We start from the raw sequence: 56,282 nt of genomic DNA on the forward strand, positions 1-56,282 counted from the left end.
GCAGCGCGCCCGGGAACGCAGCCGGGCCGACAGCGACCGGCAGCAGGCCCCCGCGAGCGGGAACGGGCCGGCGGCCGGGGCCGGCGGTGGGAACGGGCCGGCGGCCGGAGCCGGCGGCGGGAGCGCCCCCCAGGTCGCCGGGGACGGGGTGCAGGCGGCCCTGGCCCGGGGCTGGCAGGCGATCGGCGGCGACGAGTTCACCGGTTCGAGCCTGGGCAGCGGCTGGTCCGCCTACGACAGCGTCGGCCACGACGGCAACGGCCGCCGCACCCCGGACGCCGTGTCCGTCGAGAACGGCAACCTGGTCATCCGCGGCGACTCGCAGGGCAACACCGGCGGCATCGCCTGGGGCACCCCGCGCCAGTACGGAAAGTGGGAGGTGCGTGCCCAGTTCCCGGCGGGCGACCGCCAGTACCACCCGGTGATCCTGCTGTGGCCCAGCGAGATCGAGTGGCCGCGCGGTGGTGAGATCGACTTCGCCGAGACGACCAGCGCCAGCGACGACGTGTCGTTCTTCCTGCACTACGGGGCGGACAACTCGCAGGTCGACGCCCGGCGCACACTCGACATCACGCAGTGGAACAACTACGCCGTCGAGTGGACCCCGAACGCGGTGATCGGCTACATCAACGGCGAGGAGTGGTTCCGCTCCGAGGACCCGCAGACCTTGCCGCCGGGCCCGATGCACGCCGCGATCCAGCTGGACTACTTCCCCGGTGGGGGTGGCCCCCCCGCACCGAGCGAGATGCGGGTCGCCTGGATGCGCATGTACTCCTGACCTCCCGCCCGGACTCCCTCGCCACCCGGCGCTCCCCACCGGGTGGCGAGGGAGTCCGGCGTTCAGCCGGTGGCGAGGCCGAGCCGGTCGAGCAGCGGCTCGATCCGTGGGTCCCGGCCGCGGAACGCCCGGTACGCCGCCATCGCGTCCACCGAGCCACCGCGGGAGAGCACCTCGCGGCGGAACCGGTCGCCGTTCTCCCGGCGCAGCCCGCCGTGCTCGCCGAACCAGGCCACCGTGTCGGCGTCGAGCACCTCGGCCCAGATGTAGGAGTAGTAGGCCGCCGCGTAACCGCTGCCGCCGAAGACGTGGTTGAAGTACGTCGTGCGGTAGCGCGGCGGGATCAGCGGATGCGCGACCCCGGCCGCCTCCAGCGCCTGCTGCTCGAACGCACCGGGATCGACCACCGCGTCGGCCTCCTCGGGCGTGAGCCGGTGCCAGGCCTGGTCGAGCAGCGCCGCGGCCAGGTACTCGGTGGTCGCGAACCCCTCGCCGTAACCGCGCGCGGCGAGCGCCGCCGAGAGCAGCTCCGGCGGAAGGGGTTCACCGGTCGCGTGGTGCCGGGCGAACGACGCCAGGATCTGCCGGTCCGCCAGCCACATCTCGTTGACCTGGCTGGGGAACTCGACGAAGTCACGCGGCACCGACGTCCCGGAGAAGGTCGGGTACTCGACGTCGGAGAACAGCGCGTGCAGGGCGTGCCCGAACTCGTGGAACAGCGTCCGGACCTCGTCCAGTGACAGCAGCGCGGGCTCCCCGGCGGCCGGCTTGACCAGGTTCAGCGTGTTCAGCACGACCGGCCGCGTCCCGAGCAGCGCCGACTGGGCGACCAGCGAGTTCATCCAGGCACCGCCGCGTTTCGACGGCCGCGCCCACAGGTCCGCCCCGAACAGCCCGAGCACCCCGGAATCGTCGCTGACCTCCCACCAGCGGACGTCCGGATGGTAGGCGGGCAGGTCGGTGCGCTCGGCGAACCGGACGCCGTAGAGCTCCGCGGCGGCCCGGAACACGCCGTCGGTGATCACCCGGTCGACCTGCAGGTACGGCCGCAGTGCGGCGTCGTCCACGTCGAACCGCTCGCGGCGGTACCGCTCGGCGTAGCGGGCCCGGTCCCACGGCTCGATCGGCGCGGCATCCGGACCGGCCGACTCCGCGATCTCGGCCAGCTCCCGCTCGGCGTTCGCGACGGCGCCGCGGACCAGCGACTCCAGCATCTCCCGGACCGCCTGCGCGGTCCCGGCGGTCGCGTCGTCGATCACGTAGGACGCGTGGTCGGGGTAGCCCAGCAACCGCGCCCGCTCGGCACGCACCCGGACGATCCGCAGCACCGTCTCCCGGGTGTCGTGCTCGCCGTGCTGCCCGCGGGTGACCGACGCGCGGTGCAGCTCCTCGCGCAGCGTCCGGTCGGTCAGCGACGCCAGCGCGGGCTGCCCCGTCGGCAGCACCAGGGTGAGCAGCCAGCCGTCGTCGTACCCCCGGTCGGTGGCCGCGGCCGCGGCGGCGGCGACCGCGTCGTCGGAGAGCCCGTCGAGGCGGGAGCGGTCGGTGACGTGCACGGCGGCCGCGTTCGCCCCGGCCAGCAGCATCGCACCGAACGCCGTGGTCAGCCCGGACAGCTCCTCGTTCAGCTCGCGCAACCGGGCCTGCTCGGTCGCCCCGAGCTGCGCACCGGCGCGGACCATGTCCCGGTGGTGACGTTCCAGCAGCCGCCGCGACTCCGCGTCGAGCCCGAGGGTGTCCCGGCGGGCGTGCAGCGCGTCGATCCGGGCGAACAGCTCGGGATCGAGCCGGATCGCGTCGGCATGGGCGGCGAGCAACGGCGCGACCCGGGCCTCGATCTCGGCGATCGCGGGCGAGGTGTGCGCCGAGACCCGGGTGAAGAACAGCGCCGACACCCGGTCCAGCACCGCGCCGGAACGTTCCAGCGCGGCCACCGTGTTCTCGAACGTCGGCTCGTCATCGGCGACGATCGCGGCCACCTCGGCCCGCTGCTGCGCCATCCCGGCCTCGAACGCGGGCAGGTAGTGGTCGTCGCGGATCCGGGTGGTGTCGGGAAGTGCGAACGGCAGCGCGCTCGGGGTGAGGAACGGGTTCTCCGCGGTCGTCATGCCGGCGACACTACGAGTGGGAGATCCCGGCGCATCGCCGGCCGCGGCGGCGGTTCGTCGTCGGCGACGACGTCCAGCCCGAGCTCCCGGAACGGTTCCCCGGCCGCCCGCTCGATCTCCCGCAACGCCGGGGCGTCGGCCGGGGTGGCGCGGCGGATCACGACGCCGTCACCAGGTCGGCGGCCCGCTCGCCGATCATCACCGCGGTCGCGGCCGGGCCGCGCCGCGGGACCGACGGCAGGATCGAGGTGTCCGCGACCCGCACCCCGGACAGACCGTGCACCCGCAGGTCCGGGCCGACGACGGCGTCCGGTCCGGTACCCATCGCAGCGCTGCCGGACAGGTGCACCGAGGTCGTCAGCCGGCCCTGGATCCACTCGTCGAGCCGGGTGTCGTTGCCCAGCTCCCAACCGGCCGGGCCGCCGTCACCGGGGCCGGCCCGGTCCCAGCCCGCGACCCGCAGGATGTCCGCGCCGACCCGCACCGCGGCCCGCATCCGGTGCCGGTCCGAGGTGCTGCGCAGGTAGCGGAAGTCCAGCCGGGGCGGGTCCGCCGGGTCCGGTGAGGTGACGGCGAGCATCCCGCGGCTGTCCGGGCGCTGCACGGCGCACATCAGGTGCGCCGGCCCGCCCGGCGCGAACGGGTGCGCGAACAGCAGGATCTCCAGGTCACCGGCCGGGTCGGTGCCCGAGTCCAGGTTCAGCGCGGCCTGCCCGGCCACCGCGTCCGGATGCGGATCGGGCAATCCGCTGCGCATCGGCAGGAACACCGACGGATGGTCCGACCAGCCGCGCCCGACACCGGGCAGCTCGTGCCGCAGTGCGATCCCGGCCGAGCGCAGGGTGTCCTCCGGCCCGATCCCGGACCGTTGCAGCAGCGCCGGGGTCCCGACCGCGCCGGCCGCGACGACGACCTCGTCGGCGAGCAGCTCGTCGTCCCCGATCCGGACGCCGTGCACCCGGCCGCCGGCGTGCAGCAGGGCGTCGACGGCCCGGCCACCGAGAACGGTCAGCGCGTCGCACCACTCGGCGTCGCCCCACGGCGGAGGCAGATAGGCGGTCGCGGAGCTGACCCGCCGCCCGTCGACGGCGTTGGTCGGGACCGGGCCCGCACCGGGCGGGTCGCCGCCGTTCTTGTCCGGCTCCGCCGGATAGCCGAGAACCGCACAGGCCTGCAGGAACGGCTCGGTGACCGGCGCGAGGAGCGGCCCGGCCGGCCGGGAGATGCGCAGCGGACCGGAGTCGCCGTGCACCTCGGAGGTACAGAAGTCCAGGTCACGCTCCAGGCGCCGGAAGTAGGGCAGGACGTCCTCATAGGACCAGCCCGGGACGGCCCAGTCGGCGAAGTCGGCGGGCACCGCGCGCACGAAGTAGCCACCGTTGATCGCCCCGGAGCCGCCGAGCACCCGGCCGCGCGGCACCGTGGCTTCCCGGCCGTGGGCCAGCGTCGCGCGGTAGGCCCAGTTCAGCACGTGCCCGGGCGCGGTCGCGGCGAGCGAGGCGATCGGCGTCGACTCCGGCGGGACGACGACGGCACCGGCCTCCACCAGCGCCGTCCGCACACCGCGCGCGGCGATCCGCCCGGCCAGCGCGCAGCCCGCGGACCCGGCGCCGACCACCACCACGTCGAAGCTCTCCGTCGTCGTCCCCGCCATCGGTGACAGGATGCCCTACGTGACCGACGCTGCCCGTGACCTCGCCTCGTTCCTGACCGCGAGCCCGTCGCCGTACCACGCGGTGGCCGAGGCCGTCCGCAGGCTGACCGCCGCCGGATTCGTCGAGCAGCCCGAGGACGGCCCGTGGATCGACGGTGCCGGCGGCCGGTACCTGGTGCGTGACGGCACGATCCTGGCCTGGTGGCAGCCCGCCGGTGCGCCCCGGCCGCTGCGGGTGTTCGCCGCGCACACCGACTCGCCCGGGTTCAAGGTCAAGCCGAACCCGGACGTCGGGACCGCGGGCTGGCGGCAGGTCGGCGTCGAGGTCTACGGCGGTGCGCTGTGGAACTCGTGGCTGGACCGCGACCTCGGGCTCGCCGGACGGCTCGCGCTCTACGACGGCCGGGTCGTCCCGGTGCTGGTGGACCGGCCGCTGCTGCGCATCCCGCAGCTGGCGATCCATCTCGACCGGGGCGTGAACCAGGGCCTCACCCTCGACCCGCAGCGCCACCTGCTGCCGATCTGGGGGATCGGCGACCCGGCGGGCGGTGATCTCGTCGGGTTCCTGGCCGCGCACGCCGGCGTGGATCCCGCCGACGTCGCCGCGCACGACCTGTTCACCGTCGACCTCACCCCGCCGGCGACCCTCGGCCGCGACGAGGAGCTGCTGGCCGCGCCCCGGTTGGACAACCTGGCGTCGGTGCACGCCGGGATCTCGGCGCTGCTCACCGCCGCCCGGCGGGATCCGGCGACGGTGCCGGTGTTCGTCGGGTTCGACCACGAGGAGATCGGTTCGGACTCCGCGACCGGCGCCGCCGGCCCGCTGCTGGAGACGGTGCTGACCCGGCTGGCCGGCGGCTTCGACGACCGCCGCACCGTGTTCGCGCGCTCGCGCTGCCTGTCCGTGGACGTCACGCACGCGGCGCACCCGAACCACCTGGACAAGCACGACACCGATCACCTGTCGCTGCCCAACCACGGCCCGTCGCTGAAGGTCAACGCGGTGCAGCGCTACGCCACCGACGCGCCCGGCGCGGCCGCCTGGAAGCGGGCCTGCCGGGTCGCCGAGGTGCCCAACCAGGTGTTCGTCTCGAAGAACACCGTGCCCTGCGGCTCCACCGTCGGGCCGATCATGGCGACCCGGCTGGGGATCCGGACCGTCGACGTCGGGATCCCGGTGCTGTCCATGCACTCGGCCCGCGAGCTGTGCGGGGTGCACGATCCGGACCTCCTGCAGCGGGCCGGTGCGGAGTTCCTGACCGACCCGGACTGACCGCGCCCCCGCACCGCTGCGCGCCGGGCCCCGCGGCACCCCACACCGCGCCGCGCTCGCCCGCGCCGCGCCTTCCGTGTGGTGCCGCGCCCCCGCGCGCCGCACCTCCCCCGCCGCGCGCCCGCGCACCGCACCTTTCCGGGCCGCGCCGCACCCCCGCACCACCGAGATGCAGCTCAGCGGGCCGCAAAGATCAACAATTCCCCCTGAGCTGCATCTCGGCGGGCGGGCGCCGGGGATCAGGCCGCGATGCGCGAGCCGGGCACGTAGGCGTCGGCGTCGACGATCAGCGAGCCCAGCGGGAACAGCGACACCGGGATCAGCTTCAGGTTCGCCCAGGCCAGCGGCAGGCCGATGATCGTGACGGCGAGTGCGAGCGCGGTGGCGATGTGCCCCAGGATCAACCACCAGCCGAACAGCAGGATCCACAGCACGTTGCCGATGGTCGACGCGACCCCCGCCGACGGGCGGCGCACCACGTCCCGGCCGAACGGCCACAGCGCGTAGAAGCCGATCCGGAACGCCGCGATGCCGAACGGGATCGTCACGATCAGGACGCAGGCCACGATCCCGGCCGCCAGGTAGCCCAGGAACAGCCAGAAGCCCGAGAGCACCAGCCAGATGACGTTCAGGATCAGCCGCAGCATGTGTCCAGGATGCCCGGTCCGAGAGGTCCGAACTCAGGGTTCCCCCTGATGTTCACTCGGGTTCGGCCGGGCGGGCGCGCGGATTGGGCCGGTAGGACGCCGATGTGCACCCCGCAACGCTCCTCTTGACTATCGCGCGAAATCTATCGAAACTCGATATATGCAACCTCTGGTCGTGAGCGCCCTGCGCGCCGCGCTCGCCGTCATCGCGCTCGGCTCGTTGTTCGCGCAGACAGTGATCGTCGTCGTGTTCGGGGACGCGATGCTGCGCGGCACGACCGGCCCGCTGGATCTGCTGCACGCGGCAGCGGCGCTCGTCGTGCTCGGCTGCCTGCAGGTCGCGCTGGTCGCGATCTGGGCCCTGCTCTCGATGGTGCGCCGGGAGGCCATCTTCGACGAGCGCGCCTTCCGCTGGGTGCCGGTGATCGCCGGCGCCGGGCTGGTCGCCGCGCTCGTCGTCGGCGCGGTGTGCGCGCAGGTCGGCGAGCTCGACGACGCGCCGGGGCTCATCCTGCTCGGCGCCGGAATCTGGATCGCCGGGATCGCCTTCGCCCTGCTCATGACCGTGATGCTCGGCCTGCTGCGCAAGGCGACCGCGCTGCGGCGCGAGCTGGAGCAGGTCGTCTGATGGCGATCGTGGTCGATCTCGACGTGCTGCTCGCGCAACGGAAGATGCCGGTCGGCGAGTTCGCCGAGGCCGTCGGGTTGAGCCCGGCCAACGTCGCCGTCCTGAAGAACGGCCGCGCCAAGGCGGTCCGGTTCACCACGCTCGACGCGATCTGCCGGGTGCTCGACTGCCAGCCCGGCGACATCCTCCGGTGGGTCCCCGACGACGAGCCCGTAGCGGACCCGGTCAGCGCGCGGTCGACGCCGTGACCCGGCCCCGTGCGGCGCCCCGGCCTCAACCGGGCGGGAGCTCCTCCACCACGCTCGCCCCCGCGCCCGGCCGCGACTCCCAGCACCAGTCCTCGTGCGACCGCAACCGCCCGTCGGCCAGCACCTCCAGGCGCGCCTCGCAGCGCCCTGAGCTGGACTCACCGTCGACGCCGACGTGCACGTAGCGGAACCGCAGGACGTCGCCGTCGCGGGTACCGACCAGCCGCCCGAGCCGCACGGCGCCGCCCGCGTAGTCGGCCCAGACCAGGCCGTCGGTCTCGTGGTAGGTGAAGACGGTCCCCCGGCCGACCTCACCGTCGGCGGAATTGCTGACCCCCGCGAACCGGCGGCCGTCCACACTGGGTGCGCTGCTCACCACCGCAGCCTGGCACGGAAGGATGGCCGAGGTGGAGTTTCCCCCGACCCGCCGGTGCCCGCTGGTCCGGACCGCCACCGACAGCGGCGAGGGACCGTGGAACGAGCTGCTCGGGATCATCGCCACGGTGACGCTCGATGTCGTCGTCGAGGACCTGTTCGGCGACTGGCCGGTCGACCGGGTGGTGGCCTCCGCGCTGGACGACGGGATCGGCGAGATCCACCCCCTGTTGTTCGTGGTGGACGAGCGGACCCTGACCGACCACGAGTTCCCGCTGGTGGTGGCCGACCTGCGTGATGAGCCCGGGCGCACCGCCCGGATCGCTGCGGCGCACCTGCGGAGCGTCCGGGACTCCGCGTCGGACATCGGGTTCGCGGCCTACGCCGACCACGCACAGCTGCAGCCCGACCGCGTCTTCCGCGGGTTCGGCTGAACGGGGACGGTCACACACCGGTACGCCCGTCCAGCCGCTCCCGGATTAGATCGGCGTGCCCGCAGTGCCGCGCGTACTCCGCGATCATGTGGACGACGATCCAGCGCGCCGAGACCGGCCGACCGCCGAGCGATCCGGCTCCGTCGGGTCCGGCCGTCGCGCGGGCAGCGCGGGCGGACGCGACCTCGCGCTCCCAGACCGCCAGCGCTTCGCCGATCCCGCTGTCGTCGAGTTCGAACCCGCCGTCGTGACCCGTACCCGGTTCGGGATCGAACAGCGGTGGCACGCCCTCACCTGCGAGAACGACACGGAACCAGTGGCGTTCGACGGCAGCCAGGTGGCGGACCAGACCCAGCAGGGTCATGGACGACGGTGGCAGCGGCGCCACGCGGAGCCGGTCGTCGCCCAGCCCGCTGCATCTCGCGATCAGGGTCGCGCGATAGAAGTCGAGCCACCCGTCCAGCGTGGCGATCTCGGTGCCCTCCGTCGGGGGTACGGCGCGGTCGGTGGTCGTCATACCGGGATCGTGGCAGGAGGGTCCGACATGCCGGCCGTTGCACGACGTCGGACCCGTGGCTTCGATGTGAACTGCGTCACTTGATCCGCGCATCCGATCATGGAAACGTGCTCGAGTGGCACGGTGCATTCCGACGACGTCATCGCAGTTCTCGCGACCTTTCCGCACACCCGGTTGATCGAGGCGAACGGCGACACCTTCGCCGTTCACGATCCGGACCACGACCTCGAGCGACGCCCGCGCCAGGGCTGGGCCACCGTCGTCCGTTCCGACGTCAACGACACCGCCTCCGACCTGGGCCGACCCGGCGTGTACCGGTTGAACATCGGGCTCCCGACGCGGCGGTTCCGGGAACTGTTCCCGGAACCGGAGGACCACGATCCGACCGCACTCGACGTGCTGTTCCCGCACCCCGTGTACGCGTCGTACCACTGGGTGTCGGTGCTGAATCCGGAAGCCACCTGGCCGCTCGCGCTCGCGCTTCTCCTGGACGCCCACGCGTTCGCCGAGCGCAAGTACCGCAACGCGAGTTCCCGTTCGTCCACGGCGGCCCGACCGCAGCCTCCTACCGTCGGTCCGGACCCGACAGCGGACCGCGATGGGTGACGACGACCGGGCCGGGCGGGCTCCCGTGGTGCTCGGCCCACGCGGCGCTCAGCGGACCGTGACGTTCCCGAACCACGCCCCGCCGACGACGACCACGTGCGGCACCCCCTTCCCTGCCGACCCGCCCAGCCGGTCCCGAACCGTCCCGAACCGCGTCCGCGCGGCCGTGAGATCGACGGTCGCGCCCCGCGGGAGCCTGATGTCCAGGTTCCCGACGGTCAGGTCCGACTCGATCACCACGTCACCGGTGACGAACCGGGCCCGCCGCATGTCCAGCCGGGCGTTCCCGAAGCGGGACCGTACGACGACGCGGGGCGGCACCAACCATTCCCCCGACCGGCGCAGGTCGCCGGCGGTGTTCGTCAGGTCGAGCACCTCGCGGGTGGGGACGGCGTCGGCCGCCCCCGGAAGATCGGCGAGGACCCGGCTCAGGTCGGCGCGGGTCACCGAGGTGGTGACCGAGGTCAAGCGCTCGGCGAGCTCGGCTCCGTCGATCCTGCCCTCGGCATGGTGGCCGTCCAGCAGCGTGGCGACGTAGGCGCGTTCGGCGTGGGAGACACGCAGGTCCCGCGGTGCGTTCACGATTCCGACGGTAAGCCGCCCGGCCGCCCGGGACACCCGGGTTCCCCCGGACCCGACGTTCGGGGTCCAGCTCCACCCGCGACGTGGCGACCGTGGCCGCCGGTCTCGTCCTCCCGCGCCGTCTCCCCCGGCCGGCCCGGGCCCCTCGGCGAGGTGCCCGGCTCGACCCGGTCAGCCGGTCGCCGGGGCAGCGCCGCGGGCGGCCTGCTCGACGGAGGCGTTGACGACCTGGACCTTGTCGCCCTCGGCGAGATCGTTGAAGAACGCCTCCGCCTCGGGCAGGTCGAGCTTCACACAGCCCGCGGAGGCCCGTTCCCGGTCGCCACCGTGGAAGGCGACCCCGCCGTCGGCGAAGAAGACCGACCACGGCATCGGGGCCGGGTTGCCGTCGGGGCCGTTGAACTCTCCGCTGACGTGATCCTTGTTCTTGCGGTACACGCGGAACGAGTGCCCCACCGGTGTCTCCTGGCCGGCACCGCCCGATGCGATCGGCACCGGCCCGCGGGTCACCTCGCCGTCGCGGACCAGCCAGGCCTGCTGTGACTCGAGATCGACACATGCCCGGGTGGAGACCGAGCACGGGGTGCCGGGGGCCAGGGCCTCGGCGTGCGCCTGCTGGGCGACGTCACTCTGTTCGACCTCGGCCAGCGCGGTGCCGGCCAGGCCGACGCCCGCCGCCATCACCACGGCGGTGACGACGATCCGTCGGCGGCGGGTATGTCGGACTGTCCGGTTCCGCATCCGTACTCCTGTTCGCGAACTCACGTGGGTACCCCGCTACTGGGTGTAACGATGCGTGGGGCTCTCCGTAACGTGGGACGCGTGAATCCGGCGGAGGTTGTCACACTCCCGGGGGCGGGTGCGCCGACGTGTCACTCCGAGACCCGGATCGCGTGGTCCGCGGGCCGGCCGGTGGCCGAGGGACGCCTGCGTCGAGAGGACGGCTAGTCTCCGCCCTGTCGGAGGGAGTGCACGTGCGGCGAGTCGCCCGATGGTCGAGTGCGATCGCACTCGCCGTGCTCGCGGTCCTCGCGACAGGGCTGGTCACCGCCGGAGCGCCGACGGCCCCGGTCGCCTCACTCGCCGCCGGGGAGCAGCGCCACGAGTGCCACGGCGCTCCCCTGCTGGACACCGATCACGCCGCCGCGTCACCGGCGCGCGGCGCCACCGCAGATGCTTCGTTCGTCGTGCCGGGACCGACCGCGACCTGTGTCCGGCCCGTCCCGGTGAGCCCCCCGGGCCCGGGGGAAACCGATCCCGCGCCGCTGCGGGATTCCGGATCTACCCTCGCTGACCTGCAGGTCTTCCGGATCTAGAGGTTGCTGCGCGCCCCTATGCCCGCAGCCTCCACAGATCCGGGGACACCCGTATGTCGTCTTGTCCGTCCGTAGCTCTCGCACGGCCTGCTCCGCCGCCGGCGGTGGGTGGAGCGTTGTTCGCGCTCACCGCCGGTGCCCTGGTGGCCGGCGGCCAGACCGTCTACGACCAACTCGCGCTTCCCGATCTCGATGCCGGGGCCCGACCCGTAGCGGTGCTGGCGTTCCAGCCGATCACGAGCACGAGCGGGACGGTCGACGAGACCGTCCGGCCCCTGCCCGGTGCGGCCACGCCGGACGACGTGGCCGCACTGGCCAAGGGCGCCCGTGCCGCGCAGGAGGCACAGCGACGATCCACCCTGGTCTCGACCGCCCGCGCCGGAGGAGCCCCGGCGGCCGCGGTGCAGGGCGGTGAGGTGACGGTGCAGCCGGTCTCGGGCCGGATCACCTCCCTGGCCGGACCCCGGTGGGGCACCACGCACTACGGCCTCGACATCGCCAACCGGATCGGGACGCCGATCTTCGCGGTCGCCGACGGCGTCGTGGAGAGGTCCGGGCCGGCCGGTGGATTCGGGCTGTGGGTCGTGCTCCGGCACTCCGACGGATCCCGCTCGGTCTACGGGCACATCAACGAGGCGTTCGTAGCCGTGGGAGATCGGGTGTCGGCCGGGGACCGGATCGCCGAGGTCGGCAACCGTGGCCAGTCCACCGGCCCCCACCTGCACCTGGAGATCCGGCAGGGATCGGTCTCGGGGGACCGGGTCGACCCCGTCGGCTGGCTGCGCGGACGCGGGCTGGAACTGACCGGATGACAGGACGAGCAGCCCGTTCCCCGGCGGCCCCCGGGTCCCGATGTTCACGACGACCACAGCAACCGGCAGAGCCACTTGCCTGAAAGGCGTCACATGTCCCGTACAACACGCACGAGCCGCATGCCGGGTTCGCCCCGCGGAATGTCCAACCTGCGCTTCTCGCTCGTCATCGTCGCCGTCTTCGTCGCAGGCGTCGGTGTGCTGTTCGGCATCAACCGTTACGCCGCCGAGGACGTCTCCGACCCGGCCGCCGCGGCGTCGACGGCGGCCCGCGAGAACAGCCTGCGCCTGAACGACGCACCCGGCGCCACCGTCGACTTCGTCGAGTTCCTCGATTTCGAGTGCGAGGCCTGCGGTGCTGCCTACCCGGCTGTCGAACAGCTTCGCGCCGAGTACGGAGACCGGGTCGACTTCGTCATCCGCTACTTCCCGGTCCCGAGCCACGTCAACGCCGAACGCGCGGCCCGGGCGGTCGAGGCCGCCGCGCAGCAAGGTGCCCTGGAGCCGATGTACAAGCGGATGTTCGAGACCCAGAGCGAGTGGGGCGAGCAGCAGACCCCGATGGACGACCGGTTCCGCGGCTACGCCCGTGACCTCGGCCTGGACATGGCTCGTTTCGACGCCGTCTACAACGACCCGGCCACCATGGAACGGATCGACGCGGACCGCCGCGACGGCTACACCCTCGGGGTGCAGGGAACCCCGACGTTCTTCGTCGACGGCGAACGGCTCGATCCGCGCTCCGTCGACGATCTACGCCGCGCCCTCGACGACGCGCTCGCCGATGGCTGACCCGGCGGCCCGTGCGTCCCCTCAGGAGGGTGTGCGACCGAGCGGCTGGACCGTACGGAGCAGGTAACCGTCGGGATCCTGCACGAGGAACTCCAGCTGGCCTTCCCGGGCACCGTCCCCGACGTCGTACCACGACTCGTGCAGATCCCGGAACGGCCGGATACCGGCCTCTGCGCAGCGGGTGGCGATCGCGGCGACGTCGGCGACCTCGATCTGGAGGTTCACGCCGCGCCCCCGTGGCCGCACCGGGTCCGCGGTCACCCACGCGCCGTCGTGATCCTGCTCCAGCATGACCTGTGCCTCGCCCAGTCCGAGGTAGACGAACGGCGGGTCGGGCCGTTCGAACAGGACCTCGGCGCCCAGCACGTCCACCCAGAACGAGACGCTGGCCCGTAGATCCGTCACCACGAGCTCGGGGACCAGCGGGCTCCAGTGCACTGCGCCAGCGTAACGGTCCCGCACGCTCACGCTGGGTTCGTGGCTCGGCACCGACGCGGTCGGGGCCCGGGCGGTCGACGGCGCTCAGCCGGAGCGGTCGTGAGCACTGATCACGCCTCTGACCTGTGGCGGAAGCGGCGGGATTCGAACCCGCGGTCCTTTCGGACGCTCGCTTTCAAGGCCACTGGGACGCCAGGTCGCGGCCAGGATCTGCCTGCTCAGGCGCCCACCGGTGCCCGGTGGGGTGTCGTCGTTCTTCTGTGGGTTGCAGTCACGGTTGTAGTCAGTACGGTCGCTCGACGATCGACCAGTACGGGCTCGACTCCGGTCCGAGTACCGTGAGCTCATGATCTCGATCCCAAAGGCCGATGCCGCGTAGGCGGCCTAAACGTGTCCGGGGGCTGCTCACCCGGCCGCATCCCACGCCGATTCATGGTGTTCCGCTGTCGACGAGCCGTGCGCTCGACCGACTCGACCGGCGCTTGCTCACCTCCAGCCGTATGGCCACGTATCTGGCGACATGGCGCCGGGTTGCACATCTTCCGCACGCACAGCTTCAGGGCCACAACAACGACTGGGTCCAGTTCGTCGGCCCCATCGCTCGCAACACCCTAGAAGAGGGCATGCGCGCACTGTCAGCCCGTCAGGGCGCACCCCTGCGGAAGGCAGTTCGTCCCCTCGACGAGCTGTTCGCCCGGAAGACTCTGCCCAACCCGATGGCCGATCCATCGTTGCCCTGGTGGTGTCGTCGCTGTTGAGCCCCCGATCGTCATAGCGATGCGATGCGGTACCGCTGAAGATCCACGGAAGTCCGGCCGGTGGGTCGCGACCCAATCGACCATCGCGGTGTACTCGCCGCGCACGCTGGCCGCGCAGTGGCACGTGATCCGCACGGCGGCCGGCCTCGGGCGGATGCGGTTCCACGACCTGCGGCACACCGCGGTGTCGCTGCTGCTCGCGCTCGGCGTCCCGCCGCACGTGGTCCGGGAGATCGTCGGGCACAGCGACGTCAAGGTCACGATGACCGTCTACGCCCACGGCAATGTCGACGAGAAGGCCGCCGCTCTGTCCCAGCTCAGTACCGCTGTCACCGGCGGGTTGTTGTCGCCGGTTGTTGTCAACGAGGATCAGGCGGACCGGTCGTGATCGTCGATCATGCCTCTGACCTGTGGCGGAAGCGGCGGGATTCGAACCCGCGGTCCTTTCGGACGCTCGCTTTCAAGGACGGCACACCACAGTCCAGTCTCGGTTGCCCTCGATCGGCGCCCTGGTGGAACCGCGCCCATGCCGGCCCGGGCGCGACGATGAGCGCACTCAACTGCAACCAAGAACGCAACCAGTCGCCGCGGCCAGGGCAGTCGGACACGAGGCACGGTCCACTCGGGCTCCCGCGCGACGTCAGCCTGGTCGGGAACGCCCCCGGCAGGGGCATACCCCTTGCAGCGCAAGAGATATCACAGAGAGCAGTCCTCCGTCGGACCGCGTGTGACCTTTCAGGTGAACCTGCGGCGCCACCGTTACCTGAGTCGCAGTTTTCGGAATGTTCTCGATATGTCCAGAAGACGAACTATTACAGGTATCGTGACGGCCGCAGCAATCTTTGCCACCAGTTCAGCGACCGCGTTCGCAAGCGAGCAGCCAGACCAGGAGAGCGAGCAGGTATTCACCTTTATGTCGGCCGCCGAGTATTCAGAGATATTCGGCGCTGAACGCATGTCAGAGCCAGTTCAGCCCGTTCCAGAAGGGGCGCGCGTCGAGCCGGCATCCTTTGAATCCCGGCCCGCCCAGCCGGGTCCCGCATGGAACCAGACTATCCGCTGGACGTTCATTGACCGAGAGGGAACTGACGGCGTAACCCGGGAAGGGAACTCCGAGATTGGCTACGCGCACTATGCCGCAAGGCACAACTTGTTCTCAGATAGACCGATTGCTGCCGCAATTCAGGATACAGTTCCAGTGCAGCCCCCGGAGGGCTTCCGTAGAGAATATCAGTCCGTTCTCACCAACCAGGTCGGCACCCGGATAGCCGTCATCAGGGTAATCCACTGGGACAACTTCGTGTCCAACGACGGTCGTTACGTTGCCACTGACGGTCGACCTATTGGTACAATTTCGGCGTACTGCGAGAACGCCCCGCAGAACCGGTGCCCCAACGAAGTCAACCAGTGATCAAGGGAGTAGTCTGATGGATAGTCGAGATAGATCGACAACACCCCCTCCCGCCGTACTCGATCACGCCTATAACGCCGTCGCGCGAAGCTTGGTTCCACTCACAAGGGCGCTGGTCAATGCTACGGCGAGTATTTGCGGAGTTGCGCGCGACTCGCCTGAAAGCTTCATCGTTTGGGTATCGCGCCCGGAATCGCTGTCGGAGCGCTACGGAATACGCTTCCTTCTAACGCCGGAGGAAGGGCGGATTACCACAACTCAATATGTCGTGGCTACGATCAGAGCCGCCGAGCGAGTCGACTTGCATCATGCCGCGCAGCAGAGTGAGTCCTACCCCAGAGGACTGCTGGGCACACCGGTCTACGAGGCCGCCACCTTGCCTGGAGATTCTGCGGACAACTCAGCGGGGAGTCCGACTGACGGCCTCTTCTACTCAGCCTGGTCGACGTTTAAGCTCGGCGAGACTGAGGGAGACGGCGAACTCAGGGCAGTCGGATTTATTCAACTTGAGCCGGAATGGATCAGGTTCTATGTCGACCACAGAGAGCGCACTAAAGTCCTTGCAGTCGACGTGCCGACCTACGCCTCCGGAGATCTGTACGGCGAACTTGCAGCAATCCTGCGCACGAGCAACAGCGCTGCAATTGAAGGTCTTCGAGGCGCACCAGACCCCTTGTGCCCTGAGCGATTCGATCTGAGGCCTTGGTTCGGCCGATGACGCCACTCCGATCAGCTGAGCAATATTGCTCGCGCTTCAAATGCCCGCTTCAGAATACATGCGCCGGGCGAAGCCACTGGCTCACTACTCAGTAGACGATTCACATTATCATCGGAGAATCGGAGCCCATCCGTCACATTCACGACATCGGATGAACTGACGAGCGACCCCTCTGAGTTAACCGATACGGCGTCACCGAATAACTCATCGAACGCGTCGTCGTCGAAAACGACGACGGTTAGGATAGTCGCCGTCAGCGTAAGGGTGTCGAGCCCAATCCCGAGGCAGTACGGGATGATCCGACCATCCCGCCGTGCCCGCTCCAGGTCCTTGAAGAGCGGCCAGTCCTCGTAGACGAGCGGTTCGCCAGAGCTACCGTCCCGCTCCGGGTCGCCAAGGATCTCTTCGCTGTACTCGCGGACCATGCTGCGCCACAGACTGAAGTCGTTCTCTCGATCGTGGGTAGCGACGGTAGACGGTTGGAACTCCCCCGCCGGGATCAGCCCGTAGATGCCCGCTGACGTCGCAACCTTCGCCGGATCACGCCAGTGCAGCAAGAAGGTTGCCTCGCCAGTCTCACGGTTGCGGCGCAGTGTGAGCGTTTCGATGGCCGGGATGATGTAGCGCCGTTCCATATCGAACGGGTCCCCGATGAGGCCCCGCAACGGCAGCTCACTCCAGTCGAGCTTCTTCCCGGCTCGCTCGGCGGCAAGAGCCATCTCGTGCGCGATCGCTTCGGCCAGATCGAGCTTGTCGAAGTAGGCCGCAAGCCCGAACGTCATGCGCGGGTCGTCGCGTAGGTCGACGTCGAGCAGGCGGTAGCTGGTGCGGTTCTCGAACAGCTTGGGCGGGTCGAGGTAGCGCACGGCAGAGGTGTAGCGCGGGAACGACTTCCCCGGTGCCCTCAGCGGCAGCGTGGCCGCTGCTTCCGGTTCGCTCCCGGTGATGCTGACCGGGGTCGGGTTGTCGCTCCACTCCAGGCGGATGTCGTCGAGCGGGATCGGCCGCTCCGGCGTCCACTGCGGCAGCGCCAGGAACGTCAGGTCCCCGACCCGGACGTCGGGTTGGTAGAGGTCGGCTGCCCGCTGGGCCAGCTCCCGGCGGGACCGGTTGAGCGCACGGCGCGTCCGGCGCCACTTCTCCTGGCTCACCGCCACCGGGTCGACGTCGCCGACCAACCGCGAGTCCGACGGCTCGGCCACCGGCCGTAGCAGCTCGTCCGACAGTCCGAGACGGGCCGGCGAGATGTTGAGCTGCTGGGCGATGCGCAGCAGCATCTCGATGTCGGTCACCCGGCGCTTCCCGGTCTCGATCTTGGAGACGTAGGACTGATCCAGGTGCAGCAGTTGGGCCAGATCGGCCTGATTGATCTTGTTGGCGCGGCGGTACTCGCGCAGGACCTCTCCGAGCAGGTCGGTGTTCAGTTCCAGCTCCGATGACGCGGGAGACGACAGCCACGGCTCGTCTGGCACGAGAATTCTCCGCCTTCCTCTCGGTCGCCGGCCCCGCGGTCGCGGGCTCCGACCAGTGCGTATGCCTGGTAGTCCTAGCAGGTCACGGGGTAGGTCAGAGGGTCCTTGGACTCATTCGCCCGCAGACTCGATTCTCGGTTCATGGCACCGAGACGAGCACTACGAACCCGAGTCCGAACCGGACGCCGGCGCCCGGTCGAGCATCTCGCCGATGGCTCGTTCGACGTCGTTGAGCGTGGCCTTCGCCCGGCGGACCTGGTCGCGCAGCGCGGCGAGTTCGAGCCGGTCCGCCGCGGTGGTCCGGGTCGCGCCGGTCGGCTCGTCGGCGACGAACGCGCCGCTGCTGGGGCGCACGACGGCCCGGCCGGAGGCGACGAGGAGCCGGACCGCCGCCTGGGCGGTGTTCACGGCGATGTCGTGGTCGGTCGCGATCTGCCGGTAGGAGGGCAGCCGCTCCCCCGGCCCGTAGGTGCCGGCGTCGATGTCACGGGCGAGCAGCTCGGCGACGCGGTGGCTCGCGTGGCGCGGCTCGGCGTCGTCGGGCTCGGTGTCGGGCGCAGCCATGCCGGCGAGGCTACTCGCCGTCTCAAGACGGCGGTTGACGTTGCGACGGTGGAGCCTTACCGTCGCAATCACAGCAACCGTATTAAGACGGATCGGAGCGTCATGCACACGGATCGACACGACACCACCGGGCTGGACGACTGCACCGCGCCCCTGGCCGACGAGCAGCGCGAGGCGCTGCACGAGTTCTGGGACCGCGTCATCGCCGAGGAGTGGGGTCCGGCCCGGATCCCGCGGCCGGCGCCGGTGGACGGGGCGTTGGTGGAGCTGGCCGAGCGCCGGCGCCGGCGCAGCACCCGCCGGGCCATGACCCGGATGACCCGCGCAGCGCAGGTCACCGCGCCCGCGCCGAGCTACGGGGGTGAGGCGGCGTGATCGCGCTGCGGATCACCGTCGGCTGCGACGACTGCGCAATTGCCCTGGCCGGTACCGATCAGGTGCGGACGACGACCGACGGACTGGCGGCGGCCCGCGCCGCCGGCTGGGTGGTCCGGCTGTCCGGCCGGCTGCTGTGCCCGGCGTGTGCCGACCCGGCGCTGTGCCGGCTGCTCGGTCACGACTTCGGCCCCGCCCCGATGTGGCGGGCGTGCGCCTGCGACGGGTCGTTGTGGGAGCACTCGACCTGCGAGCCGTGGCAGGACCCGTCCTCGTGGGAGGGCTGCGGGTGGGAGTGGCGGACATGCCGGCGCTGCGACCACGTCGACGAGCGGCACGTGACCCAGGCAGACGCGGCATCGAGACGAGCCGACGAGCGCGCGGCCGACGCCTACATCGCCGCGCTCGAACGTGGCGAGCTGCGCCCGCAGCCGGCACGCCGCAACGGAAACCGCAGTGGGCACCAGCCCGGCGACGGGATCTTGGCGGATGTAGCCGCCGGGCTGGCTCTCCCCCACCAGCAGAACGCACGTGAGGAGACCGCGATGGTAGAGCCGAACGGGCCCCGGCCCGCCACCCCGGCCGGGGGTGAGCAGCGGTGAACGGGCAGACGATCGCCGTCGCGCTCGGCGTCCTGGCCGGGCTCGTCCTGATGTGGTCATGGGCGGCCGGTGCCCGCGCCGGACGCAAGGTGCAGAAGTCGATCCACCACGCCGGCCGTATCGGCAACAACGCCGCCCGGATCGTGATGACCGCGGCTGTGGTGGTCGGGGTGCAGTGGGCGGTCGTGAAGCTCTCGGCCGACCCGATCGCGTGGGTCATCGTGCTCGGCGTCCCGGCGCTGATCGCCGGGGTGACCGTGGCGCGGATGCTCGCCGGCCCTGACGACGTCGTCCGCGTCTCGTCGCGGGGTGTCCGATGAACGCCGCGGTGGAGCGCCTCGCCGAGCAGGCCGCCGACGCTGCCCGGGTCCGAGCGCTGACCACCGATCCGGACGTGATCGCGCTGCGGGTCGAACGAGTGCGTGCGCAGGTGGACGGGCTGCTGTGGGCCGGAATCGTGCTCGGTCTGGCCTTCACGATGGTCAACGTCCAGAGCTTCGCCGCCGCCGGCGCTCCGACGTGGTCGGCCGCGTGGTGGGTCGCATGGCTGCTGGACCCGATGGTGTCGCTGGTGCTGCTCGCGGTGCTGCGCGCCGAGCAGGTCACCGCCCGCTACCAGGTCGCGTTGCCGTCCTGGGCACGGCGGACGAAGTGGCTGACCTTCGCCGCCACCTACGTCATGAACACCTGGACCTCGTGGGGCCTGGGCGACGCGCCGTTCTCCGCGGCCGGGGTGGTGCTGCACTCGGTGCCGCCGCTGGTGGTGTTCGCGACCGCTGAGACCGGCCCGGTCCTGCGTGACCGGCTGACCGAGGCCGTGCACCGCGCGGTCGCGGCGGGACCGGTGCCGACCGCCGAGCAGACTCCGGTGGTTCGCGGCCCGGTCGACCCGGACGTTCACGAGCCGGTCGCCGAACCTGCCCCGCGAATCGCACCGGCACCGGTCCGGGCGTCACGTGCCGCTGGCAGGCGGAAGGCGGCGGCCCGGCCGCGTCGGCTGCTGGCCGACTACGTCCGTGCCGCGTCCGAAGCGCTCGACAGCGCCCGGGACGCCGGCGAGCAGGTCGACGTCACCCCGGCGTGGTGCCGGCAGGTGACGGGCTGCTCGGCCGGCACCAGCGTCAAGGTCGCCGCCGCCCTGCGTGCTACGCCCGCCTCGATCGACTCCGCTCGTTCCCATGACAGCCGGCCGCCGGCCGGTGAGGAGGTGGCTGCGTGATGTCCGAGCAGCCCAACGACCCGACCCGCGACGACCAGTCGACGCCGGTTCACGAGCCCGCGGCCGGCACCGTTCACGACGACCCCGGCGCCCGGGTGCTGAACTTCCGCCCCCGCCCTGTCGAGCAGCCGGGCCCGGCGGTGGTCGAGGGCGAGATCGTCGACGACACCGATGTGCAGCACGTGGCGGTGGACCCGCCCACCGGGGCGGACGTGGCGCTGCCGTGGCGCCGTGAGGTGTCCCGCCGACCGGTCGTGGCACCGTGGCTGCGCAGCCGGGAGGACATCGCGGCCGCCGCCCGCTGGGCCGCCGGATGGGCGTGGCACTCCACCGGGTTCCACACCGTCCGTGCACCCCTCTACGCCGCCCGCCTCACCGCCCGCGCCCCGCTGGGCGCGGTGACCGCGGTCGCCGGCGCCGCTCGTTGGGCCGGCGACGCCGAGTCCCGCCCGCTGCGGGAGCAGGCCATCCGCTCCGGTGAGCCGGACCACTACCTGCGACTGACCGCCGCTCGCACCGAGCGGATCGCGGTCCGGCGCCGGCTGCTCGCCGCCGCGGTGCTCGGCGGCGCCGGTGCCCTGGTGGCGCTGTGGACCTTCGCCCCGCCGTGGCTGCTCGCCGTCCTGCTGCTCGCCGGGGTGCTGGTGCTCGGCTGGGTCGGGTCGCCGGCCGACAAGCCGGTCACCGGGCGGTCGGTGGTCACCCACCGGCCGACCCGGCTCACCTCGGAGATGGTCGTGCGAGCCCTGGGCGCGCTCGGTCTGGGCGAGATGAACAAGGCGCTCTCCAAGGGGCCCAACGGGATCACCTTCCCCGCACCGATCACCCGCGACGGTCCGGGCTGGCGCGCGGACGTCGACCTGCCCTTCGGGGTGACGGTGACCGACATCGTCGAGCGCCGCGACCGGCTCGCGTCCGGCCTGCGCCGCCCGCTGGGCTGCGTGTGGCCCGAGCCCGCGCACGACGCCCACGCCGGCCGTCTCGTGCTGTGGGTCGGCGACCAGGACATGAGCCAGGCCCGCCCGCGCCCATGGCCGCTCGCCACGCACGGCGAGGTCGACCTGTTCAAGCCCGTCCCGTTCGGTGCCGACCAGCGCGGCCGGTCGGTGTCGATCCTGCTGATGTTCACAGGAGTCCTGATCGGGGCGATGCCGCGGGTGGGGAAGACGTTCGCGCTGCGGGTGCTGCTGCTGGCCTGCGCCCTGGACCCGACCGCACAGCTACGGATCTTCGAGCTGAAGGGCACCGGGGACCTGTCGCCGATGGAGGGGTGCGCGCACCGCTACGCCTCCGGCGCCGACGACGCCACGCTGGAACTGGCGATGGAGTCGCTGCGCGAGCTGTACGCCGAGCTCAACACCCGGGCCAAGCGCATCCGGGAGCTGCCGCGGGAGCTGTGCCCGGAGAACAAGGTCACCCCGCAGATCTCCGCGCGCCGTGACCTGGGCCTGTTCCCGATCGTCCTGGCAGTCGACGAGTGCCAGGAGCTGTTCTCCCACCCCGACTTCAAGGACGAGGCCGACCGGCTCGCGACCGGCATCATCAAGCGCGGCCCGGCGATGGGAATCATCCTCATCCTCGCCACGCAGCGCCCGGACGCGAAGTCGCTGCCCACCGGGGTCAGCGCGAACGTCGGCACCCGGTTCTGCCTGCGGGTGATGGGCCAGACCGAGAACGACATGGTGCTCGGCACCAGCGCCTACAAGAACGGAATTCGGGCAACCACGTTCACCGCCAAGGACAAGGGCATCGGCTACCTCGTCGGCGCCGCCGACGAGCCGCAGATCGTGCGCTCGGCCTACATCGACGCACCCGCCGCGGAGACCATCGCCGCGCGCCCGGGCACTGCGAGAGGCCGCCGGCACCCTGTCCGGCCACGCCGTCGGCGAGACGACGGAGCAGACCGACGGACCGTCGCGGTCGGTGCTCGGGGACGTCGCGGTGGTGTTCGCCCCGGGCGAGGACCGGCTGTGGTCCGACGTCATCGCCGCCCGGCTGGTCGAGCAGTGGCCGATCACCTACACCGGCACCACCCCGGCGACGCTCGCCGCCGCCCTGCGCCCGTACGGGGTCGAGCCCAAGCAGGTGTGGGGCACCGACCCGCAGACCGGCGACGGGCGCAACCGGCGCGGCTACCACCGCGACGCCATCACGACCGCGTGGGAGACCGCAGAACGGCGGCGCCGCACCGGCACCGACGGTGACACCGAGTAGCCAGACGGAACAGCACGGCGGCGGGTGCGACTAGCAGTGAGCCCCGCTAGACCTAGCACCCGCCGCTAGCGCATCAAACCGCATCTGAACAGCCCGCTAGCAACCTAGCACCACCAGGGCGAACACACCCGGAAACCCCTCCACACAGCATCCACGCGGGTGCTGCGGCGCTAGACCCATGCCGAAATCAGGAGCCCCAATGTCGACACAGAGTGACCGTTCCGGCAGTCCCGCAGCCCGTGCTCGTCTCGCCGGCTGGCTCGACCTCGCTGCCCGCGGCTGGCACCTCTTCCCGGTCCTGCCCGGCCGCAAGCAGCCCGCCATCCCGGCGTGGGAGTCCCGCGCCACCACTCACCCGGAGACCATCGTGGACTACTTCACCGCCCACCCCGACCACAACGCCGGAATCGCCTGCGGCCCCTCCCGGCTCCTGGTCATCGACTGCGACACCCCCAAGCCGACCGACCCCGACCAGACCCGCGACGGCGCCGCCGTGCTCGCCGGCCTCGCCGCCGGCCGAGGCGAGCTGCCCGACACCTGGACCGTCGCCACACCGTCCGGCGGCCGACACCTGTACTTCCAGGCCCCCGCGGTCCGGCTCGGCAACACAGCCCGCACGCTCGGACCGATGCTCGACAGCCGCGGACACGGCGGGCAGGTGCTCGCCCCCGGCAGCCGACTCCCGAACGGCTCCTACGAACTGCTCGACGACACCGACCCGCCCCCGCTGCCGGGGTGGTTGGTCTGGCACCTGTCCGTTCGCCCCGCCACGGCCATCTCAGCGCCGTCTGAGCGGCCCACCACCACGCCGCGCGACGCCGGGGCCTACGTGTCGACGATCGTGCTGGCCGAGCTGCAGCGGGTCGCTGCAGCCGGCCGTGGGGGTCACAACGCCGCGGTGTTCACCGCCGCTCGCGCCCTCGGACAGCTCGTCGGGGCCGGGGTGCTCGACCACGACCAGGCCGCCGCGGATCTGACCGCTGCGGCCGGGCACATCGTCGACGGTCCGTGCGACTGCACCGCCGCCGACATCGCCGCCACGATCGCGTCCGGACTCGGCTACGGCGCCCGCCGGCCCCGCCAATTGCCCACCCTGTCGAGCACTCGCTCCCACAGCGAGGGGCGGCGGTCGGCATGAGCACCACACCCGCCGGCCTGCGCGCCGTCCCGGACCTGCCCGCCATCGCGCCGGCCGAGCTGCTCGACCAGGTCGCCGCGTTCGTCTCCCGGTTCTCGGTGTTCCCCGACCGGCACACCGCCCCGATGCTGGCGCTCTGGTACGCCCACACCCACGCCGTCCAGCACTTCTACACAACGCCGCGCCTCATCCTCGACAGCGCCGAGCCCGGCTCCGGCAAGACCCGCGTCCTGGAAGTGGCGCAATACCTCGTCCGCAAGCCCGAGATGACCATCTCGATCACCACCGCGGCCATCTTCCGGATGCTCTGCGACGGCCCGGTCACGCTGCTCTTCGACGAGATCGACGCCGTGTTCTCGCCCAAGGGCGGCGGGAACAACGAAGATCTGCGCGGGCTGCTCAACTCCGGCTACAAGCGCTCGGCCACCGTGTCCCGCTGCGTCGGCGACGCCTCCCGGATGAAGGTCGAGCGGTTCCCGGTGTTCGCCCCGGTCGCGCTGGCCGGGATCGCCGGCGCCATGCCCGCCACGATCACCACCCGCGCGATCACCGTGCACATGCGCCGCCGTGCACCGCACGAACGCGCCGAGGCGTTCCGCGAGCGCCGGGTCGAGAACGAAGCGACGCCGCTGCGCGAGCAGCTCGCCGCGTGGCTCGACAGGGTCGGGGAGGACGAGCTGGTCGGGGCCGAGCCGGTCATGCCCGAGCAGGTCACCGACCGCGCCGCCGAGGTCTGGGAGCCCCTGCTTGCCATCGCCGATCTCGCCGGTGGGCACTGGCCCGACACCGCCCGCGCCGCCGCTGTGCACTTCGTCGGGCAGGCCACCGAGACCGGCACGTCGGTCGGGACGCGGCTGCTCGCCGACCTGCGAGCCCTGTTCACCGCCCACGAGGCCGAGCGGATGGCGACCAGCGACATCATTGGGCGGCTCTGCGCCGACGAGGAAGCCGGCTGGGCCGACCTCGACGGCCGGCCCCTCGACGCCCGCCGCCTCGCCCGTGAGCTGGCCCGCTACGGCGTCCGCCCCGGCCCACTGCGGATCGGCGGACACGTCACCAAGGGCTACCACGTCGACGGCGCGCTCTCCGACGCGTTCGCCCGCTACCTGCCACCCGCCACCGAGCCCGACCCATCAGGTGCGGTTACCACGGTTACACCAGTTGCATCGCAGGTCAGAGGCGTAACCGATCCCGACCGCGTAACCGCACCCACGGTTACGCCCCCTGTCGAGCCCCCACCCGACGACCCACCGGAGCAGGCCGCTGTAACCGACGCAGCGGTTACACCCCGCTCATCGGTTACGCCCCTGACCAGGCACGTAACCGCTGTAACCGACGTAACCGTTACCAGTGGGGGTGCCCGATGACCGACGACCGCACCGCGCAGATCGGGCAGCTCCTCGCGCAGCTCGCCACCCTCATGGCCGACCAGCCGGCGCCCCGCGAGCCCGAGCCCGCACACCGGCCGGCACGGGTCCTCTTCACCGTCGAGGAAGCCGCAGAACAGCTCGGCATCGGAAAGACGACCGCGTACGCCTACGTCCGTAACGGCGAGTTGGAATCCGTCCTCATCGGACGACTCCGACGCGTCCACGCCGACGCCATCGCCGGTTTCGCCGCCCGGCTCGTCGCAAAGCACCGAGCCGCCTGAGAGGACCGGACATGACCCGTGAGAAGCGCACCCGCAACGCCAACGGCCGGTCCAGCATCTACCTCGGCAGCGATGGATCGTGGCATGGATACGTCACGGTCGGGGCGAAGGACGACGGCCGCCCCGACCGCCGTCATGTGCGCGGGAAGACGCAGGCTGCCGTCACGAAGAAGGTCCGTGCGCTGGAGAAGAACCGCGACGCCGGCACCGTCGCGCAGCCCGGAGCGAACTGGACCGTCGAGAAGTGGTTGAGGCACTGGTTGGACAACGTCGCGGCCCCGCCCGCGATCAGCCCGAACGCGCACGACGCGTACTCGACGGCGATCCGGATTCACCTCATTCCCGGCGTCGGCGCACACAAGCTGGACAAGCTGCAACCGGAGCACCTCGAACGGCTCTATCAGAAGATGATGCGGAACGGGGCCGCGCCCGGCACCGCTCACCAGGTGCACCGAACGATTCGTACGGCGCTGAACGAGGCCGTCCGGCGGCGACACGCCACGACGAATCCCGCCCTGCTCGCGAAGGCCCCGCGAGTGCGCTCCACCGAGGTCGAGCCCTACACGGTCGACGAGGTCTCCCGGATTCTCAAGGCCGCGTCGACCGAGAGGAACGGTGTCCGCTGGGCCGTCGCTCTCGCACTCGGTCTACGCCAGGGTGAAGCCCTCGGTCTGCGCTGGCAGGACGTCGACCTCATGGGCGGATTCCTCGTCGTCCGCCGCAATCGCCTACGCCCGAAATGGGCCCACGGCTGCGACGGCACGTGCGGACGGAAGCAGGCCGGGCGCTGTCCTCACCGACTCGCGCTCCGGCCGGAGACCGCGGAGACGAAGTCGGAGGCCGGCCGCCGTGGAATCGGCCTGCCCGATCCACTCGTCAAGCTGCTCCGGGAACACGCCAACGAGCAGTACAAGGAGCGTGTGCGGGCTGCCGACCTGTGGGTGGACACCGACTACGTCTTCACGACCGAATTCGGCACCGTCCTGCACCCGCGAACCGACAACAAGAACTGGAAGCAGCTCCTGATTTCGGCAGACGTCCCGGAACGGCGGCTCCATGACGCTCGGCACACCGCCGCGACGGTCCTGCTTCTGCTCGGCGTGACCGAGCGGGCGGTCATGGGCGTGATGGGCTGGTCGAACACCGCGATGGCTGCGCGGTACCAGCACCTCACGTCAGCGGTGCGGCAGGACGTCGCCTCACGGGTCGGTGGGCTGCTCTGGCAGACGTCCGACGAGCCGCCGACGACCGTCTGAGAAGGCGGAATGCCACCACAACTGCAACCGCCGCGGGTTCCCGGAGGGCCGGGAGCGCGCGGCGGTTGCGTCTTTGCAGGTCAGAGATGGCGGAAGCGGCGGGATTCGAACCCGCGGTCCTTTCGGACGCTCGCTTTCAAGGCGAGTGCATTCGGCCGCTCTGCCACGCTTCCGCCGGGAAGGTTACCGGTCCGCCCGAACGCGCCGACTCGCCCCGAGGCGCCGAGCGCGTGTGCCGGTGCAGGGCGTGTGGTGGGATCTTCCCGACTCGTCAGGGGAGGTCGACGTGCGGTTCGACGAGAACGCCCGGCTGGACACGTCCGGTGTGGATGACCTGCGCGGTTCCGGCGGTGGCCGGGGAGGCGGCGTCGGCGGGCGGGTCGCGGGGGCCGGTGGTGGCCTCGGCATCGTCGGCGTGATCATCTACCTGCTGCTGTCGAACTTCGCGGGCGTCGACCTGGGCGGGATGGCGGCGGGCGGTGGCTACCCGAGCCTGGATCAGGTCGGGTCGGGTCAGACGGCGGACACGTCGTCGCTGCAGCAGAACTGCGCGACCGGGGCGTCCGCGAACGACTCGACGGACTGCCGGATGGTCGCCGTCGCGAACTCGCTGGACGACTTCTGGGCGACCCAGTTCAGCTCCGGGTTCGAGCGGCCGCGGACGAACTTCTTCTCCGGTGGCGTCAGCACCGGCGGCTGCGGGGCGGCATCCTCGGACAGCGGGCCGTTCTACTGCCCGGCGGACTCCGAGATCTACATCGACCTGACGTTCTTCCGGGACCTGCAGACCCGCTTCGGCGCGCAGGGCGGCCCGTTCTCGCAGGCGTACGTCATGGCCCACGAGTACGGCCACCACATCCAGAACCTGACCGGTGACCTGCAGCGGGCCGGCCGCGAGACCGGCCCGGAGTCGGGCCAGGTCCGGCTCGAACTGCAGGCCGACTGCTACGCGGGCGTGTGGGCGCACCATGCGACGACCGTCCCCGGTGAGTCCGGACGCCCGTTGATCACCGAGCTGACCCAGGCCGACATCGACGCAGCACTGGACACGGCGTCCCGGATCGGTGACGACTTCATCCAGGAGAACCTCGGCTCCGGCCGGGTCGACGAGTCGCAGTTCTCGCACGGCACCTCGCAGCAGCGCGAGCGGTGGTTCACCACCGGGCTGGACACCGGCGATCCCCGGGCCTGCGACACCTTCTCCGCCCGCGACCTGGGGTAGGGCGCGGCGCTCCCGCACGGGTGGGCGCGGCGCTCCCGCACGGGTGGGCCCGGCAGCTGCGGCCGGCGCAGTCATCCCCCGCGCGGCGGGTCCGCGCCGAGGAACCCGGCCAGCTCCGCGGTGTAGCCCCGCACCACGAGTTCCCAGGCCGGACGCAGGAACTCCCCCGGTGTCAGCAGCAGCCGGTGCTGCACCTCCCGCCGTCCGCGGGCCGCGCTCAGCGACGTCCCGTCGGCGCGGTATCCGAGGCGGCGCGACACCGCGGCCGAGGCGGTGTTGCCCTCGACGTGGTCGGAGCGGGCCGTCGTCGCACCGAGGTGGTCGAACGCGAAGGCCAGCACCGCGGCCCGCATCTCGGTGCCGAACCCCGCACCCTGGTACCGGAGCCCCAGGTAGGAGCCGGTGTGCACGCCGCGCAGCAGGCCGAACCGGTCCGCGGTCAGGCTCTGCAGCCCGATCACCCGCCCCGCGCTGCGCACCACCAGGTGCAACGCCCACGACTCCGGGCCGGTCCGGGCCCGCTCCGACCAGAAGTACTGCGCGACCCCGCGGCCGAGGTACCGGGGGTCGGCGTCGGTCCACGGCACCGAGAACGGCATATCCGACGCCGGATGGACGCCCGCCGCGTGCAGCATCGTGACCAGTTCGCGCACCGAGGCGTCGTCGTCGGGACGCAGTTCGAGTCGGGGGGTCCGCAGCACCAGCCCGTGCAGCGGCCACGGGTCGGGCACCGGGTCGATCGGTGCGGGCAGCCGGTCCACGACCGACGACCCTGCCCGATCCCACCGCCGGATCGCACCCACCGGTGCGACGGAATACGGTCGCCCCCATGAAGGCGATCACCTTGGCGGAGTACGGCGGACCGGAGAACATGGCCTGGACGGAGGTCCCGGATCCCGAGCCCGGCCCGGGCGAGGTCGTGATCGACGTCGTCGCGTCCGCGGTGAACCGCGCCGACCTGCTGCAGGTGCAGGGCAACTACCCGGTCCCGCCGGGCGCGTCCGAGATCGTCGGCCTGGAGTGCTCGGGACGGATCGCGGTGCTCGGCGACGGTGTCACCGGATGGAGCGTCGGTGACGAGGTGTGTGCGCTGCTGGCCGGCGGTGGTTACGCGCAGAAGGTGGCCGTGCCGGCGGTGCAGCTGCTCCCGATCCCGGACGGCGTCTCGCTCGAGGACGCCGGTGGCCTGCCCGAGGTGGCCTGCACCGTCCGGTCGAACGTGTTCATGGAGGGGCGGCTCGCCGAGGGCGAGACGTTCCTGGTGCAGGGCGGTTCCTCCGGCATCGGGACGCACGCGATCCAGGTGGCGAAGGCCTCCGGTGCGCGGGTCGCCGCGACCGCCGGCACCCCCGACCGGCTGCAGGTCTGCCGCGACCTGGGCGCGGACATCGTCATCGACTACCACGACGACGTCGCCGAGGAGCTGAAGAAGGCGACCGACGGACACGGCGCCGACGTCATCCTGGACAACATGGGCGCCAAAGCCCTGGCGAACAACCTGTCCGCGCTCGCCCGCGACGGCCGTCTGATGATCATCGGGATGCAGGGTGGGGTGAAGGCGGAGCTGAACATCGGCGCGCTGCTGGCCAAGCGCGGCCACATCGCCGCGATGGGCCTGCGTGGGCGCCCGGTGACCGGGCCGCACTCCAAGGCCGAGATCGTCGAGCAGGTACGCGAGCACGTGTGGCCGCTGTTCGGAGCCGGGAAGGTCCGCCCGGTCGTCTTCGAGCGGTTCTCCATGGCCGACGCGGCCGACGCGCACCGCAGGCTGGCCGAGGGCGGCGTCGTCGGGAAGCTGCTGCTGCTGAACCCGGAGGCCTGACGTCCGGGCACGCACGGTCCGCACTGCGTGGCACGCACGGTCCGCACTGCGGGGTCTCCACCGGCCAGGCAAGAATGTCCCCATGAGCGACGAGCAGGAGACCCCCGACGGCCGGGTCGTGGTGGTCGGCGCCGACGGCCGCCCGGTGGGAATGGCGAAGATCCCCTCCGGCGACGACGAGGCCACCGAGCAGGGGCCGGCGAGCATGGTCGAGCAGCCCGCGAAGGTCATGCGGATCGGCACGATGATCAAGCAGCTGTTGGAGGAGGTGAAGGCGGCACCGCTGGACGAGGCGTCCCGCAGCAGGTTGAAGGAGATCCACGAGAACTCCGTCAAGGAGCTCGAGGAGGGGCTGGCCCCGGAGCTGCGCGAGGAACTGCACCGGCTCAGCCTGCCGTTCACCGCCGACGAGACACCGTCCGAGGGCGAGCTGCGGATCGCGCAGGCCCAGCTGGTCGGCTGGCTGGAGGGCCTGTTCCACGGCATCCAGACGGCGCTGTTCGCCCAGCAGATGGCTGCCCGCGCCCAGCTGGAGCAGATGCGCCGTGGCCTGCCGCCCGGTGTCGGCGCCGGGCCCGGACAGGCCGGCGTCCCGGAGGGTCTGGGCCGGGGCACCGGCCAGTACCTGTGAGTGACCTCTGAGCTGCACTTCGCGGTGCCCGGCGGGGGGCTCCCCGGCCGGGCACCGCGCAGGCCCCTGAGTACCCTCGTCGCGTGGCCGTGACCGTGACCGACAACGAGCCGGGCGATGTCGTCGACCCGTCCGAGGTGTCGAGCCCGCGCAGCTGGCGCCGGGCGTTCGCGGATCTCGCCGCAGGGTGGCGTCAGCGCCCGCTGTGGGGGTATCTCGGCTGGCAGGACATCAAGCAGCGCTACCGCCGCTCGGTGCTGGGCCCGCTGTGGATCTCGATCAGCATGGGCGTCATCGCGCTCGGGCTGGGCATCCTCTACTCGGCCCTGTTCGACCTGCCGATCGCGACCTTCCTGCCGCACGTCGCCGTCGGGCTGCTGATCTGGAACTTCGTCTCCGGCTGCATCATCGAGGGCAGCGAGGTCTTCATCTCCAACGAGGGCCTGATCAAGTTCCTGCCGGCCCCGCTGAGCCTGCACATCTACCGGCTGGTGTGGCGGCAGACGTTGTTCTTCCTGCACAACCTGGTGGTCTGGGTCGTGCTGATGATCATCTTCCCGCATCCGCTGGGTGTCTCGTCGCTGCTCGCGGTCCCGGCGTTCGCGCTGCTCGCGATCAACGGTGCCTGGGTGGCGATCCTGGCCGGGATCCTCGCCACCCGGTTCCGGGACATCCCGCCGATCATCGCGAGCGTGACCCAGCTGGTCTTCTACCTGACCCCGATCGTCTGGTCGGTCGACATCCTGCGGGACAACGAGGCGGCTCGTGAGCGGGCCAGCCTGGTGGAGTTCAACCCGGTGTTCCACTTCGTGGAGATCGTCCGCCAGCCACTGCTCGGCCAGGAGATCGTCACACGGTACTGGCTGGTCACCGGAATCATCACGATCGTCGGTTGGACCGCAGCACTGGTGTGCCTGCGGAACTACCGCTCCCGCGTCGCGTACTGGGTGTGAGCACCGTGGCCGAACCGTCCATCCGCATCGACCGCGCCGCCGTCGACTTCCCGATCTTCGACGCGAAGACCCGATCGCTCAAGAAGGCCGTGCTCGGTCGGGCGGGCGGGCGGATCGGCACCGACTCGAAGGTCCCGATCATCGAGGCGCTCCGCGACATCACCGTCACCCTCACCAAGGGTGACCGGGTCGCGCTGGTCGGGCACAACGGCGCCGGGAAGTCGACCCTGCTCCGGCTGATGGCCGGCATCTACGAACCGACCCGGGGCCGGTCGGCCGTGCTCGGCAAGGTCGCGCCGGTCTTCGATCTCGCCGTCGGGATGGACCCGGAGATCTCCGGCTACGACAACATCCTCATCCGCGGCCTGTTCCTGGGCATGACGCGCAAGCAGATGGAGGAGCGGATCGACGACATCGCCGAGTTCACCGAGCTCGGCGACTACCTCGAGATGCCGTTGCGCGCCTACTCCACGGGCATGCGGGTGCGGCTCGCGCTCGGGGTGGTGACCTCGATCGATCCGGACATCCTGCTGCTCGACGAGGGCATCGGCGCCGTCGACGCCGAGTTCCTCGACAAGGCCCGCGGCCGGCTGCACGAGCTCGTCGACCGCTCCGGGATCCTGGTGTTCGCCTCGCACTCCGACGAGTTCCTGGCCGACCTCTGCGACACGGCGTTGTGGATGGAGCACGGGACGATCAAGCAGTACGGCCCGCTGCAGGACGTGCTCGACGCCTACAAGGGCCGGACCCACTCGTGAGCTCACCGCTCGCGCCCGGCTCCGTCGTCGGCGTGATCGTCACCCGGCACCGTGCCGAGATGCTGGTCGACTCGCTGAACGCGATGGCGAAGCAGAGCCACCCGCTCGCGCACCTGATCGTCGTCGACAACGGGCCGGACCGGCCGGCCCGCGAGGCCGTCGAGGCCTGCCCGCTGCCGACCACCTGGCTGCCCTCGTGGACCAACCTCGGTGGCGCCGGCGGGTTCGCGCTCGGCATGCTGCACGCGCTCGCGATGGGCGCGGACTGGGTCTTCCTCGCCGACGACGACGGCCACGCCGCCGACGCGTCCACCCTCGCCACCCTCCTCGACGTCGCGCAGCGGCACGGACTGGCCGCGGTGTCCCCGGTGGTCGCCGACAAGGCCGACCCGGACCGGCTGGCGTTCCCGCTGCGGCGCGGCGTCACCTGGCATCGCACGCGCTCCGCGCTCGGCGACGACGACCTCCTCCCCGGCATCGCCTCCTTCTTCAACGGCGCGCTGTTCCGGGCCTCCACGCTGGAGGTGATCGGGGTGCCCGACCTACGTCTGTTCGTCCGCGGCGACGAGGTCGAGATGCACCGCCGGATGGTGCGCTCGGGCCTCCCGTTCGGGACCGCCCTGCAGGCGACCTACCTGCACCCCTACGGCTCGGACGAGTTCAAACCGATGCTGGGCGGGCGGTTGCACGCGCAGGACCCGGGCGACGCGGTGAAGCGCTACTACACCTACCGCAACCGCGGCTACCTGATGAGCCAGCCGGGGATGCGCCGGATCGGGCTGCTCGAACTACCCCGCTTCGCCTGGTACTTCCTGGTCACCAAGCGGGACCCGGCCGCCTTCACGGACTGGCTGCGCCTGCTGAAGCAGGGCCGCGACGAGCGCTTCCACCGCGCCCCCTGATCCTGCCCTCCCCTCTGCCTCACACCCTCTGGCTTCGCCGCACACCTGTTGCAGCAGGTGTGTCGTGCGGCCGTGGGGTGTGAGGCTGCGTCTACAGGGCGGGTGGTTGTCCACAGGAGGCTGGTTCGGGGGTCGGGTGGGGGCGTGGGGGTGTGGGGTGGTGCGGTGGATGCATCGTTGCGGGTGGGGGTCGACGGGTTGGTCCGTCGGCCGGCGCTGGTCGCCGACGGGTTCGACGAGGCCGAGATCGACCGGATGCTGCGGTCCGGTGCGCTCGTACGGGTCCGCCGCGGCGTGTACCGGCTCGCCGGACGGGACTCGACGGGTGCCGCCGCCGAGCACCGGCTGCGGGCCCGCGCGGCAGCGCCCGGGCTGCTGTCCGGGGCGGTCTTCGGCTTCGTCACGGCGGCGGTGCTGCTGGGACTGCCGGTCTGGCGGGTCCCGTTGCGGCGGCTGCACGTGGTGCGCGACCGTTCGAACGGCGCTCGGATCCGCGGTGATCTGCAGATCCACAGCGGCCGGCTCCGGGAGGGCGACGTGCTGGAGCTCACCGGCGGGCTGCGGGTGACCGCTCCGGCCAGGACGGTCGTGGATCTCGCTCGTACCGTCCCGGCGCCGCAGGCGCTGGTCACGCTCGACGGGGCGCTGCACCGGGGGATCGTCGCCGAGCGGGTCCGCCGCCCGGATCCCTCCGCGACGACCACCGGCGAGATCTCCCGGGCGCTGGAGCCGGCGGCGGGCTCGTCCGGCGCCCGGGCGGCACGGCGGGCGCTCGCGCTCGCCGACGGGCTCAGCGAGAGTCCCGGGGAGACCCTCAGCCGGTTCCGCATGCACGTCGCCGGGCTCCCGCCGCCGGTCCTCCAGTGGCCGGTGCCGGGTACCCGGTTCCGCGCCGACTTCGCCTGGCCGGACCGGGGGCTCGTCGGCGAGTTCGACGGCCGCACGAAGTACGGCCGGGCGCTGCGCCCCGGTACCGATCCGGCCGAGGTGCTGTGGCAGGAGAAGCGTCGCGAGGACCGGATCCGCGCGGAGGGGCTCGCCGTCGTGCGGTGGGTCTTCCCGGAGATCGACGATCCCGGCCCGAACGGCATGACCGCCCGCCTGGGGCCGCTCGTCGGCCGGTGACCGCACACCCGTTGGCCCTGCCGCACACCTGTTGCAGCGGGTGTGCGGCGCAGCAAAGGGGTGTGCTCAGTCCTTGAAGATGACGTAGCGGAGCATCACGAAGTTGATGGCGGTGGCGGTGCCCTGGGCGACCAGCCAGGCCAGCGACGTGTCGTGGCTCAGCGGGGGCAGCAGGTACAGCACCAGCGAGTTCATCCCGACGTTCACGGCGAAGGTCGTCCCGTAGAGGGCGACGAAGCCGGCGAAGCGGGCTCGGCCGCCGGTGTTGGCGCCGGTGAAGGTGAACCGCTTGTTGAGCAGGTACGCCGTCGTCGTACCGAGGACGAAGCTGATCCCCTTGGACACCGGGACCCACAGGCCCAGGTTCAGCAGCAGGTGGTAGACGCCGAAGTCGACGGCCGCGGCCAGCACTCCGACGACGACGAAGCTGCCGAGCTGGCGGACGAGTCCGCGCCGCGACGCGGAGGCGTCGGACACCGGCAGCACGGCGTCCGGGCCCTGCGGCGCCCCCGATGCTTCTGGGGACCGCGAGGAGCGCGAGTGCTCGGTGGCGGTCACCCCCCGAGGGTAGCGACGCGCAACGGGGGCCCACCGGGCGACCCGCGGGAGCACCCCGGACGGGGAGACCTTCGCTGGACAAAGCTCATAGTTTGCGCTACAAAGTTAGTGCCAGCACAAAGTAGTTGTCCGTGCTACGACCGGCAGGAGGACGTGTGATGCAGAACCGTGAACCGCATACCGACGTCGAGGACCAGCCGCCGGCCTCGCCCGCCGACGCGCTGGCGATCATCCAGCGCGAGCAGGCCCGCCAGGAGCCGCACTACAGCAGGTACTTCCTGCTCTGGGGCGTCGTCTGGCTGCTCATCGGACTGGCCTGGTTCGGCGCGCAGTTCGGCTACTGGACGGCCGCGAGCGCCGTGGTCGCGACCCTGGTGCTGGTCGCCGTCGCGACCGCGCTGACCGCGGTGATCGGCGTCCGGACCGGTCGCGGCATCGAGGGGCCCTCCGCCCGATCCGGGATCATGTTCGGCCTCGGCTGGCTGGTCGCGATGCTCGGCACCGGGGCGATCGCGGCCGCCTTATCGTCGGGCACCGCGGCCAACGCGTTCCCGGTGCTGTTCGTGTTCGTCGCCGGGGTGATCTATATGGCGATCGGCGCGCTCGAACACAGCCGGCTCGACTACGCCGCCGGTATCGCCGTACAGCTGATCGCGGTCGTCACCGCGTTCACCCCGGCCCCGTGGAACACGCTGGTGATGGGCATCGGCGGCGGCGGCGCGCTCGTCATCACCGGGCTCCTGCACCGGAGGCACCGGTGACCGAACTCGATCCGGTCATCCACGCCCAGGCCCGGCTGCGGGTCACCGCCACCCTCGCCGCCCTGCCGGACGGTGACCGGATGACGTTCCCGCGCCTGCAGGAGCTGCTGGAGATGACCGCGGGCAACCTGTCCACGCACCTGCGCAAGCTGGAGGACGCCGGTTACGTGGCGATCACCAAGACCCATCAGCGCCGCACCCCGGTCACCTACGTCGAACTGACCCGACGGGGTCGGCGGGCGTTCGAGGACTACACGGTCGCGCTGCGCACACTGCTCACGCCGCAACCCGGGACGGAGGTCGGGTCGTGACACCGCCCGTCGTCCTCACCGATGTGCACCGCAGCTACGGCAGCACCGTCGCCCTCGACGGGGTCGACCTCACCCTGGAGCCGGGCAGTCTCACCGGCCTGCTCGGGCCGAACGGCGCCGGGAAGTCGACCCTGGTCAACCTGGTCGCCGGGCTCCGCCGGGCGGACGCGGGCACCGTGCGGCTGTTCGGCGGGGACCCGACGGTCGCCGTGCACCGGGTCGCGCTCGGGACGACACCGCAGCAGACCGGTCTGCCGGAGACGCTGCGGGTCGGCGAGATCGTGCGGTTCGTCGCCGCGCACTTCCCGGAGCCGGTCCCCACCGGCGAGCTGCTCGGGCGCTTCGGCCTCGACGGGCTGGAGCGACGCCAGGCTGGCGGCCTGTCCGGCGGGCAGCAGCGCCGGCTCGCGGTCGCGCTGGCCTTCGTCGGACGGCCGCGCCTGGTCCTGCTCGACGAGCCGACGACCGGTCTCGACGTCGAGGGCCGCCGCGCCCTGTGGGACGCGGTCCGCGAGTTCCACGCCGGCGGCGGGACCGTCCTGCTCACCACCCACTACCTGGACGAGATCGAGACGCTCGCCGAACGCGTCGTGGTGCTCGCCCGGGGCCGGGTCCGTGCCGACGGCGACGTCGGCTCCGTCCGCGGCGCGGTCCGGCGCAGCCGGGTCACCGTGCGGGCCGCCGAGCTGCCACCGCTGGCCGGTGCCGAGGTGGCCGCGCGCGACGGTGACCGCTGGACCCTGCACACCTCCGACGCCGACCAGCTCGTCCGCGACCTGGTGCACTCCGGAGTGCCGTTCCGCGACCTCGGGGTCGCGGCCGCCTCACTGGAGGACGCCTTCCTGAGCCTGACCGGAGGCACGTCGTGAGCCTGGCCGTCGTCCATGCCCGTTACCTGATCCTGGAACAGTTCCGCATCCCGGTCGCCGTGCTGTCGGCCGCGTTGTTCCCGGCGCTGGTGCTGGTGTTCTTCGTGCTGCCGTTCGACTGGGCCGGTGATTCCGAGCAGGTCACCCGGTCGATCGCCCAGTTGGCGCTGTTCGGTGTGCTGAGCGGGTTCCTGTTCACCTTCGGGGTCGGTGTGGCCGACGACCGGGAGATGCCCTGGGACCCCTACCTGCGGACGCTGCCCGCGCCGCCGTCCGCCCGGATCGCCGCCCGGCTCGCGGTCGGTGCGGCTTTCGCGATGCTCGGTGTCATCCCCGTGGTGGCGTTGGGGGCGCTGTTCACCCCGGCGAGCGCCACCGCAGGCGAGCTGGCCGCGGCGTTCGCGATGCTGCTGGTGGCGGGCCTGCCGTTCCTGTTCGGGGGGCTCGCGATCGGCTACTCGATGCCGACGAAGGCGGCCCTGCCGGTGACCCAGCTGGTGTTCTTCCCGATGGCGTTCGGCGGTGGCCTGCTCATGCCGCCGGAGATCTTCCCGGAGTGGCTGCAGCGCGCCACCGAGGTGCTGCCCACCCGCGGCGCCCGGGACCTGCTGGTGTGGACGCTCGGCGGGACACCGCCCTCGGCGCTCGCGACGGTCTCGTTCGCACTGTGGACGATCGCGCTGGCCGGCGTCGCGGGCTGGGCCTACCGGCGCGACGAGGGGCGCCGGTTCCGCTGACCCGCTGCGGCCCCGAGGGGGGGTCGGGGCCGCACCGGGGCGGGCCGGCCCTCAGAAGTGCCGGCCGGCGAACGTGTAACGGGTCCGCACGGTCACCGACCCGGCGGTGGTACGCCCGTAGATCCGGAAGTGCGGTCGCCCGTGCACCGCGCGGGACGGCACCTTCGACCGCACCGAGCCGAACGACGACACCAGGCCGTCGACGTCGGCGGTGGCGTTCTCGGGCACCAGCAGCCGGGCCGAGCCGGCACCGAGTTCCAGTTCGATCTCGACGACCGGCATCGGCAGCTCGGCGTCGCAGAAGTCGAGCAGCACCGCCCCGATCGAGCTCTGCACCCGGAGCCGGGCGGGCACGTTCCAGGCGCCGCGCCGCTTGAGCTGGCCGACCCCGCCGCGCAGCACCGTCGGCGGACCGACCGGGGTGGCCAGGACATCGGCGCTCAGGTTCAGCGGATCACCGGGCAGATCGGACAGCACCGGCAGCAGGTCCGCCCCGAACCGCGCCGCGTAGACGGTGCTCAGCCGTTCCTGCAGTTCCTCGACCGAGATGCGTCCCTCCGCCATGGCCCGGTTGAGTCGTTCGGCGGCACGCTCGCGATCGGCGTCGGAGATCCTGATCTCGCGCCGCTCGTCGGGAAGCCGCCGACCGTCCACCTGTCCAGGGTAAACGGCTGCGGGCGTTCAGCCGACCGGGGCGGCGTCGGCGAACCGGAACAGCCACGCGCCGCCGTCGAACCGGCCCGGGTCGCCGGTGACCCGCCGCGTCCACTCGACGACGCGCTCCTCGTCACCACCCTCGACCGCCCGGCCCGGCACCATCACCACCGCGGTGATCCCCAGCCCACGCAGCTCGGCGTGCGCCTCGGCGGCGTAGCCGTCACCGGGATCGTTCTTGCCGTCGGCGACCCACTGCGCGCCGATCTGGTAGCGGTTCCACCGGCTCTGCACGACGACGTCGTCCTCCGGGTCGGAGGCGATGAAGTACCCGCCGCGGATCCGGAAGTCCGGCCCGGACGCCGCCTGCCAGCGCAGGCCCTGCGCGCCGTCGTCCCAGGCGGCGGTGATCCGCGGGTAGATCTCGACGACGTCGGCCGGGCCGAGCTCGCCCGCACCCGCGGCGAAGAACGGTGGGACCGGGGCCGGGCGGACCTCCTGCGCGTCCGCGGGCAGCCAGCTGAGGACCGCGAACCCGGTGAGCGCCAGCGCACCGACCCGGGTACCGGCCGGGCGCAGCGGCATCCGGTCGATCCAGATCGCGACCACCGCGGCCACGCACAGCGCGGTGACGACCTGGATCCGCACCGGCTCGATGTCGCTCAGCAGCGGCACCCGGGCGAACGCCAGCCACGGCAGCGGGATCCCGGTGTCCCGGCCGAACAGCACCACCCCGGTACCGAGCGAGCACAGCCACGACAGCGCCGCCACCGCCGCCAGCACCCGCAACGCCGTGGAACGCACCACCACGACCGCCACCACCAGCAGCGCCAGCATCGCCATACCGACGTAGCCGCCCTGCTCACCGATGTGTCCATGGAGCTGCTCGCCGGTCACGTCCGGGATCGGCCGGAGCGCCGTCATCCGGGTCGGGACCAGCACGTTCGCCAGGTCGGCGCCGGTCGCGTGCACGTTCCGGATCGCCGAGCGCGGCCGGCTCGGCCCGGCCAGCACCAGGTACAGCGGGTAGGCGCCGACCACCGCGAACACCCCGACGCAGGCCACCCCGGCGCGGAGCAGGCCGGGCAGCTGGGCCCGGACCCGCCGTGGGAACCACAGCGCCAGCAGCACCGCAGTGAGCACCAGGAGGATCACGCCGATCGCCAGGGTCTGGGTGTACAGCACGAGCTGCCCGGCGAACGCCAGCCCGGCCAGCCCGCCGACGAGCCACGGCCGCGCGATGGGGCCGCGGGCGAAGAGGTGGTGGCCGAGCAGGAGCAGCAGCGGGGGCAGCACCGACCAGGTGAGGTTCAGGTGCCCGGCGACGGCGTGCGCGAGATGGAACGGCGAGAACGCGTACAGCGCCCCGGCAATGCCGCGGGCGACCCACCCGCGCGGCCCGGTGGACCGCACGAACGGGCCGAGCGCGGCGACCAGCAGCAGCCCGGACACGACCGGCCCGAGCACGACACCGACGTTGAACGCGGTGATCGGACCGGCCGCCACCGTGACCGGGGCGAGCAGCACGCCGAGCAGCGGCACCGCCGTGTTCCACAGCGCGTTCAGCCCGTACGGCCAGTGCATCCAGTCGGTGAGCAGCGGGTTCTCCCCGTGCGCCGTCGCGAACGGGAGCCAGTTCAGCCACCAGGCGAACATGTCGGCGTCGGCAGTGACGTGCCCGATCAGCACCCCGCCCGGATCGGCCAGCGCACGCCGTTGCAGCCACAGCGAGACCAGCAGGTAGGCAGCACCGAGCAGCAGGTACCAGCCTGCCGCGCCGGCCCCGCTGCGCCGCGGCGGCAGCGAGCCCAGGGCACACGGGGCCCGCCGCTCGTCCAGCACCCACCCAGTGTGGCGCCTCCCACCCGCAGCCGGTCACCGCGGTGCCGACACGCGGTCCCCACCGCTGTGCCCACGCGCGGTCCCACCACTGTGCCGACGCGCGGTCCCACCACTGTGCCCACGCGCGGTCCCACCACTGTGCCGACGCGCGGTCCCACCGCGGCGAGCCGGCTGCGGGCGGGTGTCTACCCTGGGCCCGGTGACGGACACGACCGTTCCCCACAGCATCCGTTCCGGGGCGCCCGCCCGCCGGACCGCCGCCCTGCACGGTTGGGGACGGACCGCGCCCACGCTCGCGCAGCTGGTCACCCCGCGCGGCGTCGAGGACGTCGCAGAGGCGGTGCGCACCGCAGGCGAGCGCGGCGTGATCGCCCGTGGCCTGGGCCGCTCCTACGGTGACCCGGCGCAGAACGCCGGCGGAGTCGTCCTCGACATGCCCGGTCTGGACCGGATCCACGCGATCGACCCGGACACCGGCGTCGCCGACGTCGACGCGGGCGTCTCGCTGGACCAGCTGATGCGCGCCGCGCTGCCGCACGGATTGTGGGTCCCGGTGCTGCCCGGCACCCGGCAGGTCACCATCGGTGGCGCGATCGGCGCCGACGTGCACGGCAAGAACCACCACACCAAGGGCAGCTTCGGCAACCACGTCGAGTGGCTGCAGATCGTGCTCGCCGACGGCTCGGTCCGGGAGCTGACCCCGGACTCCGCACTGTTCTGGGCCACCGTCGGTGGCATGGGGCTGACCGGGGTGATCGTCCGGGCACGGATCCGGTTGCACCGCACCGAGTCCGCCTACTTCGTCGTGGACACCGACCGGACCGACGACCTGGACGGTCTGCTGGAGCTGCTCACCGACGGCTCGGACGACACCTACGGCTACTCCGCCGCCTGGTTCGACACCACCTCGACCGGGGCGAAGCTGGGCCGCAGCGTGCTCACCCGCGGCTCGCTGGCGACCGTCGACCAGCTGCCCGCGAAACTGCGCCGCGACCCGCTGAAGTTCGACGCGCCGCAGCTGCTCAGCTTCCCCGACGTCTTCCCGAACGGGTTGATCAACAAGCTGTCGGTGCGCGCGTTCAGCGAGCTGTGGTTCCGCAAGGCGCCCCGCCGCCAGCGCGGCTCGGTGCAGAACATCACCGCGTTCTACCAGGTGCTCGACGTCTTCGGCGGTTGGAACCGGATCTACGGGTCCAGGGGTTTCCTGCAGTACCAGTTCGTCGTGCCGCGCGGGGAGGAAACCGCGCTGCGCCGGATCGTCGAGCGGATCTCGCGGTCGCCGTTCGACTCCGCGCTGAACGTCTTCAAGCGCTTCGGCGCCGGGAACGACGCGCCGCTGTCGTTCCCCACCGAGGGTTGGACGATCACCGTCGACTTCCCGATCACCGACGGCCTGTCCCGGTTCTGCACCGAGCTCGACGAGCTGGTGCTGGCCGCAGGCGGGCGGCTGTACCTGGCGAAGGAGTCGCGGACCTCACCGGAGGCGTTCGCCGCCGGCTACCCCCGGTTCGACGAGTGGAAGGCGATCCGCGACGCCGCCGACCCGGCCGGCGTGTTCGCCTCCGACATGTCCCGCCGCCTCAAGCTCACCCTCTGACCTGGGAGTTCCCGAACCATGATCGACGCCGTGGGCAACCCGCAGAGCATCCTGCTGCTCGGTGGCACCTCCGAGATCGGCCTGGCCACCGTCCGCGCGTTCGCCTCGGACCGCCCGATGCGGGTGGTGCTGGCCGCCCGGCCCGGGCCCCGCCTGGACGCCGCCCGGGCCGAGCTGGAGGCGCTGGGCTGCGGGGTCGAGACCATCGAGTTCGACGCCACGAAGCTGGACACGCACGCCGAGGTGGTGCGCAAGGCGTTCGCCGGCGGCGACATCGACGTCGCCATCGTCGCGTTCGGACTGCTCGGCGACAACGAGAAGGCCTGGACCGACGTCGAGCACGCCGTCGAGCTCGCCCAGGTCAACTACACCGCGACGGTGTCGACCGGGGTCGCGCTGGCCGAGCGGTTCCGCGAGCAGGGGCACGGTTCGATCGTCGCGATCTCCTCGGTCGCCGGGGAACGCGCCCGCCGCTCGAACTTCGTCTACGGCTCGACGAAGGCCGGGATGGATGCGTTCTACACCGGACTGACCGAGGCGCTGCGCGAGTACGGCGTGACCGTGACGATCGTCCGCCCCGGGTTCGTGCACTCGAAGATGACCGACGGCCTCGACCCGGCCCCGCTGGCGACCACGCCGCAGGCCGTCGCGGACGTGATCACCGACGCGGTGCGCAACCGCAAGGAGCTGGTGTGGGCACCGGCGCCGATGCGGTTCGTGATGAGCGCGCTGCGGCACGTGCCGCGACCGATCTTCCGGAAGCTGCCGATCTGACCCGGCTCACCAGCCGTCGACGTGCAGGACGGTGTCCAGCGGCGCGCGCGGCGCGGGCTTGAAGGTGTCCCCGGTGTAGTACGCGACGGGCAGCAGGACGCCCTGGCGGACGTGCTCGGGGACACCCAGGAGCTGCGCGATCTCCTTCTCGTACTTCAGGTGCAGCGTCGTCCATGCCGAGCCCAGGCCACGGGCGCGCAGCGCCAGCTGCAGGCTCCACGCAGCCGGCAGCAGCGACCCCCAGAGGCCTGCCTGGTTGGCCGCCGGCAGCTCGGCCGACGCCTCCAGCGCGCCGATCACCAGGACCGGGACCTCCCCCATCTTCTCCGCGAGGTAGGTCGCACTGTCGGCGACCCGGGCCTGGGTGGAACCTTCCTCGGCGCCCGCGCCCGGGTAGCCGGCGGAGTTCCGGTAGGCGGTGTAGGACTCGCGGTAGTACTCGCCGATCACCTTCCGCTTCTCCGCATCGGTGACGACCAGCCAGTGCCAGCCCTGCCTGTTGGAGCCGCTCGGTGCCTGCAACGCGACCTCGAGCGCGTCGCGCACCACGTCCAGCGGGACCTCACGGGTGAGGTCGAGGCGCTTGCGGACCGACCTGGTGGTGGTGAGCAGCTCGTCGGGGCTCAGGGGAAGAACGTCGCTCATGACGACCATCCTGCCCCGACCCGTTCTCAACCGGGTTTACGAACCACGAACACAGCACGCTCACCGCTTCCCACGGCCATGCTCAGACGTCCGGACGAGCGCTGTGCCAGGGTCGCGGCCAGGCGCGGGTCGAGCACCGCCGGGATCCCCCCGTAGGGCGGCCGGGTCAGCCCGTCGGAACCCTCGCGGACGATCTCGAACCCGGCGGCGGTGAGGATCTCCCGGATGCGGACGTGTCCCCGCGGGTGCCGCGGCGGGACCCAGCGCGCACCGGCCAGCTCGCGACCCCGGCCCTCGGCGTCGGCGGCGACGACGAGTGCGCGCCCGCCCGGTTCCAACGCCCGGAACCAGCCACCGGGCCCGGTGTCGCCGGACAACGCGTCGTCCGGGAGCCGGTCCAGTACCTCGACGGCGGTCAGTGCCGCCACCGCGCCGGGCAGGTCCTCGATCCGGCGGTGTACCGGGCAGCCGGGTGCACCGGCCCGCATCGCGTCGGCCTCCGCGTCGGATCCGGCCAGGCCGTACACCGGGCCGAGCCGGGCCAGACCGGCGAGCAGACGCCCGCCCGCCCCGGTGACGTCCAGGTAGGGCCCACGGCCGAGGTGACGGCGGACCAGGCGCAGGTACCAGTGCAGCGCCGCGTCGTCCGGCAGCGGATCGGCGCGGGAGGGGCTGGTCGGGATCATCGGTCCACGGGGCTCGGGGGGATCGGGGCCCGATCATTCTCCCCCGGCCCGGTCGCCGGGCCGATCCCGGCCTCCGGCGCCGATCAGGCCCCGTGCGCGGGCCGCTTGCGCCGTCGGCGCGCCGCCTCCCCGGAGGCGGCGACGATCGGCGTGGCCGCGCTGCCGTGCGCCACGTCCCGCCGGTGCGACCCGCGGCCGCAGTTCTCGGCGCCGCTGCGGGTCCCCGGCAGGGCCGACGCGGACCGGATCGCGCGCGGTGCCGGCACCACCCCGCCGCGCGGGGCGTCCTTCGGGCCGCGGGCCGCGCGCTGCAGCGAACGCAGGCGCTCCACCCGGTCGGTCCCGGTCACCGGTCCCGGCCCGTCGACCAGCGGGCTGAACAGTCCCTGGCCGCGGGCACCGTCCTCCCGGGTCCGGGCGAGCGCGACCAGATCCGCCGCGATGCCACCGGCAGCCGCGCCACCGGCGACCGGGCCGCGTGCAACTGCGTCACCGACAGCCGCGCCACCGACAGCCCCGTCACCGACAGCCGCGCCACCGGCGGTCACGGCGCGGGTGGCCGCGAGCCGGTCCAGTACCCAGCGCGCTGTCCCCGCCGGTACGACCCCGCCGGAGGGCAGCGGCACCCGGCCGTCGTCGGAGGCCGGTCGCGCCTCGCCGAGGGGTGCCGCAGAGAGGAGCAGTGGGGCCGGGTCTGCCGGCGCGGCCCCCCGGCTCGGCTCGACGTCCGCCGGGCGCGGGACGGACCGGGTCTCGGGCACGGTCACCGGCGACTGCACGGACGCCACCGGTCCGACCACCGGGATCAGGGCGGTCTCGGGATCGGTGCGCGCATCGTCGGTGGTGACCCGATGCCCGGTCGCAGCGGTGACGGCGGCGAACACCGCCGTCTCCGGGTCCCGGCGGGCAGCGTCGGTGTCGACCCGCGGGCCGGTGCAGCGCGGGCGGGCGCCGACGAGCGGCTCGACGGGCGCCGGAGCCGCCGCACCGTGCTCCGCGGCAGCGGACCGGCGACGGGGCAGTGCGCGCATCCACCGGCGGGCGGGGCGTTCGACGAGCGTGTAGAGCAGATGTGCCACGGGCAGTGTCCCCACGAAGACGGTGAGCGCGATCAGATGCCCGGCCACCCCACCTGCGGGGACGGCACCGGAGTCGCTCAGGAACCAGTAGACCTCGAACATCGGGATGTGGACGAGGTAGAGCGCGTACGAGATGCGGCCACCGTGCACGACGGGACCGCGGGACAGCAGACGGTGCACCGGTCCACGGTCGGCGAGCGCGAGCGCTCCGACCAGCACCGGGAACAGCAGCACGGTGAGCCCGTGCAGCCCGTGGCCGACCACGCCACCGGCGAGGAGCACGAACGGCAGCGCGGCGAACGTGAACGTCGCCACCGTCGACGCGGACGCGGCGGTCCGCGCATCCGGCCGGTCACGCAGCTTGCGCACAGCCAGCATCGCCAGGACGCCTGCCGAGAACCCGCCGAGGATCCGGACCAGCCAGCTGTACGGGTAGTAGGGCGACCCGACGACGAGGAACGCCGCCGCGAGCGGCGCCACACAGAGCAGCGATCCGGTCGCGAGCACCGCGAACGGCAGGTTCCGCAACCGGAAGAACACCACCGCGAGCAGCGGGAACAGCAGGTAGGCGAGCCACTCCGCGCTGATCGACCAGGTCGGCCCCACCCAGGACGCGCCGTCCAGGTACGGCTCGGTCCACATCTGGACGAGCAGTAGTTGCTCCAGCCAGTCGCCGAACCCCAGCTCCGGCTGCACCGCCTGGTAGGCGATCTCGTCGGTGCCGCCGAACACCGCGCGGGCCACCAGCCAGACCCCGAACAGGTGCAGGACCACCGCGTAGGCCGGCCACATCCGGGCCGCCCTGGCCCACACGAAGCCGCCCGCGTCGCGCATCCGCAGCCGGGGGCCGAGCTGTTCGAGGTAGGTCCAGGCGATCACGAAACCACTCAGGACGAAGAACAGATCGACCCCGAGCGCACCCTGCGTGACCAGCGGGCCGAGCCAGTCGTTGACCATCGCCACGCCGGCCAGCGGGGTGAAGTGGAAGTGGAACGCCACCACCCACAGCGCCGCGACGATGCGCAGACCGGTGAGTGCCCGCACTTCGGTCCGCACCTCGCAGGAGGCCCGTTGGTCCCGGTCGACACGGGTGTCACCGGTGCCGGAGGCGCCCTGGGCCGGGATGTCCACCGACCGGCGCTGCGAAGTGCGGATGCTCACGTGAAGGGCCAACGAAAGATCGGGACCACCGTCACCGGTGACCCCCGAAGAGGGCCCGAATGTCGCATCCGGTGACACAGCGTGATCAAACCCCGTCGTGAGCCCTCGGGCGGGCGACGCCCGCGAGCGGTCATCACGGGGGCGTCACAGTCGATCTTGGGCGTCGGTCTAGCCTCGGCCGCGTGGTGAGCGTCGAGAGCGAACCCGACCACCGGGTCGGGCCCCGGCCCGGTGATCGCCGATCCCGTGGCACCGACCGGCTCCTCGCCGCCGCGCTGGGGTTGCTCTCCGCGGTGTTCGCGCTGCTCGTCCCGTTCCTGCCGGTCGTGCAGAGCACCGCGACCGTGACCTGGCCGACGGCGCAGACCGGGACCGCGGCGATCGACGCGCCGCTGGTCGCGTACCGGCCGGAGTCGCTGCGCGTCGTCGTCACCTGTGACGCGATCCGCAACCTCGACGAGCGCACGCCCGGGCCCGCGACGGTGCTCGCGACGGTCCCGCCGCAGGCCCCGCACGGCACGGCCGTCGGCCTTCGGATCGGCGTCGCCGACGGCGTCCTCACCGTCGACAACCGCGGCGAGCGGACCGTCACCGAGCCGCTCCCGGCGCCCGGCCCCGGTTGTGCGTTCGAGCTGACCTCGACCGACGCCGCGACGACCGCGACGCTCGGCGGTGCCGGCCCGATCGACCCCGGGACCGGCACCGGGACCGTGATCGATGCCGAGGGCGACGTACGTCCCCAGGTGGTCGGGATCCACTCCGATCTGGACGGCGCGCTGGACCCGATGGCCGGCACGTCGGTGACGTTCGACGCCGACAACCGCTACGACATCACCGCGACCTGGCTGAAGACCGGAGCCGGGGTGCTCGCGGCGCTCGCGCTGGCCGGGTGCCTGTGGTTCCTGCACCGGATCGACGACCGGGACGGCCGCCGGATCGTGCACGGCCGCAGGCTCGCCGGGGCGCTGCGCGGGCGGGACTCGGTCCGCGACGCCGTCGTCGTCGGGGTGCTCGTGGTGTGGGCCGTGATCGGCTCGATGACCTCGGACGACGGGTACATCCTCGCCATCTCCCGAGGCAACGACGCGGCAGGCTACATCGGCAACTACTACCGCTGGTTCAACTCGCCCGAGGCGCCGTTCGGCTGGTTCTACCAGCTGTACTCGCTCTGGAGCGGCGTCTCCGAGGCGGTGCTGTGGCTGCGGCTGCCCGCGCTCGCGATGGGCATCGCGTCCTGGTTCCTGATCAGCCGGGCGCTGCTCCCCCGGCTCGGCACCCGGGTCCGCCGCAGCCGGTCCGCCGGCTGGGCGGCCGCCGGGGTGTTCCTGTGCTTCTGGCTGCCGTTCGACAACGGCCTCCGCCCGGAGAGCGTCGTGGTGATCGCGTCGCTGGTGTCGTTCGTGATGCTGGAGCGGGCGCTGGCCACCCGGCGGTTGCTGCCGGTCGCGGGGGCGCTGGTCGCGGCGGCGTTCGCGGTCGCCGCGACCCCGACCGGCCTGATCGCGCTGGCACCGTTCCTCGCCGGTGCACGGCCGCTGCTGCGGCTGCTCACCGAACGCGCCGCGACCACCGGGTGGGTGCCCACGCTGGCTCCGCTGCTGGCGGCCGGCCTGATCGTGCTGCTGGCCGTGTTCGGCGACCAGACCTGGGCGACGATCGCCGAGGCCACCCGGGTCCGTACCGAGCTCGGCCCGAACCTGTCCTGGTACGAGGAGCTGTCGCGCTACGAGCTGCTGTTCACCGAGAGCCGGGACGGATCGCTGCAGCGTCGCTTCCCGGTCCTGCTGCTCTGGCTGTGCACCGCGGTCGCCGGTGCGGTGCTGTTGCGCCGCGGCCGGATCCCGGGGGCCGCGCTCGGGTTCTCCCGGCGGCTGCTGGGCAGCACGGTGCTCTCGTTCGCGGTGCTGGCGCTGACCCCGACCAAGTGGACCCACCACTTCGGCGCGTTCGCCGCGCTCGCCGCCGGGGTCGCGGCCCTGGCGGCGCTGGCCAGCAGCACCGGTGTGCTGCGGTCGCGCCGCAACCAGGCGCTGTTCCTCGCCGCCGTCCTCGCGGTCACCGCGCTCGCCTTCACCGGCCCCAACACCTGGTGGTACGTCTCGAACTGGGGCGTGCCGTGGTTCGACAAGCCACCGTCGGTGTCGGGGTACTCGGCGACCGGCCTGTTGCTGGTGCTGGCCGGGATCTCGCTGATCGTCGGCATGATCGAGCACCTGCGTACGCCCGGGGTGCCACGCCCGGTGCCGCCGCCGCAGGCCGGTGGACGCCGGAAGCGGCGGCGTGGCGGGCAGGCCCGCGCCGTACGGCTCGGCTCGGCTCCGGTCGCCCTGATCTGCGCGTTCATGGTGCTGTTCCAGGTGGCGTCGCTCGCGAAGGGCATGGACAAGCAGGCCGGTTCGTACTCGCTGGGCGCCGACATCATCTCCGACCCGACGGGCTCGCAGTGCGGCCTCGCCGGGCGCCTGCTCGTCGAGACCGACCCGGCCGCCGGTGTGCTCCCGCCCGCACCGCCCGGCCCGCTCGACGAACCGCCGCTGGAGCAGGGCTTCGTCCGCGACGGTCTTCCGCCCACCGGGCCGGGATCGCTGCGCGACGGCGACGGCACCGGTCAGGCCCGGCCCGGGATCACCGGAGCCGGCCCGCAGGGTGGTCCGGTCATCGGCAGCTGGTCCCCGGATCCCGCACACACCGGTGACTACCGCTCGGGTTGGTACGCGCTGCCCGCCGCCGCCCGCCGGGGGGACGCCCCCCTGGTGCTCGGGGTCGCCGGGACAGTCGGCGGCGCCAACTCGCTGACCCTCGAGTTCGCCGCCGGTGACCGTCCGCTGGAGACGATCACGCCGTCGGGCAACGCGGGCACCGTCACCTCGGTCGCCGACAACGCGGGCACCGCGGCCGGTGGCACCGCCTGGCGCGACATCCGGCTCGACCTGTCCGGCACCGGCGCCGCCGAGGCCGACCGGGTCCGTGTCGTCGCATCGGACCGGGGGCTCGGGCCGAGCGCCTGGCTGGCGGTCGCCCAGCCGCGGGTCCCGCAACTGACGCCGCTGACCGAGGTCGTCGCCGGCCGGCCCGGCTACCTGGACTGGCCGACCGCGTTCGTGCACCCGTGCCTGCGCCGGTTCGAGGTGAACGGCGGGATCGCCGACGTGCCCGCGTACCGGCTGCTCGCCGACACCCAACAGCGGTCGGTGGGTGACGAGTGGGGTGCCGCGTCCGGCGGCGGGCCGCGTGGCTGGACGTCGTTGGTCGGGGCCGAGCGGGTGCTTCCGACGTACCTGCCGGGCGCGTGGGACTTCGACTGGGGCCAGTTCCGGGTCTACGAGCCGTACGCACCACGGTCGGTCCCCGCGCCGGTGGAGCGCGGCGAGCGCACCATGTGGGGGTGGGAGCAGGTGGGCGGGATCGGCGCCGCACCGGGCGACCCGCCGCCGCTGCCCGGCTGAGCGGACGGCAGACTCTTCACCCGGCCCACCTGACCCGAGAGGCGCTCCCGAGACATGCTGGACACCGCGCGTCCCACCCGCGACGGAGACCCCGCTCCCGCCGTATCGCAGGGGGGTGATCCGCGGCCCGGCAGGCTCGTGGTGCAACGAGGCCCGTTCACCGGCCCGACCCCGCTGGTACCGGAGGACCTGTACGCGGAGGTGCTGCGCGGGGCGGCCCGCCGCGAGCGGGACCGGATCGAGCTGGCGCCGGCCACCCTCGTCACCACCAACACCTACTGGGGCAGGCTGCACGCCACCTACTGGCAGCGCTGGACGGCGGTCCCGCAGGTGCAGGTGTCGCTGCGCGCGGCGGGCCGCGGCCGGGTGTGGCTGATGGCCTCGGACACCAACAAGGTCGGCCGGGCCGTCGCCTACGCCGACGTCGACGGCCCCCGGCAGGTCGAGCTGACCGGTGCGATCGACCGGTTCGTCGACGGCGGTGGGCTCTGGCTCGAGTTCGGCACCGACACCGGTGAGCTGACCGTGTCCGGTGTGGAGTGGACCGTGCAGGTGCCCCGCCCACCCCGCCCGACCTCGATCACGATCTGCACCTACAACCGGGTCGAGGACTGTCTCGACACCCTGCAGGCACTGCTCGACGACCCGGTCGCGCTGGCCAGGGTCGCGCTGGTCCGGGTGGTCGACCAGGGCAGCGACCCGCTGGAGTCGCGGGACGGTTTCGCCGGGGTCACCGCGGCGTTCGGCGAACGCCTCGTGTACCAGCGCCAGCCGAACCTGGGCGGTGCCGGCGGGTTCAGCCGCGGCCTGTACGAGGCGACCGCCGGGGACCCGGCCGACGACCACGACGTCCTCCTGATGGACGACGACGTGCTGCTCGATCCCGAGATCGTGGTGCGGCTGACCGGGTTCGCCGCCTGCACCAGCACACCCACGATCGTCGGCGGGCAGATGCTGAACCTGCTGCACCCGGCGCACGTGCACATCACCGCCGAGTACGCCGAGCCGGAGAAGCTCCGCGTCGGCAGGCCGGTGCCCGGCGCGCTGGAGGAGGGTTTCCTGCTCGGCCGCGACGAGCGGTTGCTCCCGGTCGTGCAGGAACGCCGGGTCGACACCGAGTACAGCGGCTGGTGGTCCTGCCTGATCCCGGCGCCGGTGGTCCGCGCCATCGGCTACCCGCTGCCGCTGTTCTTCCAGTGGGACGACGTCGAGTTCGGCTACCGCGCCCGCGAGCACGGCTTCCCCACGGTCTCCCTGCCCGGCGCCGGCGTGTGGCACGCCGACTTCGGCTGGAAGGACTGGGACGAGTGGCACCGCTACTTCAACCAGCGCAACGGCCTGATCACCGCGGCCCTGCGCACCGGCTTCGACCGGCGCACGGTCGCCGCGACCGTGGTCGAGCTGCTCGCCCAGTACCTGGTGGCGATGCAGTACGGGCTGGCGGCGACCCTGCTGACCGCGGTGGACGACTTCCTGGAGGGCCCGCAGATCCTCGACGACGGTTCCGTGGCCGCCGCCGCCACGATCCGCCGGATCCGCGCCGCCTACCCCGAGACGACGGCCGTGCCGATCGCCGAGGCCGGGTTGGACCCGCGCGAGGCCGTGGTGCACCTGGCCGGTGGGAAGCCGTCGAAGATGATCATGACCTGGCTCAAGCGGGCCGTGCTGCAGGCGTCCGGGCGGGTGCCGTTCCGGAGCGGGATGGTGCCGGCCGGTGAGGCTCACTGGTGGCACGTGGCGTTGTTCGAGCGGGCGATCGTGACCGACATGGCCGAGACCGGCGTACGGATCCGGACCCGCGACCGCGAGCGGCTCCGCGAGCTGGCCACCCGGGGTGTGCGGACCGTGCGGCGGCTCTACACCGAGGGCCCGGACGCGGCCCGTGCCTGGAAGGCCGCCGAGCCGCGGCTCACCGCCCGGGAGACGTGGGCACGGCTGTACGGCGAGGCCTGAGGGTCGCGTTGATCACCGTGGTGGTGCGTAGGGCCGCGATCCGCGCGGCCGTACGCACCACCACAGTGATCATGGCCGCGGACCGTCAGCCGAGGAAGTCCCGGCCGGTGTACTCCTTGTTCGCCAGGCTCGGCAGGCGCTCCCAGCCCCACCGCCGTTCGGTCCCGACGGTCAGGTCGTAGCCACCGGTCGGGTGGTCGTACACCACCCGCTCGACGTGCCCCCAGTCGAACGCGGCCCGGCCGGGCGGCGGATCCAGCCGGGAGGGCAGCTCGTCGAAGGTCGCGGTCCGCCCGATCCCGGCGAGCACGCCGCCGTTGGGCACGAAGAACGCGTTGTCCTCGGTCGCGCCCTCCAGGCCGTCGCCGACCCGCAGCCGCCACTGCGGGGTCTGTGCGATCCCGTGCCGCACGACGATCTGGTCCTGGCAGGGCCACAGCAGCGCCGAGACCTGGTCGGCGAAGACCGGTTCGCCGCGGACGACCTCGGACGCCGGGCGCTCGCGGGCGGGCACCGGGGTGCCGACGCCGGACAGGGTCCCCGACGGGCTCTGCACGACCAGCCGGGCCCGGGTCACCGGTACGGCCTCCTCGGTGAGGTCGACCTGCACGTCGTACCAGTCCTCCTGCTCCGAACCGGGCAGCTCCGGCGTGACCGTGGTGACGGCACCGGCGGGATTCCCGGAGCCCGCGGGGCCGGCGGGGCCGGCGGGATTCCCGGAGCCGGCGAGGCCGGCGGAACTGTCGGGACCTTCGAGCCCAGCGGGGCCCTCGGCGCTGTCGGAACCGCCGGAGCCGGTGGGGCCGGCGGCGAGCTCGACGGTCACCGACGCCCCCTCCCCGGTCACCGGGACGAGCAGGTGCGACGCACCCGGCGGGACCTCGAACCAGCCGGTGCGCAGCTCACCGGCGTCCTCGGCGAACCAGACCGGGCCGGGCGGGGCCGGGCGGCCCGGTGGCACGCCCTCGATCATCGCGCCGAACCGTTCGGCCGGGCCGTCGGCCTGCAGCGGGGGTCCGTCGTCGGGCGTCAGCACGGCGACGGCGTCGGCCAGACCGCACGGCTCGCCTCCCAGCGACGCCAGGTTCATCGACGCCACCGACGCTCCGGGCGCCTGCTGCACCGGTGCGAGCGTGAACACGAGCAGCATCAGCGCCACCCCACCGGCGGCGGCGGTGCGCAGCACCATGCCGTCCGGCCCGGGCCCGGACGCCCGTCCGGCGCGCCTGCGCCGGTGCGCCCACCACAGCGCGGCCACCGCGACCAGCAACCACAGCAGCGGGCTGCGCAGGTACAACGGGCCGAGGTGCGGCGCGAGGACCTGCTGGTGGATCGGCGCGTCGACGACCGAGTGGTTGCCGAAGGGCTGCCCCCAGTCCCCGAACGGCCGCCAGAGGTTCGGACCGGCGTAGATGACGGCGGCGACCAGGCCGAGCGCCGCCGTTCCGATCGCGACCAGCCGGCCCGGCGCCCGCCGCGGCAGGGGGCCGCGGGCCAGCGCGATCGCGAGCAGCAGGGTGGCGGGGGCGGCCACGGCGCCGAAGTGGTTGACCCACTTGGTCGGGCTCAGTGCGACGGCGACCAGGCCGAGCGCGGTCGCCGCGAGCGCGAACCCGAACGCGCGCCCGAGCGGGCCGCCGGTGCCGCGCCGGGTGACCAGCCGGGTCGCCCCCAGCGCGACGACGGCGAGCGTCAGCAGCACCGGCAGCCGCCGGCCCCAGGTGCCCTGGTCGTCCGGGCCGAGCAGGTTCGCGTAGTGCACGATCTCCTGCCACCACGGGTACTGCAGGTAGTACCAGCGGTGCACGGCGATCGACTCGCGCACGTCGGCGAGGGTGGCGTCGGCCAGCCCGAGCGGGACGACGACGCTGGCCGCGGCGAACGCGACGGCGACCGTCGCGAGCCGGGTGGCCCACCCGGCGTGCACGAGGTGCCACCACACCAGCGGCAGCGCGAGCAGCAGCGGTGCCGCGGCCACCAGCGCGGCGGGCGCGGCGGTCACCCCGAGCACGGCGACCGCGGTCGCGGGGGCGAGCAGCCCGACCGCGCCGGTGCGCAACGCGGCGGCGACCCCGAACAGGACCCCGGCCGCGGCGAGCGTCCCGACCGGCTCCGGACGCAGCGTGATCCCGTAGGGCAGGAACCAGGCCAGGTGGGCGACGGCGAGGGCGGCGACCACCCCGGGCCGCGCACCGACCCGGTCGGCGAGCGCCACCATCGTCAGCCGCAGCAGGACCCAGGTGCCCAGCCCGAGCAGCACCGGGACCGCCCGCATCGGCAGCAGGCCCCAGCCGGCGAGGCTCCCCCAGAACTGCATCAGGTACTGGCCGGTGGTGAACGGCGCCTCGGTGACGTTGAACTGGTAGATCGCGTTGCCGATGGCTCCGGTCTCCGCGCCCTGGCGGGCCATCAGCGCGTACCAGGAGTCGTCGATGTTGACCGGGCCGAGCACCGCCCAGGCCAGGGTCACGACGACCACGACGGCGTCGGCGATGCCGGGGCGCGGGCGGACCGCGAGGATCCGCCGGGTCCCGGTCCAGCTGCGGACGGCGACCGCCAGGGTCGCGGCCAGCGCGACCAGGTGCGCGACGAGCAGGCCGACCTTCAGCGGGGCCGGCGACGACTCGTAGCGTGCGTCGGTGTGCAGCTGCACCCCGAGCCCGTCGGCCGCCGGGCCGGTGACGGTCGTGGACAGCTCCGCGACCTGCGGCGGGGCGAGGTCCGGCCGGTCGGCGACGGTCTCCCCGTCGCGCTCCAGCACGGTGCCCCCGGCGTCCGCGGTCACCGTCCAGGTGCAGTCCCCGCCGGCCGGGCCGGTGTGCAGCACCTCGTCACCGGAGCGGATCGTCAGGGTCCCGCCGGTGACGGTCGCCGACAGCCCGGGCGCGAGAACCGGGTCCTCGACGGCGGCGGGCATCGTCCGGAGCACGTCCCCGTCGGGGGTCGCCCCGGTGGCCGCGCACGGGATCGTGGCGGTGAGCTGCAGCGGGCGGTACGGCGAGAGCGGGAGCACGGTCGACGTCGGCGGTTCGCCGGCCCGGGGCCAGCTGACCACCGGGTCGTCGGCGTCGACCGGGGCGAGCGCCGCGGCCAGCCCGAGCAGGCAGGTCAACCCGCCGAGCAGGAGAAGGACCAGGCCGCGCCGCGAGCGGTCGGCCGAGCTCACTCGAAGATGCGCTTCCAGCCGTCCCGGCCGGTCAGCGTCGGCTCCGCGGCCCGGTAGCGCCCGCGCAGAACCGCCCAGTCGGCCGCGACCGCGCGGTGCAGTCGCAGCGACTCGGCGACCATCTGCTTGAACAGCAGCGGGTCACGACGCCGGAAGGTCACGCCGCGCCCGTCCGGTGTGGACACCGTCGCCGAGTCCAGTCCGGCCAGGACGAACCACTGGGCGTTCGCCCACGGGACGTTGCGCTGCGGGCGTTCGCGCAGCGCCGGGTCCGGGGTGCGCAGGTTGCGCAACACACCTCGGGCCAGGCCGAGGGCGGCCTTCGCCCGGCCGCCCGGCGGCTCCGGGAACAGCTGGGCGCCGAGCGCGTCGAGTTCGGCGAGCGGGACCTCGGTGGCGGAGTCGAGCGGGCGGCCGTCGTCGTAGCGGGCCCGCAGCTCGCGGATCTCGTCGAGCACGACCGGGAGCTTCGGGAACAGCGCCTCGGGCCCGGCCAGGAAGTCGGTGTACGCCTTGAGCTGCAGCGCCACCGCCGAGTACTCCATCAGCATCAGGTGCCGCAGGGTGCGCTTGAACGTCTCCCGTAGCAGCGCACGGGGGTCGTCCGGGCCGCGCAGCGCGGCGGCGACCAGCCGGTTGCGGTAGTGGAAGTACGCCTGCCAGTCCGACGAGTCGTCCTTCTCGATGAACGACATGTGCCAGATCGCGATGCCGGGGACGGTCGCCGTCCGGTAGCCGGCGGCCCGGGCCCGCAGGCCGTACTCGGCGTCGTCCCACTTGATGAACAACGGCAGCGGCAGGCCCAGCTCCTCGGCGACCCGGCGCGGGATCAGGCACATCCACCAGGCGTTGTAGTCGACGTCGACCCGGCGGTGCAGCCACGGCGACCGGCGCAGGGTCCGCTCGGCCAGGTCGTGGTGCGACTCGGTCCGCGGCGCGGGCCGCCACATGAACTGGTTGCGGTCGACGACCTCGCCCATCGTGGACAGCTGCGACCGCGCCTGCAGGGACAGCATCTGCCCGCCGACGAGCATCGGTGAGCGGGCGAACCGGGAGAACGCGACCGCGCGGAGCACCGAGTCGGGCTCCAGCAGGATGTCGTCGTCCATGTAGAGGATCTGCTCGCAGTCGATGCCACCGGCGTGCGGTCCGGTGCCGTGCAGCACCTCGTACATGATCCGGGCGTACCCGCCGGAGCCGCCGAGGTTGGGCTGGTCGATGATCCGCAGGCGGTCCCCGAGCAGCGCGGCGGCCTGCTCGTAGCCGACCTCGTCGCGGACCTTGCGGGTGCCCTGGTCGGGCAGGATCACCGCGGTGACAGTGTCGAGCACCTGCGGGTCCGATCCGAGCGCGGTCAGGGTGGCGACGCAGTCCGCGGGCCGGTTGAAGGTCGGCATCCCGACGACGACGGCGGCCCGGCCGGGCGCGTCGTGCGGGGCGTGCCAGCCACCGCCGTGCAGGGTCAGCCGGCCGTCGGTGTCGTTCTGATCGGCCGACAGGTCGAACCAGTACCAGCCGCCGTCCTCGAACGGCCGCAGGTCCAGCTCCAGGTTCACCTGCCTGCGACCCTGCACGAGCTCACCGGTGACGAAGATCTGTGAGCCGTCGGCCTTGGTGCGGTACACGTCGACCCGGCCGGCGCCCTCCAGGTCCAGGCGTAGCTGGATCGTGGTCAGCGTGGACCAGGCCCGCCAGTACCCGGCGGCGAAGGCGTTGAAGTAGGAGCCGAAGGACACCTCGGTGCCCGCCGGGACGGTCGCGCCGGTGCGGCCGTGCACCCGGGTACGACGCCCGGCGACGGTGGAGACGGTCAGCGACAGGGGGCGGTCCTTCTCGCCCCGCAGCGGTTCGACCGGGGCCAGCGTCGTGCCGGGGCGTTCGTCGAGGTACAGCGCGCGCACCGCGAGCGGGTCCGCCGGGCGGGGCATGATCACCCGCTGCAGCAGCGTCTCGCCGGTCGTCGGGGACTGCGCGGTCTCGGACACCTGTGGGCCTCGTCGATCCGTGGGGGCGGTGGTCATCGCAGAAACTGCCTCGGGGTCGG

The 56,282-nt window shown here is 72.5% G+C and carries 55 protein-coding genes and 1 tRNA gene (1 of these 56 only partly in view); 35 read left to right on the forward strand and 21 right to left on the reverse strand.

Annotated features, from left to right (window positions below; translation table 11 throughout):
* Positions 1-778, forward strand: the 3' portion of a protein-coding gene (locus AB0J24_RS19155; RefSeq protein ID WP_358683105.1) for a family 16 glycosylhydrolase. The gene continues 587 nt to the left of window position 1, outside the view; the window shows 778 of its 1,365 coding nt (coding positions 588-1,365); its start codon lies beyond the left edge, outside the window; its stop codon occupies positions 776-778.
* 62 nt (positions 779-840) lie between these two features.
* Here AB0J24_RS19155 and AB0J24_RS19160 read toward each other — a convergent pair whose 3' ends face one another.
* Genes AB0J24_RS19160 through mftG form a run of 3 tightly spaced genes read right to left on the reverse strand, consistent with a single transcriptional unit; the run spans position 841 to position 4,540 of the window.
* Complete coding sequence (locus AB0J24_RS19160; protein WP_358683107.1) at positions 841-2,886, reverse strand: M3 family metallopeptidase; 2,046 nt, start codon at positions 2,884-2,886, stop codon at positions 841-843.
* The gene (locus AB0J24_RS19165) at positions 2,883-3,047 is read right to left on the reverse strand and encodes a hypothetical protein (RefSeq protein ID WP_358683109.1); all 165 of its coding nucleotides are present in this window, start codon (positions 3,045-3,047) and stop codon (positions 2,883-2,885) included. The genes AB0J24_RS19160 and AB0J24_RS19165 overlap by 4 nt, the downstream gene beginning before the upstream one ends.
* Positions 3,044-4,540 carry a mycofactocin system GMC family oxidoreductase MftG gene (gene mftG, locus AB0J24_RS19170; protein WP_358683111.1) on the reverse strand — a complete coding sequence of 499 codons (1,497 nt, stop codon included), beginning with the start codon at positions 4,538-4,540 and terminating at the stop codon, positions 3,044-3,046. Before mftG ends, AB0J24_RS19165 begins: the two co-directional genes overlap by 4 nt.
* Positions 4,541-4,559: 19 nt before the next feature.
* On the opposite strand from mftG, the gene AB0J24_RS19175 reads away from it, so the two are divergent.
* On the forward strand, positions 4,560-5,813 hold the full coding sequence (locus AB0J24_RS19175; protein ID WP_358683113.1) for a M18 family aminopeptidase: 1,254 nt from the start codon (positions 4,560-4,562) through the stop codon (positions 5,811-5,813).
* A 239-nt stretch (positions 5,814-6,052) separates the two neighbouring features.
* On the opposite strand, the gene AB0J24_RS19180 is transcribed toward AB0J24_RS19175, so the two are convergent.
* Complete coding sequence (locus AB0J24_RS19180) at positions 6,053-6,457, reverse strand: YccF domain-containing protein (protein ID WP_358683245.1); 405 nt, start codon at positions 6,455-6,457, stop codon at positions 6,053-6,055.
* Positions 6,458-6,635: 178 nt separating this feature from the next.
* On the opposite strand from AB0J24_RS19180, the gene AB0J24_RS19185 reads away from it, so the two are divergent.
* Positions 6,636-7,088 (forward strand): DUF2975 domain-containing protein, encoded by a 453-nt coding sequence (locus AB0J24_RS19185; RefSeq protein WP_358683115.1) that lies wholly within the window; start codon positions 6,636-6,638, stop codon positions 7,086-7,088.
* Positions 7,088-7,336 (forward strand): helix-turn-helix transcriptional regulator, encoded by a 249-nt coding sequence (locus tag AB0J24_RS19190; RefSeq protein WP_358683117.1) that lies wholly within the window; start codon positions 7,088-7,090, stop codon positions 7,334-7,336. Before AB0J24_RS19185 ends, AB0J24_RS19190 begins: the two co-directional genes overlap by 1 nt.
* Positions 7,337-7,361: 25 nt before the next feature.
* On the opposite strand, the gene AB0J24_RS19195 is transcribed toward AB0J24_RS19190, so the two are convergent.
* Positions 7,362-7,712: a hypothetical protein gene (locus AB0J24_RS19195; protein ID WP_358683119.1), complete on the reverse strand. Its 351-nt coding sequence runs from the start codon at positions 7,710-7,712 to the stop codon at positions 7,362-7,364.
* 31 nt (positions 7,713-7,743) lie between these two features.
* Here AB0J24_RS19195 and AB0J24_RS19200 point away from each other — a divergent pair, with 31 nt between their 5' ends.
* On the forward strand, positions 7,744-8,145 hold the full coding sequence (locus AB0J24_RS19200; protein WP_358683121.1) for a hypothetical protein: 402 nt from the start codon (positions 7,744-7,746) through the stop codon (positions 8,143-8,145).
* A 10-nt stretch (positions 8,146-8,155) separates the two neighbouring features.
* Here the strand turns inward: AB0J24_RS19200 and AB0J24_RS19205 are convergent, their stop codons facing one another.
* A complete protein-coding gene (locus tag AB0J24_RS19205) occupies positions 8,156-8,662 on the reverse strand; it encodes a DinB family protein (protein WP_358683123.1) in 507 nt (168 codons plus the stop codon).
* Positions 8,663-8,785: 123 nt separating this feature from the next.
* Between AB0J24_RS19205 and AB0J24_RS19210 the strand changes: the two genes are divergently transcribed.
* On the forward strand, positions 8,786-9,268 hold the full coding sequence (locus AB0J24_RS19210; protein ID WP_358683125.1) for a DUF6194 family protein: 483 nt from the start codon (positions 8,786-8,788) through the stop codon (positions 9,266-9,268).
* Between the two features lie 48 nt (positions 9,269-9,316).
* On the opposite strand, the gene AB0J24_RS19215 is transcribed toward AB0J24_RS19210, so the two are convergent.
* Together AB0J24_RS19215 and AB0J24_RS19220 are read right to left on the reverse strand one after the other, a co-directional pair.
* Entirely contained in the window at positions 9,317-9,850 is a 534-nt protein-coding gene (locus AB0J24_RS19215) for a DUF1707 domain-containing protein (RefSeq protein ID WP_358683127.1), read from the reverse strand.
* Between the two features lie 171 nt (positions 9,851-10,021).
* Entirely contained in the window at positions 10,022-10,591 is a 570-nt protein-coding gene (locus AB0J24_RS19220) for a L,D-transpeptidase (protein ID WP_358683129.1), read from the reverse strand.
* Between the two features lie 679 nt (positions 10,592-11,270).
* Between AB0J24_RS19220 and AB0J24_RS19225 the strand changes: the two genes are divergently transcribed.
* Positions 11,271-11,978, forward strand: a complete 708-nt coding sequence (locus AB0J24_RS19225; protein ID WP_358683131.1) for a M23 family metallopeptidase — start codon at positions 11,271-11,273, stop codon at positions 11,976-11,978.
* 141 nt (positions 11,979-12,119) lie between these two features.
* Positions 12,120-12,770, forward strand: a complete 651-nt coding sequence (locus tag AB0J24_RS19230) for a thioredoxin domain-containing protein (RefSeq protein ID WP_358683133.1) — start codon at positions 12,120-12,122, stop codon at positions 12,768-12,770.
* 21 nt (positions 12,771-12,791) lie between these two features.
* On the opposite strand, the gene AB0J24_RS19235 is transcribed toward AB0J24_RS19230, so the two are convergent.
* On the reverse strand, positions 12,792-13,208 hold the full coding sequence (locus AB0J24_RS19235) for a VOC family protein (protein WP_358683135.1): 417 nt from the start codon (positions 13,206-13,208) through the stop codon (positions 12,792-12,794).
* 777 nt (positions 13,209-13,985) lie between these two features.
* Between AB0J24_RS19235 and AB0J24_RS19240 the strand changes: the two genes are divergently transcribed.
* The 3 genes from AB0J24_RS19240 (at position 13,986) to AB0J24_RS19250 (ending at position 16,095) form a co-directional block, all read left to right on the forward strand.
* The gene (locus AB0J24_RS19240; RefSeq protein ID WP_358683137.1) at positions 13,986-14,354 is read left to right on the forward strand and encodes a tyrosine-type recombinase/integrase; all 369 of its coding nucleotides are present in this window, start codon (positions 13,986-13,988) and stop codon (positions 14,352-14,354) included.
* A 339-nt stretch (positions 14,355-14,693) separates the two neighbouring features.
* The gene (locus AB0J24_RS19245) at positions 14,694-15,377 is read left to right on the forward strand and encodes a hypothetical protein (RefSeq protein WP_358683139.1); all 684 of its coding nucleotides are present in this window, start codon (positions 14,694-14,696) and stop codon (positions 15,375-15,377) included.
* Between the two features lie 268 nt (positions 15,378-15,645).
* A complete protein-coding gene (locus AB0J24_RS19250) occupies positions 15,646-16,095 on the forward strand; it encodes a hypothetical protein (protein WP_358683141.1) in 450 nt (149 codons plus the stop codon).
* Positions 16,096-16,106: 11 nt separating this feature from the next.
* Here AB0J24_RS19250 and AB0J24_RS19255 read toward each other — a convergent pair whose 3' ends face one another.
* Together AB0J24_RS19255 and AB0J24_RS19260 are read right to left on the reverse strand one after the other, a co-directional pair.
* Positions 16,107-17,567 (reverse strand): helix-turn-helix transcriptional regulator, encoded by a 1,461-nt coding sequence (locus AB0J24_RS19255; protein WP_358683143.1) that lies wholly within the window; start codon positions 17,565-17,567, stop codon positions 16,107-16,109.
* 159 nt (positions 17,568-17,726) lie between these two features.
* Positions 17,727-18,131: a GntR family transcriptional regulator gene (locus tag AB0J24_RS19260; RefSeq protein WP_358683145.1), complete on the reverse strand. Its 405-nt coding sequence runs from the start codon at positions 18,129-18,131 to the stop codon at positions 17,727-17,729.
* Positions 18,132-18,233: 102 nt separating this feature from the next.
* On the opposite strand from AB0J24_RS19260, the gene AB0J24_RS19265 reads away from it, so the two are divergent.
* The 9 genes from AB0J24_RS19265 to AB0J24_RS19305 all read left to right on the forward strand — a co-directional run bounded on the left by AB0J24_RS19265 (position 18,234) and on the right by AB0J24_RS19305 (position 26,586).
* Entirely contained in the window at positions 18,234-18,506 is a 273-nt protein-coding gene (locus AB0J24_RS19265; protein ID WP_358683147.1) for a hypothetical protein, read from the forward strand.
* Positions 18,503-19,108, forward strand: coding sequence for a hypothetical protein (locus AB0J24_RS19270; protein WP_358683149.1), 606 nt, complete (start codon positions 18,503-18,505; stop codon positions 19,106-19,108). Before AB0J24_RS19265 ends, AB0J24_RS19270 begins: the two co-directional genes overlap by 4 nt.
* Positions 19,105-19,428, forward strand: coding sequence for a hypothetical protein (locus AB0J24_RS19275; RefSeq protein WP_358683151.1), 324 nt, complete (start codon positions 19,105-19,107; stop codon positions 19,426-19,428). The genes AB0J24_RS19270 and AB0J24_RS19275 overlap by 4 nt, the downstream gene beginning before the upstream one ends.
* The gene (locus AB0J24_RS19280; RefSeq protein WP_358683153.1) at positions 19,425-20,327 is read left to right on the forward strand and encodes a hypothetical protein; all 903 of its coding nucleotides are present in this window, start codon (positions 19,425-19,427) and stop codon (positions 20,325-20,327) included. Before AB0J24_RS19275 ends, AB0J24_RS19280 begins: the two co-directional genes overlap by 4 nt.
* Positions 20,327-22,531 carry a cell division protein FtsK gene (locus AB0J24_RS19285; protein ID WP_358683155.1) on the forward strand — a complete coding sequence of 735 codons (2,205 nt, stop codon included), beginning with the start codon at positions 20,327-20,329 and terminating at the stop codon, positions 22,529-22,531. The genes AB0J24_RS19280 and AB0J24_RS19285 overlap by 1 nt, the downstream gene beginning before the upstream one ends.
* Positions 22,532-22,740: 209 nt before the next feature.
* A complete protein-coding gene (locus AB0J24_RS19290; protein ID WP_358683157.1) occupies positions 22,741-23,679 on the forward strand; it encodes a bifunctional DNA primase/polymerase in 939 nt (312 codons plus the stop codon).
* Positions 23,676-25,046: a DUF3631 domain-containing protein gene (locus AB0J24_RS19295; RefSeq protein ID WP_358683159.1), complete on the forward strand. Its 1,371-nt coding sequence runs from the start codon at positions 23,676-23,678 to the stop codon at positions 25,044-25,046. The genes AB0J24_RS19290 and AB0J24_RS19295 overlap by 4 nt, the downstream gene beginning before the upstream one ends.
* Positions 25,043-25,330, forward strand: coding sequence for a helix-turn-helix domain-containing protein (locus AB0J24_RS19300; protein ID WP_358683161.1), 288 nt, complete (start codon positions 25,043-25,045; stop codon positions 25,328-25,330). Before AB0J24_RS19295 ends, AB0J24_RS19300 begins: the two co-directional genes overlap by 4 nt.
* A gap of 11 nt (positions 25,331-25,341) precedes the next feature.
* Positions 25,342-26,586 carry a tyrosine-type recombinase/integrase gene (locus AB0J24_RS19305; protein ID WP_358683163.1) on the forward strand — a complete coding sequence of 415 codons (1,245 nt, stop codon included), beginning with the start codon at positions 25,342-25,344 and terminating at the stop codon, positions 26,584-26,586.
* An 87-nt stretch (positions 26,587-26,673) separates the two neighbouring features.
* Here the strand turns inward: AB0J24_RS19305 and AB0J24_RS19310 are convergent.
* Positions 26,674-26,759: transfer RNA gene (locus tag AB0J24_RS19310), tRNA-Ser, on the reverse strand.
* Positions 26,760-26,872: 113 nt separating this feature from the next.
* Here AB0J24_RS19310 and AB0J24_RS19315 point away from each other — a divergent pair.
* Positions 26,873-27,808, forward strand: a complete 936-nt coding sequence (locus tag AB0J24_RS19315; RefSeq protein WP_358683165.1) for a neutral zinc metallopeptidase — start codon at positions 26,873-26,875, stop codon at positions 27,806-27,808.
* Between the two features lie 71 nt (positions 27,809-27,879).
* Here the strand turns inward: AB0J24_RS19315 and AB0J24_RS19320 are convergent, their stop codons facing one another.
* Positions 27,880-28,569 (reverse strand): GNAT family protein, encoded by a 690-nt coding sequence (locus AB0J24_RS19320; RefSeq protein ID WP_358683167.1) that lies wholly within the window; start codon positions 28,567-28,569, stop codon positions 27,880-27,882.
* A 68-nt stretch (positions 28,570-28,637) separates the two neighbouring features.
* Between AB0J24_RS19320 and AB0J24_RS19325 the strand changes: the two genes are divergently transcribed.
* From AB0J24_RS19325 to AB0J24_RS19350, 6 genes are all read left to right on the forward strand, one after another.
* Positions 28,638-29,630 (forward strand): NAD(P)H-quinone oxidoreductase, encoded by a 993-nt coding sequence (locus tag AB0J24_RS19325; protein ID WP_358683169.1) that lies wholly within the window; start codon positions 28,638-28,640, stop codon positions 29,628-29,630.
* Positions 29,631-29,712: 82 nt separating this feature from the next.
* Positions 29,713-30,261, forward strand: a complete 549-nt coding sequence (locus AB0J24_RS19330; protein ID WP_358683171.1) for a bacterial proteasome activator family protein — start codon at positions 29,713-29,715, stop codon at positions 30,259-30,261.
* Positions 30,262-30,350: 89 nt separating this feature from the next.
* Positions 30,351-31,214, forward strand: a complete 864-nt coding sequence (locus tag AB0J24_RS19335; RefSeq protein WP_358683247.1) for an ABC transporter permease — start codon at positions 30,351-30,353, stop codon at positions 31,212-31,214.
* Between the two features lie 5 nt (positions 31,215-31,219).
* Positions 31,220-31,972 carry an ABC transporter ATP-binding protein gene (locus tag AB0J24_RS19340; protein ID WP_358683249.1) on the forward strand — a complete coding sequence of 251 codons (753 nt, stop codon included), beginning with the start codon at positions 31,220-31,222 and terminating at the stop codon, positions 31,970-31,972.
* Positions 31,969-32,874, forward strand: a complete 906-nt coding sequence (locus AB0J24_RS19345) for a glycosyltransferase family 2 protein (RefSeq protein WP_358683173.1) — start codon at positions 31,969-31,971, stop codon at positions 32,872-32,874. Before AB0J24_RS19340 ends, AB0J24_RS19345 begins: the two co-directional genes overlap by 4 nt.
* Before the next feature lie 165 nt (positions 32,875-33,039).
* Complete coding sequence (locus tag AB0J24_RS19350) at positions 33,040-33,999, forward strand: type IV toxin-antitoxin system AbiEi family antitoxin domain-containing protein (protein WP_358683175.1); 960 nt, start codon at positions 33,040-33,042, stop codon at positions 33,997-33,999.
* 66 nt (positions 34,000-34,065) lie between these two features.
* Here AB0J24_RS19350 and AB0J24_RS19355 read toward each other — a convergent pair whose 3' ends face one another.
* A complete protein-coding gene (locus AB0J24_RS19355) occupies positions 34,066-34,557 on the reverse strand; it encodes a GtrA family protein (RefSeq protein ID WP_358683177.1) in 492 nt (163 codons plus the stop codon).
* A gap of 158 nt (positions 34,558-34,715) precedes the next feature.
* Here AB0J24_RS19355 and AB0J24_RS19360 point away from each other — a divergent pair, with 158 nt between their 5' ends.
* From AB0J24_RS19360 to AB0J24_RS19375, 4 genes are read left to right on the forward strand one after another with little or no spacing between them, the layout of a single operon-like run.
* Positions 34,716-35,318 carry a hypothetical protein gene (locus tag AB0J24_RS19360; protein ID WP_358683179.1) on the forward strand — a complete coding sequence of 201 codons (603 nt, stop codon included), beginning with the start codon at positions 34,716-34,718 and terminating at the stop codon, positions 35,316-35,318.
* The gene (locus AB0J24_RS19365) at positions 35,315-35,629 is read left to right on the forward strand and encodes a transcriptional regulator (RefSeq protein WP_358683181.1); all 315 of its coding nucleotides are present in this window, start codon (positions 35,315-35,317) and stop codon (positions 35,627-35,629) included. Before AB0J24_RS19360 ends, AB0J24_RS19365 begins: the two co-directional genes overlap by 4 nt.
* Positions 35,626-36,498, forward strand: coding sequence for an ABC transporter ATP-binding protein (locus AB0J24_RS19370; RefSeq protein WP_358683183.1), 873 nt, complete (start codon positions 35,626-35,628; stop codon positions 36,496-36,498). Before AB0J24_RS19365 ends, AB0J24_RS19370 begins: the two co-directional genes overlap by 4 nt.
* Positions 36,495-37,235, forward strand: a complete 741-nt coding sequence (locus tag AB0J24_RS19375) for an ABC transporter permease (RefSeq protein WP_358683185.1) — start codon at positions 36,495-36,497, stop codon at positions 37,233-37,235. Before AB0J24_RS19370 ends, AB0J24_RS19375 begins: the two co-directional genes overlap by 4 nt.
* A 51-nt stretch (positions 37,236-37,286) precedes the next feature.
* Here the strand turns inward: AB0J24_RS19375 and AB0J24_RS19380 are convergent, their stop codons facing one another.
* Positions 37,287-37,889, reverse strand: coding sequence for a DUF1707 domain-containing protein (locus AB0J24_RS19380; RefSeq protein ID WP_358683187.1), 603 nt, complete (start codon positions 37,887-37,889; stop codon positions 37,287-37,289).
* A 27-nt stretch (positions 37,890-37,916) separates the two neighbouring features.
* Complete coding sequence (locus tag AB0J24_RS19385; RefSeq protein ID WP_358683189.1) at positions 37,917-39,731, reverse strand: hypothetical protein; 1,815 nt, start codon at positions 39,729-39,731, stop codon at positions 37,917-37,919.
* Between the two features lie 226 nt (positions 39,732-39,957).
* Between AB0J24_RS19385 and AB0J24_RS19390 the strand changes: the two genes are divergently transcribed.
* Both AB0J24_RS19390 and AB0J24_RS19395 read left to right on the forward strand, forming a co-directional pair.
* Positions 39,958-41,328: an FAD-binding oxidoreductase gene (locus AB0J24_RS19390; RefSeq protein ID WP_358683251.1), complete on the forward strand. Its 1,371-nt coding sequence runs from the start codon at positions 39,958-39,960 to the stop codon at positions 41,326-41,328.
* A gap of 18 nt (positions 41,329-41,346) precedes the next feature.
* Positions 41,347-42,102 carry a decaprenylphospho-beta-D-erythro-pentofuranosid-2-ulose 2-reductase gene (locus AB0J24_RS19395; protein WP_358683191.1) on the forward strand — a complete coding sequence of 252 codons (756 nt, stop codon included), beginning with the start codon at positions 41,347-41,349 and terminating at the stop codon, positions 42,100-42,102.
* A gap of 6 nt (positions 42,103-42,108) precedes the next feature.
* On the opposite strand, the gene AB0J24_RS19400 is transcribed toward AB0J24_RS19395, so the two are convergent.
* The 3 genes from AB0J24_RS19400 to AB0J24_RS19410 all read right to left on the reverse strand — a co-directional run bounded on the left by AB0J24_RS19400 (position 42,109) and on the right by AB0J24_RS19410 (position 45,673).
* The gene (locus AB0J24_RS19400; protein ID WP_358683193.1) at positions 42,109-42,747 is read right to left on the reverse strand and encodes a nitroreductase family protein; all 639 of its coding nucleotides are present in this window, start codon (positions 42,745-42,747) and stop codon (positions 42,109-42,111) included.
* 26 nt (positions 42,748-42,773) lie between these two features.
* On the reverse strand, positions 42,774-43,433 hold the full coding sequence (locus AB0J24_RS19405) for a hypothetical protein (protein WP_358683195.1): 660 nt from the start codon (positions 43,431-43,433) through the stop codon (positions 42,774-42,776).
* Positions 43,434-43,516: 83 nt separating this feature from the next.
* A complete protein-coding gene (locus tag AB0J24_RS19410) occupies positions 43,517-45,673 on the reverse strand; it encodes an acyltransferase (RefSeq protein ID WP_358683197.1) in 2,157 nt (718 codons plus the stop codon).
* A gap of 182 nt (positions 45,674-45,855) precedes the next feature.
* Between AB0J24_RS19410 and AB0J24_RS19415 the strand changes: the two genes are divergently transcribed.
* On the forward strand, positions 45,856-49,119 hold the full coding sequence (locus AB0J24_RS19415) for an arabinosyltransferase domain-containing protein (protein ID WP_358683199.1): 3,264 nt from the start codon (positions 45,856-45,858) through the stop codon (positions 49,117-49,119).
* A gap of 141 nt (positions 49,120-49,260) precedes the next feature.
* Complete coding sequence (locus AB0J24_RS19420) at positions 49,261-51,072, forward strand: glycosyltransferase (RefSeq protein ID WP_358683201.1); 1,812 nt, start codon at positions 49,261-49,263, stop codon at positions 51,070-51,072.
* 85 nt (positions 51,073-51,157) lie between these two features.
* On the opposite strand, the gene AB0J24_RS19425 is transcribed toward AB0J24_RS19420, so the two are convergent.
* Positions 51,158-54,238, reverse strand: a complete 3,081-nt coding sequence (locus tag AB0J24_RS19425; protein ID WP_358683203.1) for an arabinosyltransferase domain-containing protein — start codon at positions 54,236-54,238, stop codon at positions 51,158-51,160.
* Positions 54,235-56,223 (reverse strand): glycosyltransferase, encoded by a 1,989-nt coding sequence (locus AB0J24_RS19430; protein ID WP_358683205.1) that lies wholly within the window; start codon positions 56,221-56,223, stop codon positions 54,235-54,237. Before AB0J24_RS19430 ends, AB0J24_RS19425 begins: the two co-directional genes overlap by 4 nt.
* Positions 56,224-56,282 lie beyond the last annotated feature (59 nt).

It is taken from the genome of Pseudonocardia sp. NPDC049635 (assembly GCF_040659795.1).
GTDB lineage: Bacteria > Actinomycetota > Actinomycetes > Mycobacteriales > Pseudonocardiaceae > Pseudonocardia.

What these genes read in the sequence shown, in the direction of transcription:
- AB0J24_RS19160 (WP_358683107.1), bottom strand. Translation starts at nt 2,886, where the DNA reads ATGACGACCGCGGAGAACCCGTTCCTCACCCCGAGCGCGCTGCCGTTC.
- mftG (WP_358683111.1), bottom strand. Translation starts at nt 4,540, where the DNA reads ATGGCGGGGACGACGACGGAGAGCTTCGACGTGGTGGTGGTCGGCGCC.
- AB0J24_RS19190 (WP_358683117.1), top strand. Translation starts at nt 7,088, where the DNA reads ATGGCGATCGTGGTCGATCTCGACGTGCTGCTCGCGCAACGGAAGATG.
- AB0J24_RS19205 (WP_358683123.1), bottom strand. Translation starts at nt 8,662, where the DNA reads ATGACGACCACCGACCGCGCCGTACCCCCGACGGAGGGCACCGAGATC.
- AB0J24_RS19220 (WP_358683129.1), bottom strand. Translation starts at nt 10,591, where the DNA reads ATGCGGAACCGGACAGTCCGACATACCCGCCGCCGACGGATCGTCGTC.
- AB0J24_RS19230 (WP_358683133.1), top strand. Translation starts at nt 12,120, where the DNA reads ATGTCCAACCTGCGCTTCTCGCTCGTCATCGTCGCCGTCTTCGTCGCA.
- AB0J24_RS19240 (WP_358683137.1), top strand. Translation starts at nt 13,986, where the DNA reads ATGCGATGCGGTACCGCTGAAGATCCACGGAAGTCCGGCCGGTGGGTC.
- AB0J24_RS19260 (WP_358683145.1), bottom strand. Translation starts at nt 18,131, where the DNA reads ATGGCTGCGCCCGACACCGAGCCCGACGACGCCGAGCCGCGCCACGCG.
- AB0J24_RS19265 (WP_358683147.1), top strand. Translation starts at nt 18,234, where the DNA reads ATGCACACGGATCGACACGACACCACCGGGCTGGACGACTGCACCGCG.
- AB0J24_RS19280 (WP_358683153.1), top strand. Translation starts at nt 19,425, where the DNA reads ATGAACGCCGCGGTGGAGCGCCTCGCCGAGCAGGCCGCCGACGCTGCC.
- AB0J24_RS19285 (WP_358683155.1), top strand. Translation starts at nt 20,327, where the DNA reads ATGTCCGAGCAGCCCAACGACCCGACCCGCGACGACCAGTCGACGCCG.
- AB0J24_RS19290 (WP_358683157.1), top strand. Translation starts at nt 22,741, where the DNA reads ATGTCGACACAGAGTGACCGTTCCGGCAGTCCCGCAGCCCGTGCTCGT.
- AB0J24_RS19295 (WP_358683159.1), top strand. Translation starts at nt 23,676, where the DNA reads ATGAGCACCACACCCGCCGGCCTGCGCGCCGTCCCGGACCTGCCCGCC.
- AB0J24_RS19300 (WP_358683161.1), top strand. Translation starts at nt 25,043, where the DNA reads ATGACCGACGACCGCACCGCGCAGATCGGGCAGCTCCTCGCGCAGCTC.
- AB0J24_RS19305 (WP_358683163.1), top strand. Translation starts at nt 25,342, where the DNA reads ATGACCCGTGAGAAGCGCACCCGCAACGCCAACGGCCGGTCCAGCATC.
- AB0J24_RS19325 (WP_358683169.1), top strand. Translation starts at nt 28,638, where the DNA reads ATGAAGGCGATCACCTTGGCGGAGTACGGCGGACCGGAGAACATGGCC.
- AB0J24_RS19330 (WP_358683171.1), top strand. Translation starts at nt 29,713, where the DNA reads ATGAGCGACGAGCAGGAGACCCCCGACGGCCGGGTCGTGGTGGTCGGC.
- AB0J24_RS19360 (WP_358683179.1), top strand. Translation starts at nt 34,716, where the DNA reads ATGCAGAACCGTGAACCGCATACCGACGTCGAGGACCAGCCGCCGGCC.
- AB0J24_RS19395 (WP_358683191.1), top strand. Translation starts at nt 41,347, where the DNA reads ATGATCGACGCCGTGGGCAACCCGCAGAGCATCCTGCTGCTCGGTGGC.
- AB0J24_RS19400 (WP_358683193.1), bottom strand. Translation starts at nt 42,747, where the DNA reads ATGAGCGACGTTCTTCCCCTGAGCCCCGACGAGCTGCTCACCACCACC.
- AB0J24_RS19405 (WP_358683195.1), bottom strand. Translation starts at nt 43,433, where the DNA reads ATGATCCCGACCAGCCCCTCCCGCGCCGATCCGCTGCCGGACGACGCG.